The following is a 42,824-nucleotide window of genomic DNA, read 5'->3' on the forward strand; positions in this document are numbered from 1 at the left end:
TCGAGATCGCTGAGCGGGGGGGCGGCCCGGGCGTGCCTGACCGCTTCGTCGCCGTCCTCGCTACCGACGATGAGAGATGCCCGGAGCGTGCCGACCGTCCGGGTCTTTATCGTCAGGTTGCGGGTATCGACGTCCGATATACCCAAAAGACCGTTCTCTTCAAAATATTCTGCAACCGAGGGTTTTGTTGTTGGTGTGCGAGAGATCTCGCGCGCGACCAGAGCCCGTGCGCGGACCCCTGAACTCTCAAAATTCTGATGATCTACGCCATAATTCCCGATAAGAGGATACGTAAACATCAATATCTGCCCGGCATAACTGGGGTCTGTTAACGCCTCCATATAACCGGTCATCTGCGTGGAAAAGACGAGTTCACCGGAACAGATCCCCTCGACGCCAACACCACTCCCTACAACAAATGTTCCGTCTTCAAGACCCAGAACCGCCTTCATGAATTACCATATCATGTGGAACAGATTCCTTATTAACCGTAATGCCGGATCAAAACGCATCCCCGGAAACCGGGCCGGGAACCCGGAAACGCGAGCCAATCCTGCCCCGAAACGCGGCGTTGGCACGGCACCAGGTGACGCGCGATGAACGAGAGCGCGACAGAGAAGACCCTGACGATTGAGACCCCGGAAGGGACGTTTACCGTCAGGCTCATCCTCGATGACCTTGGGAAGATCTACCCGGGCATGGTCAGGTATACCGTCGAGGTCCTCTACGGCACCGAGCCGGTCTACACCTACGCCATCAACTCCTACGAGGTGCCGCCCGGCTCACTCTTTGAGACCCGGAAGGTGGCTGAGATCGTCTTCGCGCGGCTCGCGCATGATGTTGTGTCCCGTCCGAAGACCTACACCCGCCCAAGGGTTTTTACCCGCCCGCTCCCGGGCAGGGGGACCTACGATGTCGTCATCCTGCAGGGGAGCCCACGAAGGTTCGGGAACTCCGCCCGGGCCGCGTCATGGTGCGATGACGAGGCTGACCGGGCCGGCCTCTCTTCCCGCGTCTTCTTTCTGCAGGAGATGAATATCAGGCCGTGCATCGGCTGCTATACCTGTTACAACTACGGTTACTGCCCAATAGATGATGATATGCCCTGGATCATCCGGGCTCTCGAATCCGCGTCCATCGTCGTCGTCTGCACGCCGGTCTACACCAGCACCGTCCCGGCCGGCCTGAAGGCGGTGATGGACCGGTGCCAGTGGCTCCACGCCCGGGAGAAGATCCTGGGAAAGGAGGTCCGCGCCCGGGGCCTGCTCATCGCTGTCGCGGGACGACGGGGGAGAGAGCCGTTTGCCTGCGTAACACCCGTGGTCAACGCGTTTATGGAGAACCTTGGCATCCGGCCCACAGGATCGGTGCTGGTCGGCAACCTTGACCGGGCCCGGGATATCAGAAAGATCGAGGGGGTTGAGGATGAGATCAGGTCGGCGCTGCGTGCGCTGCTTGGGCCTGGGGCCGAAGGATAATATCCTCGAATCCCCCACCGATGATGCATGGCAGAAGTGACTGTTGAGATTTTCGGGCTCGCGGAGTCGGATTGCGGCCCGTTCCCCTGCGATGAGACAAGATCCTGCGGGCTTGAGACCTGTTATCCCTCAAACCGCCTGATGGATGCCATCGGCGCCCTGCGCGACGAACTCCTCGCTGAGTACGGGGATAAAATTGAGGTGAAGATGACACTGATCGACGAGGAGATGCCCGAATACGTCAGGGAGCTCATCGAGGAGCGCCACCCGCCTATCCCGATCGTTCTTGTCAACGGGCGGCTCACGTCGATCGGGAGGGTCTCGCTCGGCCTGATAAAAGAGGAGATTGAGTATGCCCTTGAGGAGTCCTAGAATATCTTCTTCAACTCTCCGGTCGCAAGGTCGAAGTACAGGCCGTGAAGCCGGACCCGTCCCTCTTTTTCCGCAGCCCTGACCGGCGGGTAGGTGCGGAGGTGCTCAAGCTGCAGGCCGACGTTCTCGATCTCGATGAGCCGCCGGCGGAGGTCTTCTTCTTCCGGGGTCTTTGGCACCTGGATCCTGGTCTCGACACGGCGTTTCGCCTCCATCGCGTTGTTCAGCCAGAGCGGGACGTATGCGTCGTCACTCTCGTGATCGAGTCCCTTTATGGCGCCGCAGTCCGAGTGCCCGCAGATGACGATGTCACCGACCTGGAGATGGTTGAGCGCGTACTCAAGCACAGTCGCGAAGTTCCAGTCATGGACCGGGACGATGTTGCCGATGTTTCGCTGCACAAAAATCTCGCCGGCCTGCGCACCGGTGATGCGTTCGGGATCTACTCTTGAGTCTGAGCACCCGATCCAGAGGACCACCGGGTGCTGGCTTGATGCCAGGGCATTGTAATGATCAGGGTTCTTCCCAAAGTCTTCTTCCCTGAATCGTTCGTTTCCCTCGAGAAACTTCTCTATCATCTCTCATACTCCATTTGATGATAATACAGGCGACCGCCAAGACGGGTGCGCCTGGAGAGTGGGTTTGCGCCCCAGGGTTTAAAAATACATACAGCTGGATTTTGCAGGGTGAGGGAGGGGGCATGAACAGGGCGCAAATCGACGGCGTTTCTGCCAGGAAGGGGGCTTGACACGCCGGAACATCCCTGTGCATCAGTGCATGGATCGGAGGTTTAGGGGGGCTGAACGCACCACGATGGAGAGGCCAGTGCAGTTAACAAATAACTTTTGTTAACCGAAAGTGATTGAAGGCCTGACCACGGCGCCGGCGAGGGGTATGCGCTCCCTCCAAAGAGGGGGAGCAGACTCTCTCGAACCACCCCTCTTCCGGGAAAACTCATGGGGTGTTGCCCTGGCTGAACCAATAGAGATTGGTGCCCCGACCGTAGTGGCTAATCCCTGGGGGAGGGGGCCGGCCCCCACCACGAAGGGACACGGTTCGCTCCCCACCTCATGGGTGGGGGATGAGTGATTACCTCTGGACGGCGCCGAGGTTCGCCTGCTCGACGGTCCGGGCGTACCGGGCGAGCACGCCCGCGAGCCGGCGCACCGGCGGCTTCCAGGCCCGCTGCCGATCCTCCAGGGTCTCTGGATCGACCGAGAGGTCGAGGCGTTTTGCGTAGAGGTCGATCACGATCTCATCGCCGTCCTCCACGAGGGCGATCGGCCCGCCGACTGCGGCCTCCGGGGCGACGTGCCCGATGCACGGTCCCCGGGTGCCGCCCGAGAAGCGGCCGTCGGTCACCAGAGCGACCCGGGCGTAGCCAAGCCCCATCAGAGCGGACGTCGGTGAGAGCATCTCAGGCATCCCCGGCCCTCCCCGCGGCCCCTCGTAGCGGATCACCACAACGTCGCCCTCCATGATCTCGCGGTGGAGGATCGCCTCCATCGCTGCCGCTTCGCCGTCAAAGACCCGGGCCGGGCCCTGGTGCCGCCACATCTGCTCCGGGACCGCGGCGCACTTGACGACAGCGCCGTCGGGGGCGAGCGACCCTCGCACAATCTTCAGGCCGCCGGCAGGGCTGACCGGGGCGTCGGCCGTCCTGATCACGTCCGGGTCGGCGACCCGCGCGTCTCTCGCGATCTCGAGGATTGAGTGGCCCGAGACCGTCGGGGCGTCGTCGAGGTAGCGCTTGAGCATCGCGAGGACCGCAGGGATACCCCCTGCCCGGTAGAGGGCGAGCATCGAGTGCGGGCCGCCGGGCTGCATATGGCAGATATGCGGGGTCTCCTCACCGATGGTGTTGAAGGTCTCAAGGTCGAGGGGGACGCCTGCCTCCCGGGCGACGGCCATCAGGTGGAGCACCGTGTTCGTCGACCCACCGAGCGCCATATCCACCCTGATGGCGTTTGCAAGACTCGTCGGGGTGATGATCTCCCGCGGGCGGATACCCTCCCGGACGAGGTCGACCGCCCGCTCCCCGCTCTCCCGGGCAATGCGGAGCTTTGCGGCGTCGACCGCAGGGATGGCCGCACAACCGGGAAGAGAGAGGCCCAGCGCCTCGGTCACGCATGCCATGGTGTTTGCGGTGTAGAGCCCCTGGCAGCTCCCGCACCCGGGCATCGCCGCACACTCGAGTTCACCGAGTTCCTCCTCGCTCATGGTGCCGGCCGCGACGCGGCCCACGCCCTCAAAGACGTCGATCAGGGAGAGTTCCCGGCCCGCTGCGTAGCCTGGGAGCATCGGGCCGCCGGTGACGACGATCGTCGGGATGTTGCACCGCACCGCCGCCATGAGCATGCCGGGGACGATCTTGTCGCAGGTGCCGACACAGACCAGGCCGTCGAACCGGTGCGCCTCGGCCATCAACTCGACGGCGTCGGCGATGTTCTCCCGTGACGGGAGCGAATACCGCATTCCCTCGTGGCCCATGGCGATCCCGTCGCAGATACCGATGGTCCCGAACTCGAACGCGACCCCGCCCGCCGCCGCCACGCCCTCCTGCACCTTCTGCGAGAGGGACCGGAGGTGGATGTGCCCGGGGACGACCGTGTTATACGCGTTTGCTATCCCGATGAAGGGCTGACCCATCTCCCGGTCGGTCACGCCGAGCGACCTGAGCAGCGCCCGGTTCGGGGCGCGCTGATAGCCGATCTTTACCGTCTCACTCCGCATGGTAATTCTCATGGAAGTGTAAGCGCGCCGGGGGAAAAGAGTGTTTCTGTTGTGGGTCGGGACGGGTCTTTCGCGGGCAACGCGTGAGACTCTGGTGCCTCCCGGTACCGAAAACTCACGCGAAGACGCGAAGAGCGCGAAGGGGACCAGTCTCAGGCCTTGTTCTTCGCGACCTTCGCGGGCAACGCGTGAGGCTCGATCACCCCCAGTACTGAAAAATCACGCGAAGGCGCGAAGGTTACCTGTCTCCAGCCTTGTTCTTCGCGTCTTCGCGGCCTTCGCGTGAGGCTCTAGTGCCTCCCGGGACCGAGCCCTCGTCGTAGAGATTCACGACGCCCCCGATGACGATCACCGCCGGGGGCCGGACGCCGACAGCACGGGCTTTCCCGGCGATGTCGGCGAGAGTCCCGACCGTCACGCGCTGGTCGGGCCGGAGTCCCCGCTCGATGATCGCTACCGGGGTCTGGGGGTCTTTCCCGTGTTCGGTGAGCGCCGCTGCAATTGCCGGGAGGTTCTTCACCCCCATCAGGACCACAAGGGTCCCCTTCAGGCGTGCGAGGACCTCCCAGTCGAGGGCCGACTCGGGCTTTGTTGGATCCTCGTGGCCGGTGATGAAGGTCACCTGCGATGCATACCGCCGGTGGGTGACCGGGATGCCGACCATCTCGGGGACGGCGATGGCGCTTGTGACGCCCGGCACCACCTCAACCTGGATGCCGTGCTCCCGGAGCACCTCGATCTCCTCCCCGCCGCGGCCGAAGAGGAAGGGGTCGCCCCCTTTCAGGCGCACGACCGTCTTCCCCTCCCTCACACGCTCGACCATCAACGCCTCGATCTCGTGCTGCTCCAGCGTGTGATTGCCGCCGTACTTCCCGCAGTCGATCAGTTCAGCACCTTCCGGGAGCGTTGAGAGGACCTCCTCCCCCGGGAGCTGGTCGTAGAGGACCACGTCCGCCCCGTCGATCACCTCACGCGCCCTCATCGTCAGGAGGCCGAGCCCGCCCGGGCCCGACCCTACAAGATACGCTTTTCCAGTCATGATTTCAACCCCAGCGCCGCCCGCGCTTCCCTGATCAGGTCTCCCGCCTTCTCGCGCAGGGCCCGCCCGCACTCCCGGGCCTCTTCGGGCGTCGCGACGTGCCGCTCGATCCGCTCCCACCGGGACCCGTCGAGCGCGAGCACCTCGGCGATCAGGTTCCCGTTCCGGCAGTAGATCCCCTGCGGGGTGAAGCACCCGCCGCCGACCTCCTCCATGACGGCACGCTCGATCGCCACGTCGAGACGGGTTGGCGCATGGTCGAGCGCCGCGAGGGGACCGGTGATCTCCGGGTCGTCCCGGCAGACGACCGCGACGGTCCCCTGGTTCGGCGATGGGACGAACCGGTCTGTAGGGAGAGCCTCCCCGGGCAGCCGGAGCCCGAGGCGCTCGAGACCGGCCTCGGCAAGCATGATGGCGTCGTACTGCCCCTCGTGGAGTTTCCTGATCCTGGTATCGACGTTCCCCCGCAGTTGCTTCACCTCAAGCGTCGGGTCGTCGCGGAGGACCTGGGCGCGGCGCCTGGTGCTCGACGACCCGATGACGCGGACCGCATCGAGGGGGCATTCGTGCGCAAGGAAGTCAGCGGGAGAGTCCCGCTCGAGCACCGCGCAGCAGGCAAGCCCGGCCGGGCGGGCTGCCGGGATATCCTTCATGCTATGCACCGCGGCATCGATCTCGCCCCTGAGGATCGCATCGTCAAGCGCCCTGACAAAGACCCCCTGCCCCCCGATGGCATGGAGCGGGACGTGCGTCGCAGTGTCGCCCGCAGTCGTGATCGTGATGATCTCTGCCTCGATACCACGGTCGGCGAGCATGCCGACCACATTCTCAGTCTGGACAAGCGCAAGAGCGCTCCCCCGTGTGCCTATGCGAAGAGACATGACCCGTATGCATCCGCTATCTGTTCGATATCCGCTTGTGTGTGCGCAGCAGAGAGGAAGTTCGTCTCGAACTGCGACGGTGGGAGGAAGATTCCTGCATCAAGCATCGCCTTCCAGAACCGCGAAAACGCCTCGGTGTCGCACTCCTTGACCTCCCGGTAGTTCCGTGGGGCCGAGTCCCTGAAGAAGTGCTTGAAGACCGATCCTATCCTGACGAACGAGCCCTGGTGCGCATCGACGGCGACCTCCTCGATCGCCCGCGTGGCGTCGTCAAGCCTTCGATAGATCTCAGGGTGGTCGTGGAGGTAGCGGAGAGCCGCAGATCCCGCCGCGAGGCTTGCCGGGTTGCCGCTGAACGTCCCGGCCTGGTAGACCGGCCCTGAGGGAGCGACCAGTTCCATGATATCGCGCCGCCCGCCGAAAGCCCCGATGGGGAGACCGCCGCCGATGATCTTGCCGAAGGTGGCGATATCAGGCTTCACCCCGTAGAGCACCTCAGCGCCGCCGATACCGACCCGGTAGCCGGTGATCACTTCATCGAGGATGAGGAGGACGTCGTGGGCGGCGGTGATCTCCCGCACGTCGGCGAGGTAGCCGTCGTCGGGGAGCACCGGCCCGACGTTCCCCATGATCGGCTCAAGGATGAACGCGGCGACGTCATCGTTCCCGGAGAGGAGTTTCTCCAGCGCCTCGGGGTCGTTGTACGGGACCTGCCGCGTGTGCGCCACAAGGTCAGCGACGACGCCTGCGGAGTCGGGCACCCCAAGGGTGGTCGCCCCCGATCCGGCCTTCACGAGGACCGCATCGTGAGCGCCGTGGAACCCGCCCTCGACCTTGATGATATCCTGCTTCCCGGTGTAGCCCCGGGCGAGCCTGATCGCAGCCATCGTCGCCTCAGAACCCGACGAGACGAACCTGACCATATCGATTCCCGGGTGGTCGCCGGTGATGATCTCAGCAAGGTCGATCTCAAGGGGCGAGGGCGTGCCGTAAAGCCAGCCCTTCTCGAGCTGCCGTTCGATCGCCTCCCTGACCACCGGGTGAGCATGGCCGAGGATGAGGGGGCCGTAGCCGAGGCAGCAGTCGATGAGATCGGCCCCGTCGACGGTCGTAAGGTGCGAGCCCGCCGCCCGCTCCACATAGAACGGGTAGGGCTTGATGGCCCTGACCGGACTGCTGACACCGCCCGGCATCAGGGTCTTTGCGCGTGCGAAGAGGTCACTGCTCTTCATCGAGCCACCTCGCAGCCTCTTCGGCGAAATACGTGATGACCAGGTCGGCCCCGGCGCGCTTGATGGCGGTGAGGCTCTCGAGGGCGACGGCCCGCTCGTCCAGCCAGCCCCGCTCTCCGGCCGCCTTGATCATCGCATACTCCCCGCTGACCTGGTAGGCCGCCACCGGCAGCCCGAACTCCGTCACTGATGCAAGGATATCAAGGTATATCCCGGCCGGCTTGACCATCAGGATATCTGCCCCTTCGGCTGCATCCAGTTCCGACTCCATAACCGCCTCACGTGCGTTCCCCGGGTTGATCTGGTAGGTCGTCCGGTCGCCGAACGAAAATCCCGAGTCTGCCGCGTCACGGAACGGCCCGTAGAGAGCGCTCGCAAACTTTGAGGAGTAGGACATAACGAGGACGTCCTGGTATCCGGCAGCGTCCAGTGCCCCCCGGATCGCCTGCACCATCCCGTCGAGCATGCACGACGGTGCGACGATATCGGCGCCGCTCTCTGCGTGGGAGACGGCGATCCGGGCCATCAGCGCAAGCGAAGGGTCGTTCTGGAGGTCAGGGCCGTCGGCGGTCTCGCCGATGATGCCGCAGTGGCCGTGGTCGGTGTATTCGCAGGCGCAGACGTCGGTAGCGACCGCCATCTGCCCCAATCGCTCCTTGATGATCCGGACGGCCCGCTGGACGACACCGTCCGCCGCGTAGGCTTCGGTCGCCTCGCTGTCTTTTTTGGCCGGGACCCCAAAGAGGATCACCGCCCTGATACCGGCGTCCCAGAGACGCTGGCAGTAGTCGGCGACCCCGTCCACCGGGTGCCGGAACTGCCCCGGCATCGATGGTATGGGTAGTGGTGTGCTGATCGATTCGTCTACGAAGACCGGCATAACGAGGTCGGTCTTCCGAAGTTCTGTCTCGCGGAGGAGCGGCTGGATTATCCGCCGCCGTATCCGCCTCATTCGTCGTTGTGGAAACATAATTCTCCCCGGGTAATCGCCCGAACAAGGGTTTCTGCCCTCTCCATATCACCGCACTCCGCGCTTGAGCGGATGGATGTGGTCACGTCTGAGAGGAGTTTCTTCGTGAGCACCCGCGAGAGATCGTCGATGATCGCTGCCGTGCGGGTATCCTCCTCCCCCAGACGGGCGAGCGCTCGGTCGCGTTCACGCGCCCTGATCGACTCAGCCCAGGTGTAGAGGAGGGCGAGCGTCTCGTCGGCCGCCGTCCGCCGGAGAAGCCTGATGAAGTGGTCGAGCTCCTCGTCGATGATCCCCCTGGCCCGGTCAGCCTCGCTCCTCCGGGAATCCATGGCGGCGTCATTGACGCTCCGGAGGTCGTCGATGGTGAAGAGGTGCACGCCCTCGATGGACCGCACCTCATCCTCGATGTCGCGGGGCTGGGCGATATCGATGAGGACCAGGTGGCGGGGATGCGGGTCGAGCGGCCAGAGGCGCTTCTCCATTACTCCCCTGACCTCCTCCGTGCGGATGACCGGATGTGGCGCGGCGGTGCAGGAGATGACGACGTCGGAGAGAGCGATGTAGCGGTAGAGGTCCTTGAAGTTGACCGCCCGCCCACCGATTTTGTCCGCAAGCACCACCGCGCGTTCATAGGTCCTGTTCGCGACGTAGATGGCGGTCAGGCCTTTGGCGGCAAGCGCCTGGGTCACCAGCAGTCCCATCTCCCCACTCCCGATGACCAGGATGTGCCGGTCACGTAAAGTGCCGAGGAGTCTTTCCGCAAGCGTCACGGCCGCGGAACCGACAGAGACCGCTCCCCGGTTGATCTGCGTCTGGCGCCGGATCCTGACCCCCACATGCACCGCCTTGTTGATGCAGAGTTTGATGGCGCCGCTGCAGGTTCCTGCCTCCTCCGTTGTTGCGAGCGCCTGCTTAAGCTGCCCGAGGATCTGGTCTTCACCGACGATCAGGGAGTCGATGCCTGCGGCAAGTTCCAGGAGGTGGCGGGGCACGTCCGCGCCCCCGATGACCATAAAGTCCTTCCGGCCCTGCTCCTGCAGGAACGCTTCAAGGCTCCGGGCATCGCCTTCCACCAGGACCTCGACGCGGTTGCAGGTCTGGAGCAGGAGCACGCCCTTGAACCGCTCCCGGGCCTCATGGAGGAACGCCACCTCGTCAGGGAACCGGAACGCCTCAAGCGTGGCGATATCTGCGATATGGTGGCTCAGACCCGCAAGCGCCAGCGGGGTTGTGAACGGTTCAGGCATGCAGGTACCTCTCCATCGCCAGAGTGCGTGCCCGATCATAGTCGGAGGCAAGCGTCCTCCAGATCTCTTCGTCCCGGAGTATGCTCCAGAGGGCATGAGACCGCTTTGCCTGCACCGGTTCGCTCTCCTTGAGCATCGAGCGCACCTCATCCTGCAGTTCGATCATCAGGTCAAGATCTGCATACTCCGCTTCGATCCGCATGCGGAGATACCGCGATACGGCAGGACTCTTTCCATGGGTGCTGATCGCGACCAGGTAGTTGCGGCCCCGGACGACCGAAGGGATGGTGACGTCGCCGGGTTCTCCGGCGGCGTTGTTAAAGAGGATACCCCTCTCAGCGCATATTCTCCCGATACGGTCGTTGAGTCCGGGGTCCGATGTCGCCGCTACCACGAGAAAGGCATCCTGCAGGAGGGTCCGAAGTTCCTCGTCCGCGAGGGTCGAGAGGTCGGCCTTCTGCCGCCTGATCGCGAGATCGTCGAGAGCCGGAGAGAAAGAACGGCTGATCACGGTCACCTCTGCCTCATGCTCAAAGTACGCAGCCTTCCGGGCACCGACGTCGCCTCCCCCAAAGATAAGCACCCTCCTGCCCGCCAGGTCAAGCATGAGAGGGATCATTCGTTCTATAGTGTGGTGAACAGACTACATTAAACTGTTGAAAAGCCCGTTTCCCCATGGAAGGGCAGGCATATCTCTGTGAGCCGGGTTGCGAAATCCGGCTCCCAAAAAGGAGGTTTTAACAGCGATTAGATCCTTCTCTCTGAGAGAACCATGGCTGAAGAGACATATGCATTCAGCAGGCTGGAAGGTGCGTTCCATCGCACGAAAAGCCTGCTCTGGCCGGTGAGGTGGGGCGTCTGGCTCCGCCTGGCCGTCGTCGCGCTCTTTCTGGGCGGCGGCATCAGTATGCCGGACATCTTCCAGTATCAATTTGATGGGAGTGATTTTGCGGCCGGCACGGCCGGGTCCTTCTCTGGCGTCGCGCCGATGGTCATACTGGGGATCATCGCCGTCGTACTGGGGATCGCCCTTCTCTGGACGCTGATCGGCGCTACGATGCAGTTTGTCTTCGTCGATATGCTCGCGACCGAGGATATCCACATCAGGCGCTTCTTCAGGGAGCGGCTTGGTAAAGGAGCAAGGCTCTTCCTCTTCGAGATCGCCCTCATCGCGGTTATGATCCTCGCCGTTGCGGCGTTCGTCTTCATGCTCATCGGGTTTGGGGGGGCCGGCCCCGGCGCTGCCACGTCGCTCCTGATTATTGCGCTTATACCGGTCATCCTGGTCGCAGCCCTCCTCTTCGGGCTCGTCTTCCTCCTGACCACCGACTTCGTCGTCCCGATCATGATCCGTGAGGACTGCGGTATCATCGCGGGCTGGCGGCGGCTCATCGGCATGATCGCCTCGCGTTTCTGGCAGACCGTCGTCTACGTCATCGTCAGGTTCGTGCTGGGGCTTGTTGCCGCGATCGCGCAGGCGATCCTGGTCATCCTCGCGCTGGTGGTCATCGCGATACCCTTTATCCTCGTCGGGATCGTGCTCCTCGCCGCGCTCCAGGAGAACATCGTGCTGCTCCTCGCCCTCGTCATTCCCTATCTTATCATCGCTATCCCGGTCGCGCTCCTGATCGCAGTGCCGTTCATCACGTTCTTCCGATACTACGCTCTGCTGGTGCTGGAAGGGCTTCTCCCTGAGTACCGGCTCCTCCCGGAGTAACCCTTTTTTCGGACGGAAATACTTCTCCCCGGCACTCCTGCGCCGCGGACGTCCAGCTTTCGGCCGGACCTGAAACTCTTCGCAGGCGGGCCCGTGGAAGAGAAGGGGCCTTTCGGTGTTGAGACCAGGAGCACCGGTCGGCACGGCCGTCGATCCGCTGGCACCGGAGACATCCTGCGCGCAAAAGTGCGCGGCCCCTTCAGGATGCCGAAGGTAGGTACCCTCCTGACCGCCAGGTCGAGCATGGGAGAGGGTTATTCATTCCGTGGGGCGGTGAACGGGCTCGCAATACGATGTTGAAAAACCGGTTTCGCCAGAGACCGGCGGGGGTTTGTCCGGAAGGATGGAGATGGGAGCCAGCCCGCAAAAAGAAGGCTTTAAGGCAGCAGGATCCTTTTCTTCATTATAGTATGTCTGAAGAGACGTATGCCCTTAGCAGACTGGATAGCGCCTTTGACCACGCGAAATCGCTGCTCTGGCCGGTGAGGTGGGGCGTCTGGCTCCGCCTGGCCGTCGTCGCGCTCTTTGTGGGATGCGGCATCGATTCACTGGGTAACTCCAATCTCCCATATGCTGCAGGTTCTCTTGTACTCGGATCAACCATGTCTGTCATGGCGTCCTCGATCGCCGCCTTCGTACTGGTGATCGCCCTTCTCTGGCTGCTCGCCGGCGCGACGATGCAGTTTGTCTTCGTCGATATGCTCGTGACGGGGGATGTCCGGATAAGGCGCTCATTTGGGGAGCGTGTCGGCAAAGGAGCAAGGCTCCTCCTCCTTCAGGGCGCCCTCGCGCTGCTTCCGGTCCTCACCGCTACGGCGTTTCTCTTCGCGCTCATCGGGGCAGGTCGCGGCGGCGTCCCATCGTTCCCGTTCTACGTGTTCATTCCGGTCATGCTGGTCGTAGCCCTCCTCTTCAGGATCGTCCTCCTCCTGACCACCGACTTCGTCGTCCCGATCATGATCTGTGAGGACTGCGGTGTTATCAGGGGCTGGCGGCGGCTGATCAGGATGACCTCGGCCGACTCACGACAGATTGCCATCTACATCGTCACCAGGCTCGTGCTGGGCTTCATCGTCGGGATCGTGCTGGCGGTCCTGGTCATCCTCACGCTGGTGGTCATCGCAATACCGTTCGTCCTCATAGGGACCATGCTTCCGGGCCCATTCCAGGCCGGGAACGATATATCGATCATCTCATCCCTCATCCCCTACCTTATCATCGCTATCCCGGTCGCGCTCCTGATTGCGGTGCCGTTCATCACGTTCTTCCGGTACTACGCTTTGCTGGTGCTGGAAGGGCTTCTCCCTGAGTACCGGCTCCTCCCGGAGTAACCCTTTTTTTCGGACGGAGACCGCCTGTCACCAGTCCCGGGCCTTTTCTGTCCGCCGGTGAGTCACAGGTACGCGTTTCTGGTGCCTGCAGTCCCTGGCATGAAACCGCCATGAGGCGCAGCCTCACGCGCGTTTCCGGGAATACGGTATGCATACCCGAAGCAACCCGGAAGAGAAAACCTCTTCCACCATCGAGACCAGAACTCTGGACGTCATGGTCGACGTCGAGCCGATGGTGATCCTTGCCCTGGCGCTGGGGCCGGGGGTCTTCTGGGCGTGGTACTTCTACCACCGAGACAAATTTGAGCCCGAGCCGGCGGCTCTGGTCATAAAGATCTTCCTCCTCGGCGTCCTCGTCACGTTTCCTGTGGCCTTTATCGAGGGGCTCTTCGGCCTCTTCATCGTATCCCAGCTGGTCAAGGGGGTCATCGTCGCGCCCGTCGTCGAGGAGTACGGGAAGTTCTGGGTTGTGCGCCGGTTCGCTTACCGGAATGTCGAGTTCGATGAACCGATGGATGGCATCGTCTACGCCGCTTCCGCCGCCCTCGGGCTTGCATCCCTCGAGAACGTCCTCTACGTCTTTGCGGCATACATGACGTCGCCGTCGCTTGCCATCGGCACGATCATCGTCCGGGCCATCTTCTCGGTCCCCGGGCACGCGCTCTTCTCCAGCGTCTGGGGTTACGCCCTCGGCCGGGCCAGGTTCATGGCCGCCGAACAGCGCAAAGGGGTCGTCCTCCGGGGGCTCGTTCTCGCCATGGTGCTGCACGGTATCTTCAACTTCCTGCTCTTCTCCACCGACGTGGTCGCCTATGCCATGCTCATCTTCATCCTAGTCCTGACACCGGGGTTATGGATACTTGCGGACAGAAACATCAGGAGTGCGCTTCGTTGGCGGGGGCGGCGGTAGGTTGCCGGTCTGCCTGCGCGGAGATGCGGCGATCAACCGCGGGAGAGCGCCCCGGGATGCCGAACCAGCAGGGACGGCACCGCCTGATCCAGGCCGTGATTCGATAGGCTTAATATTCAGGAAATCCCATGTTGTAAGGCACACAGTGCAAAGCACAAGCGTGCGCCGATAGTGTAGTGGTTATCACTAGGCGTTGCCAACGCCTAAACCCGGGTTCGAGTCCCGGTCGGCGCATCAGTACCTCTGGTTGGGTGCGCTCTTTTTCCAGGGTCTCTCCCACAGTGACTACCCTCTTGTGGGTGAGGGGACGCTCACTCCCGGGATGCTCACGTGCATCTAATACTCCACATCCCCGTCGCGGAGGAACAACCGGGGTGCGTGGGGATATTAGATGAGCGCGAGAAATCCATCGACGGTCATGCCCGCATCGGCGATCCGGGATGAGAGGAGTGCCGGAGAAGAGTGGTTGAGCATAATGACGTGGCTCCCGGTCTGACGTGCGACTCGCCATCCTACCTCTGAGGAGGCCTTGACCGCTTCTCTCCCGGACATAATCGGCAGCTTCCCCATACATTATAATGCCACGTCGGTCAGCCGCTCGCCAGGACGCTGCGTCACTCGTTCGTTCAGCACCTCAATGCATCCAGAGATAGTATCTTTAATGTTCTCGAGGGCCTCTTCAAGAAGTTTCACCCTGCGAGGGACATCCGGGAATTGCAGGACAACTCACAACGTACCCGCCATCCTCTGGATCTTCCCTGATGACAATATGGTTCTTTTCTAGCGTTTCATACGGTAACTCCTTCTTCGCCATCTCTTGGTGTCCTGTCATCTGCACCGTCATGGCCGGCCTCCTCCCTGAGGAGTCCCAGTGCCTCAGGCGTGAGATGATACCTCATCGTCTTCCCTTCTCGGTAGGGTTCGACGATCTCGTCGGCTATGAGACGTCTCATGTGCCAGAAAATCGATGGGGCTGAGATGCCGACGGCCACGGCAAGATCCTGCTGCGAGGGGCGATGAACCGCCAGGAGCAGGGAGAGAATCTGTCGCGTTGTATCGTTTTGCAGGTGAAGATGAACACTCCGGCCGACCGCGCCGGAGCCTTCGCCGGTTTTGAAATAGCCCACCTGGCCGCCCTGGCGGACCGCGACGATCATGCCCATCGATTTGAGGCGGCAAAGATGGTATTGAGCCGCCCCCCTCGCAACCCCGGAGGCATGGATCAGCGCTCCAAGCGAGATGCCCGGGTTTTGGCCGATACACTCATACAACCGTTTCCTGGAGTCATGGTCAAGGGCGTTCCTCCGCGAGATGCGCCGGTAGCCGAGAAAAGTCACTACAGTGAAGGAGTAAAGGAGTTCAGCAGGGAAGAGAAGCGCGGGAGAGATGAAGAGAAGCATCTCGACGAGCATCATGCGGGGCGGCAACTCCCAGAACGATATCTCGGTGAAATCATTGCCGCCTTCCGGCGGAGGGTCACCCAGCGGCGAAACCGTGTAGCCCCCCGGAGCCGCCGCAGGATAGACCAGGAAGAAGCATCCCGCAATGACGAACGCTACGAGGGTCCAGTACTTCATCTCTTCAATACCTCTGCGCCCCTGAAGACTGACCGGTAGTGAAATCCATCAGCACCATTCGAAGGTGTAGTCCTCGGTTCCGCGAACACTCTCACCATGGACGAGAAACGTCCATGTTCCGGGTTCCAACCCTCCGCTTTTGTGAATGGTTATACCTATCCGGCCGTCATCCGGAGGTGAAACGCCACTACAATGATCGTGGGCGAGCAGCGCCGGAATCAGGATATCACATGCAATATAATCCAGAAGTTTTGGAAGAGACACCTTAAATCTTCTGTGTAAATCGTCTAATCGTTAGAAGACGATTAGATGAACACCACGTAAACTATTTAGCGACGATGGGCTAACTGGTGGAGCGTGTACCTGATGCGGCATCCTGCAGAGGCTCAAAAATGGATTGGAATCTTTAAATCCCCTGCACGGAGACAACAGACATAACTCTGTGTCATACGTACCTGCCTGCTTTGCTTCAGGAGTATGACGATTCAGGAGTACTGACCATGAAACATGAGTATTCTCTGATAGTGCTTGCCTTGTTGCTCGCGGCATGTGTTTTCATTGTGCCGGTTACGGCTGAAGGATGGGATACGCCGTCCCTCAACGATTCTGATCTCCAGGATATGGGAGTTGTGAACGGGAGCCCCAACTGGGCCGGAATGCGAGACCTATCTCAATTTAGCAGGTACGAGCCTCAGGTTGAGGTGACGCCGCCGTCAAGGGAAACCCTGAAAAAAATGTATCCAAATATCATCTTTTACAACTCATCAGACCTGCCTATGCATGACATAGACTCTTCCGGGCAGGTATCGTTCAACCCGGATGGGAGTTTCACGGTGATCCGGACGGAGAGCGACGAGAGAGGGGCGACGGCAGCCGAGCCCACCCAGACGCTCCCTCCCGCGCCGGGGGGAGATCCCCTGATGGAGTTACGGGGTGCCCACCCGAACATTGAGAGAAACGCCGAGATCATGGAATACATTAGGACCTGCGGTCTCTCGAGCTGGTACGAGAGGCCCTACAACGCAACCTGCCGCTATGTCTACCTTGCCCCGGGCACGTCATGCTCGCAGACGCTGGTGTACCTGAACAGGGATGTCAACGAACGAGAGGACCATGACAGTATCGTATGGGTGGGCCTGGTCGACCGCGGCGAAGAACTCCCGGTAGAGGCGTCCGATCCGCTTGCCAGCCTCTCTGTCCGGTACCCACGGGTGATGGAGAATCCCGCAGTAGAAGCGTTCGTCAGGGAGGATAGACCGGAGCGCTGGGGTGAGGTGTTCGAGAACGAAACGACGGTACAGGTCTACCTCATCGCTGAGAACGTGACCTTCAGGGAGCTGATCGCTACCGTAGAGTCAGGGGCCGTCACTGGTGTGACGGCCCTTGATGAGCGGCACCTTGCGATCAACAAAACCGAAGCGCTGGCAATCGCCGGGGAGGATGTCTCCCCTGCCGCACAACTCGTTGATATCCATCTCCGGCTGAAAGACGGGAGGGTGGTGTGGATGGTCTCGTACACGGACGGTCCCGTCTATACCTCGATCCCGGTGGACGCCGGGGAGGCACCGGCACCGGGGGAGAAGGTTTCAGGCTTTGCCGCCGCCACAGCGGCCGGAGCGCTTCTGGTCCCGGCGACGGCACTGCACTGGAGAAGAAGATGACCTCACGAGGGTGATGCCCGCCACGGTCCATAGCATAGGGTGAAGCAGGAGAATAGGTCGCTTTTATGTGTACAGCCTCTCGCTCTGCCCCATGAACGCTCCACACCCCTTCGCGATCTTCCGCGTGATCCACGCCAGAACCCCCAATATAAGGTGCAATGCTCCGCTAGATACCCCCGTGCGGAATCTTTATAGCCCCTACCGCCTCCTCCCCCTGCTGTCATGGAGTTACAGCGGGGGCTCTCGCAGTTTGATCTAACGAACATCATCGTCGGGGCGATCGTCGGCGCCGACATCTACATCGCATCCGCCCTCACGGCGGGTCTCGTCGGTCCGTTCTCGATCATCCTCTGGGCGGTGGCCGGGCTCTTCGCCGCAACAATCGCGATGGTCTTTGCCTACTGCAGTTACTATGTTCCCCGCGTCGGCGGGCCGTTCGCCTACGTCTCGGAAGCGTTCGACGACTTCTACGGGTTTCTCACCGGCTGGAGCATGTGGATCGCTGAACTCCTAGCGCTCCCGGTCTTTGCGATAGCATTCACAAACTACCTCCAGGCACTCATCCCCCTCACCCCGGCCGCAGAGGTCGCTGTCCGGGCGCTCTTCATCGCCTCCCTGACGCTCGTCAACATCGTCGGCGTCCGGGCTGCAGGGAAGGTGAACGATGCTCTCACACTCATCAAACTCTCCCCCCTGCTCCTCCTCATCGTGGCCGGACTTGGCGTCTTCATCGTCCGGCCGGAGACGTTCGTCGCAAACTACACGCCCCTGCTCCCGCTCGGGCTTGAAAACGCCGCCCATGCACTCGTCCTGATCTTCTGGGCATACGCGGGGTTCGAGATGGGGACGCTCCCCGCCGGTGAGGTGCAGGACCCGCAAAAAGCCATCCCCCGCGCCATCACCAGCGGGATGCTGATCGTCTCCGTCTTCTACCTCCTCACGAACTTCGTCCTCTTCGGGCTCGTCAACTGGACCCTGCTCGACCAGAGCACCGTGCCGCTCGTCGTCGCCGGGACCGCTCTCTTCGGGTCGGCGGGGGCGCTCATCATGACGGTTGGCGCCCTCTTCTCAGTCTCGGGGTCGGACGAGTCCGGAATGCTCGGCAGCGCCCGGCTCGCGTACGCGATGGCGATCGACGGCCTCTTCCCCCGGGCGTTTGCCAGGGTTCACCCACGCTACGGCACACCCTATGTGGTCCTCATCGTCCAGGGAGCAATCGCGTTTGTCCTCTCTAACGTCGGAAACCTCTCCGGGCTGATATCGTTTGCCGTCCTCAACCTCGCGTTCTCGTTCCTGCTCACCTGCTTCGCCCTTATCGTTCTGCGGAGCGACGGTGATGTCAAACTCCGCGGCCAGCACATCCTCCCCCTTGCAGGCATCGCAATCTGCCTCTTCCTCCTCTTCTCCACCACGACCTTCGATAAGGTCATAGGGCTCCTGGTCATCCTCACCGGTATTCCGATCTACCTCTACTACTCACCAAAGGAAGACATATATCACCTCAAAGATCTCTTCCTCTCCGAAGAGGCTGTGCTCCGGCGAAGGCTCGAAGCAAAGGAGACTTATCTTGCAAACCTGCTTGGCATCATCCGCACAGTCTACCGGCGATTCAGGCGGTCAGATAGCCGCAAACTCCCTGGAAGGTGATGATAGGAACCGATCGCAGAAGAAAGGGGGGCAGCCGGATAGTCGATTTATTGTAGGGGCGGTCACGCGGTCTCTCGCGTTGCCGCGAAGTGCGCGAAGGGTAACAGTAGTGGACCATTTCCACCTTAACGTGAGGGTGCGTGGGAGTGATCGCCGGTTTCACGCGAAGACGCGAAGGCGCGAAGTCCGTGGGATTGTTCCGTCATCCTTCGCGTCTTCGCGCTCTTCGCGTGAGGCAACCCGGGGCGTGTGGGACATATGATGCCCCGGGATGACCGTTGGTTGCCGTGCAGGCTTAATCACGCAAAGGGATGCTTTGCGGTATCTTTCTTTGCGAGCACCTCGTTCATCTTCGGCTCGCCCGTGATCGCCCGGCGGATGGCGGTCTTTGTCGCCTCGTAGTTCCAGTCGTAGATCTTCTTCTTATCAGCCGCATCCCACTCGATGAAGACTGATGCGATGATGAGCAGATTATCGGCCTCAGACTCAGGGATGATACCCTCCGCAACGCTGTCCACCACCGCCTTCGCGACAGCGGCCTGTGCCGGGCCGAAGATCAGGAGAGCCTGAGTTGCGTTCTTGATCGTGACCTTGTTGACCATCAGCGTCGGGGGCTTTGCGGGAATGTTCGGGGTAAGAACGGCAAGCAGCGGCGTATGCCCCCGGGCAGGCGATGCGAGCGCCGTGACGAAGGCCTGCTCGACGCTGCTCCCCTTCTTCCCGATGACGAGATCGATGTGGGCAACCTCCGGCCCTTCGCCGACGAGCGCTTCTCCAATAAGTGCGTGTTCAAAATTAACCATAGTCTATCACCTCTTGAGTGTGGATAGTGTTGATATGGGGAGTGAGATGGAAAAAGATTGTGGAGAGGGGAGTAGATCGCTGCCGCGTGTGGTAAGCCCCGGGTTTCCGGTTGCTCCGGGCGGACTGCTCTGCGGGGCGAACCGGGCCATACACGGCTGCCAGGACTGCAGCGGCAACATTGCAGGGGCGTGCACGGCTCCCCACCCGGTGATGCGGGAAGCCGCTCTCCGGCGACGCTTCAACCATACTCTTATATTTTCCTCTGCAGTATGGTGAAAAGCGCAACTGTTATGCAATTGCGTTCTCTCAAGTAATGTTTAACGCACCCGTCGCAAGAGGGGGGTGCGTGAAGCAGCACACTAACTATACTGAGGGACTGACGTGGACTCGATCAGGATTGCAATTGTGGGCGTCGGGAACTGTGCCAGTTCGCTACTCCAGGGAATTGAATACTACAGGGGGAGAGATGAGGCCGATGCAACAGGGCTGATGCACTGGGACCTCTGCGGCTACCGGCCGTCTGATATAGAAGTGGCAGCAGCGTTTGATATCGATAAAAGGAAGGTCGGAAAAGACGTCTCTGAAGCGATATTCTCACCTCCGAACTGCACCACGGTCTTCTGTCCCAAGATACCAAAGACCGGGGCGACCGTCCGGATGGGGCGGGTGCTCGACGGCTTTCCGGAGCATATGCGGGGCTACAAGGAGGAGTCCAGGTTCGTGCTCGCCGATGAGGAGGAGGCGTCGGCTGAGGATATCGTCGGCGAACTCAAGGACTCGGGTGCCGAGATGCTACTCAACTACCTCCCCGTAGGGTCGGAGGAGGCCACACGGTTCTACGCCGGGTGTGCGCTGGAGGCGGGCATCGGGTTTATCAACAACATGCCGGCCTTCATCGCGAGCGACCCTGTATGGGCTGAGCGGTTCAGGGCAAAGGGCCTCCCGGTCATCGGCGACGACATCAAGGCCCAGCTCGGGGCGACGATCACTCACCGGGTCCTGGCCGACCTCTTCCGGCGGCGGGGCGTGAGGCTGGACCGGACCTATCAACTGAATACCGGCGGCAACACCGACTTTCTGAATATGCTCAACCGTGACCGCCTTGCCTCGAAGAGACAATCAAAGACCGAGGCGGTGCAGTCGGTCCTCGATCAGCCCCTCGATGATGACGACATCCATATCGGCCCAAGCGATTACGTTCGCTGGCAGAAGGACAACAAGGTCTGTTTCCTCCGCATGGAAGGAAGGCTCTTCGGCGACATCCCCATGCACCTCGACCTCCGCCTCTCGGTCGAGGATTCGCCCAACTCCGCTGGGATCGTCATCGACGCCATCCGTTGCTGCAGGGTCGCCCTCGACCGGGGCATCGGCGGCGCCCTCATATCCCCGTCCGCCTACTTCATGAAGCACCCGCCGGTGCAGGTGAGGGACGACGACGCCCAGCGCATGACCGAGGAGTTCATCCGGGGCGTGCGGGACCGCTGAGTGCATCGAGCCACCTTTGTGGGTAGTGCTTGTTGTCATCTTAAATGTAGAGTTCTCCCATCCCTCTTCCGGTCTCCCGCGTGCTTCCGCGTGAGGGGTAATCGAGAGTACCGACGTCTCACGCGAAGCCGCGAAGCCGCGAAGGGGCGTTGCAGGGGATTATACCGAACTTCGCGTCCTCTCGCGTGAGGCCAGAGTGCCGCCCGTCCCAACATGCGACAAACGTTTCTAAAATAAGATGACACGATGCAGTAGAACTATTTTTTAGTGCGCGAGACGGAACCCCAATAACCCCACGGATTTCGCGAACTTCTGCATGAAGCAGCGAGAAATGGCCTCACGCGAAGGCGCGAAGGACGCGAAGGGAGGGTGAGGCAACCGCGTCACTCGATGAGCACGAGCGCTATCGATACGACGTTGCCGTGGACGATCTTCCCGTACTCGAGATCCCTGCAGGGGATGACGTGCAGGTCCCACCCGGCGTTTTGGGCGGTGGAGAAGACGTCGATCCCGGCGGCCTCCATGCTCGGACGGACAAGGTCCATGTGCCGGCAGAGCCTCCGGATGCTCTCGTCGACGATTCCTTCATACTCTTCAGCGACGCAGTGCTGGTGCTCGCAGTATATGCAGGGGTATGCCCCAAACCCGAACGCCTTCGGGAAGTCGTCATAAAAGGCTGTTTTTTCGAGGAAGTGTACCGTGGAGCTCACCCAGAGGATGAGGTCGCGGAGGAACGGGTGGAAGTCGAGCGGTATATCCTCAGGTTTCAGGTCGGGATGCCCAGGCACGCCCTCAAATCGGAGGAGGAGGCCGGTGCTGTACTCGGCGAGCAGTCGACGGGTGTCGGCGGGGGCAGGGGCATACGGCGGGCAGGACATGTGCTTCCCGTAGCCCTTGCAACCGAACCGGCACTTGAACCGGACCCACTCCGCAACGACCACATCGTTGGCCGCTATCTGCCGCGCCTCTGCACCGCGCTCCCGTGCAAGGGAGGAGAGTTTATCGATCTCCTCCCGGAGTTCCCGTCTCACCGCACTTCACCCAGGTGAGATATCTCACACCTTCCGGGTATTTATGGGTGTTGCGGAGGGCGTGGGGTGCTGTTGTATGCAGGGAGCGGCAGGGTGGTGGACTGTTTCATCTAATATTGCCTATGCACTACCGCATCACGCGAAGTCCATGTATCTCCTCCCAACCAGAACCCTTCGCGTCTTCGCGTCTTCGCGTGACGCAACAATCGCGTGGAAATATTAAATGCGATGATCCATTCGTGGAGTCTCTCACCCCTCCGGCTCCCACCCGATGCAGACATCGCGCTTCGGGTCGAGCAGCACGTCGTGCGGGAGCCCCACAAGCGCAACGGCCGCGAGCGCCCCGATGGCGCCCCTCCCGCCGTAGAGACGGGCCCCGAACCTCTCGGCGGTCGCATCAGCCGCATCCCGCGTGACCACCGACTCCCGTACGCTCCTGCCGTAGGCCCGGAGGTCCCGCGGTACCCGAAACCCCTGTCTGACCGCGACTCCCCACTCCGGGGACGCCGCCTCGTCGGCGACGAACCGTACGGCGGCCTCCTCGACCCGCGGCACCTGGCCGGGCTCCACCGCGAGCTCGATATAACTGCAGGAGTTCCCGGCCGTCGGGTTCTCGAGCCGGGGGTTGAGCATCGCCACCCGGTGACCGATGGGCATGACGCCCTCCAGGTTTGCGAGGTGCTGGAGGAGGGCGAGGGCGAGGGCGAACGTTGCACCCTCGGTCCCGGTATCGGTGTCGTCGATCCCGATGGCGACATAGGCAAGCGCCTGAGTGATCACCTCCCCCTCGACCACCGCACCCTCGCGGTGGACGGTGACACCGCAGACGCCCTCAGCGAGGGAGAGCATATCAGTGAGCGAGTAGGCCGGACCCCCGATACACCTGATGTGCTGGTGGATGTACCCGTCCTCATGCAAGACGCCGGCGATACCAACCGCCGGCGCCGGGTCGAGCCCGACAGCGACATCCCGCCGCCCGAGGAACGCCCGTTCCCGGAGCAGGGTCCCGTCGCGGTGGACAGACCGCAGGGCACCCCCGGCGCGGGCATGGTGGAACTCGCAGAAGGCGGCGCACCCTCCGCTCATGCACTCGTGATAGATCTCGACCTGGTCGCCGTCGATCGTGGTGAAGACCCGCCGGCAGGCACTCTCCGGCATCGCGCTGCTCGCCGCGTACCGGGCGGGGTGCCGCCCCCGCTGCTCCTCGGTGAGGACGACGCACCCCTCCTCGATGAGGCGGTTCACCCAGTCCTGGACGGTGCTCCGGGGGGTATCGGTGGCCTCAGCGATATCGGTCACCGTAAAGGAGCCCGCTTCAAGCGTCACCTGGCGCATCAGCCGCAGATACTGTTTTCTCCGTTCAAGAACCCTGGACATGCCTGCTCTGGATATACAGAAGGTCGCCGATCACGGCGCTGGCGGTCTCGGTGGAACCTGCACCCTTCCCGACGAACGTGAGATCCCCGGCGAGATCCGCCTCCACGGTGACGGCGTTGAGCGTTCCTTCGACGACAAGGGGGTGGACTTTCGGGACAATCCTCGGCGATACCCGCAGCACCCCGGCCTCGGGGATGATCTCGCCGATGAGCCGGATAGTGCAGTCCTGGTCTTCTGCCAGCTGCAGGGCCTCAGGCGAGAGAAGATTGATCCCTGTCCTCTCCACATCGTCGAGCGTGGTCTCCATATGAAGGATGGTATTTGCAAGGATGACCAGTTTGATGCCTGCGTCGATCCCTTCGACGTCGTAGGTGGGGTCCGCCTCGGCGTAGCCGAGATCCCGGGCCTCGGCAAGGGCCTGCTCGTAGGTGAGACCCTCTGCGGCCATCCGGGTGAGGATATAGTTGCAGGTGCCGTTGAAGACCCCGCAGATCCGGGTGATGGTGTTCCCGGCAATCCCTTCCTGCATGGCATGGATGAGCGGGATTGCGCCGCAGACCGTCGCCTCGTACTTCAGGAGGACCCCGTTTGCCTCAGCGAGAGCCCGGAGTTCGGGGTAGGCGAGAGCGATCGGGCCTTTATTCGAGGTGACGACGTGCTTGCCCCGCCGGAGGGCTCCCCTGATATGGCCCAGCGCCGGCTCGGCGGTCTCGACGTCTGTCGGGGTCACCTCGACAAGGATGTCGTACTCCGCCTTCTCCACGACGTCCATGGGGCTGACACCCGGGTTGCCGCAGGGGCCGCCCTGCTCTTTCCGGGCAAGCGCCGCCGCGAGATCGACCCCGCCGGCATCAATGATCCCGCTCCGCGAGTCGGCAAGCCCGGTGACGGTGATATCCAGGCCTTTCGCGAGGATCGCCCGGGCGATGCCCCGGCCGACCGAACCAAAGCCCAGGAGTGCGATTCGCATCATGCATCCTCCAGGGGCTCGATGATAAGGAGTTTCTTCTGTTCGGCGACAGCGCGCAGGATCCTTATCGCCCTCTTCATCTCAGCCCGGGTGGTCGAGCGGATGGTGATACGAGCTGAAGACGGAGAGTCGATCGCAGGCATGACCATGGAGAGTTCCGTCACCTCAGCAGAACCGGTCTTATCGATCTGGTTGACCGTGTCTGAGAGATCGGTATGCATCAGGTGCCCGATCACGATCAGCGTGCATTCATAGAGAAGCCGCTCTTCGCCGATGCGCACGACGTTGACGCCCTGCTCCCTGAGCAGTTCAAGGAGCCTCTCAAGCCTCCCTTCCGGCAGTTCGAGCACAATCTGGACGTCCAGCGCCTCTGCGGCCGTCGTGGCCTCCCTCTGGTGAATAACCGCGATGATGTTCCCTCCGACGGCAGAGATCGGTTTGAGGGCCGCGACCAGCTGTCCGGGCCGGTCTCTCATCTCCAGTTTCATGGATACCTGCAAAAAAACCACCTGCTGAATAGTTGACCTGCCGTGAAGATAAGCCTTGTACCTCAGGAGAGGTCCGTTGATGGGGGATGCAGCGTAAAAAAAGGTATGAACTGGGTGCCGGTTACCGCACCGACCCGGGCGCAGCGGTGACGACCGTGAGAGCCCGGGCAAACTCGGGGAGGATCTCGGCCGGGATGCCCATGACCTGTTCGTTATCCTCGATGCCGGAGAACCGGCGTGAACCGTCGCACCCGAGAGAGTAGTTGATCCTGCCGGTGAGGTAGGGCTGCGCTGTCGCATCCGCACAGACCGACTGGATCCCCGACATCGAGGACTCTATCCGCCCACCGAGCCTGTAGAGCGTGGCCTGCGCGAGTTTCAGCATCGCCCGGGGTTCGGCGACGATGATGACGACGTGCGGGTCAAACGGTGTCTTCTCAAGCGGCGCGTAGACCGTCGCGTAGGTCTCGAGCTCGGGGACGTGCGGGACCTGCTGGATGGTCCGCATGCAGGCGGCCCAACTCTCGAACTTGCCCAGCTTGTAGTAGAACTCCCCTGTGCGGAGACTCTTTGTAAGTTCTTTGAGCCCGAGGGCCCAGCCGCCGCCCATACAGACATGTTTGTCGGCGGTCGCGTAGAAGATCTCGCCGTTCAGGCGGGCCCTGCTGACCATCTGGCAGTGCCGGACCGCATCATCGATCGGCCCGACTCCGTCGGGGATGGCTTCCGGGCTCTTTGCGAGTTTCACCGCGACCGGGGATCCCCGGAGGTTGAGGGTCTTCTTCAGCGTCTCTGCAATCTCTGCGTAGGAGATCTCTGTGCGCATCTGATCTTCCATATTCGTGCTCACTCCTCTGCTGAAATAGTCCTCCCGGACACTCATAAAATCTCGGTTTGAGGTATCGGCAGGGTCAGAGGTTGCGGAGTTTATAGTTCACCTTCTCAAAGAAGGGTTTCCCGGTATGGACGAAGAGTGCCGGTTCGCTGGATCTTGTGACCGTGACCTTCGCCTCCCTCTCGAGTTCGAACGTGCTCTGCCCGTCGATGACGAGGTGCGCCGGCTTCTCGGTCTCGAGGGTGACTTCCAGGATTCTCCCGGTGCTGATGAGGTGGGGACGGGACGAGAGCATGTAGGGCGCGAGCGGTATGAGGAGGAATCCCTCGATCTGCGGGTCGACGATCGGTCCTCCTGCACTCATGGCGTAGGCGGTCGACCCGGTCGGGGTCGATATGAGCAGGCCGTCGGCTCTGAACCGCTCTGAGGGTATCCCGTCGACGTAGACGCCGAACCGGAGCATCTTTGCCGGGCGCTCGGTGACGATCACCGCCTCGTTGAGGGCGTCCCCGAGGTGCTTCCCGTCGACGGAGAGGCTGACCCGCATCCGGCGCTCGACCCGGAACCCGTCTTTGAGGGTGGCGAAGAATGCGCCTGCCTCGTCAGGCTCCAGGTCGGCAAGGAACCCGACCTCACCCCAGTTGATACCGAGGACCGGGACCTGCTTTCTCATCTGGTGGATGGTGAGGAGGACCGACCCGTCGCCGCCGACGACCACGACCAGGTCGCCGGTGATCTCCTCAAACGGGATCCCTTCCCTCCCCAGGCGTTGTGCCGTACCCTCCTCAAGGGTGACGCCGTGCCCAAGGTCTTCGAGATCCCGGGCGAGTGAGGCGGTGTAGCGGAGTGCCTCCTCATCGTCGATACGCGATACCAGCACGATCTTCATGCCCGGGTCACCTCAGGTACTCGATAACTTTGTTGTGCACGACGCCGTTCGTGGCGACGAGGCTTCGCCCGACAGAGACCTCGTCCGGGAAGATGAGGCCCCTCCCCTCGAGGTCGGAGACGATTCCCCCCGCCTCCTCGCAGACCAGCATCCCTGCCGCCGCGTCCGTGACACGGAGCGTCCCCCGCACGTCGATAAACCCATCGATACGGCCGCACCCGACATAACAGAGTTCAAGCGCCGATGCGCCGAGGAGACGCCACCGCCGGATCTTCCGGCTGACCTCAAGCACGCGGGTCGGGTCGAACTTCCGGCCGTAAACGCTCATGGCGCTCTCTTCGAGGAGCGATGTATCAGAGACGTGGACAGGGCGTCCGTCAAGGCAGGCGCCCCGGCCCCGTACGGCATGGAACGTCTCGCCGGTGGCAAGGTTCTGGACATATCCCTGCTGGACGATGCCCTCTTCAGCGTAGGCGATGGAGAGGGCGTAGAACGGGATCCCGACCACTGCGTTGTAGGTGCCGTCGACCGGGTCGAGGAAGATGGTGCCCTTCTCCCCGCTCATCTCGGCGTGCCCGAGTTCCTCGCTGATCAGGCGCCGGCAGAACGGATGGCTCGTGAAGTAGTCCACGACGATCTCTTCTGCAACCTGATCGATCTTCTTCGTGGGCGTGCCGTCCGCGCCCATCCGTACGTACTCCCCTGCTTCCGGCGTTCCGGCCAGACCGGCTACTGCGTCCCTGACAACCCCTGCCAGGTCGTCGCATGCCCGGATGAATTCTGTCAACTGCTCCTCGTGCCTCCTCTCGTTCTTACGGTGTATTTATGTACTGCAATCCAGATACATTAATCACGCGTTTGTTGAGTGGGACAATATGAAGGAACAGACAGAAGTTGGAAAACTGAAAGAGGGACGTTACGTCATTGTTGATGATGAGCCTTGCAGGATTGTCTCCATCGCTATATCCAAGCCCGGCAAGCACGGGGCTGCAAAGTCCCGGATCGACTGTATCGGCATCTTTGACGGTGTCAAGCGCTCGATCGTCCAGCCGGTATCGGCGAAGACCTACGTCCCGGTAGTGGAGCGAAAGATTGCGCAGGTCATCTCGATCGCCGGCACGAACGTCCAGTTCATGGACGTCAAGGACTTTGAGATGTTCGAGCTCAACCTGACCGAGGACCAGGTCAGTGATCTTGAACCCGGCAAGGAGATCGCCTACATAACATCCCTGGGCAAGAAGAAACTTGAGTGACCTCTTCTGGCTCTCGAAGGCGGGCATGAACGAGCTCACCCATCTCCATTTTGCTGACGCTGACGCGTCATACGAGGATGCCCGCTACGCCGTCTTCGGCGTGCCTTACGATGGGACGACGTCGTTTCGGCCCGGGGCGCGGTTCGGCCCCCGGGCGATCAGGGAGGCTTCGTTCAACTTTGAGTCGTACGAACCCTCGACCGGGATAGACCTCTATGAGGTTCCGTTCACCGACCTCGGTGACCTCGCGGTCTCAAAGGTCCCGGAGGACCTGGTTGACCAGGTGGCGGACGTTGCGGGCGAGATCGGCGGTGACGGGAAGGTTCCGGTGATGCTCGGCGGTGAGCATACCGCGACGATAGGCGCGGTCAGGGCCGTACAACCGGATGTCTACGTCGTCTGCGACGCGCACCTGGACCTTCGGGACGAACTCGACGGGACGCCCTACAGCCACGGGTGCGTCACGCGGCGCGTCCTTGATCTCGGGGTGGATGACGTCGTCATCATCGGCGCCCGGAGCGGCGACCGCGAGCAGTTCGAGGTTGCAGAGGAGAGGACGCGGCTGTATACCGCTGACGCGGTGCGGGAGCGAGGGATCGCCGGCGTCCTCGGTGAGGTTCTCGCGCATATTGGGGACAAAAAAGTATACCTTTCGATCGACGCCGATGCGATCGACTGCTGCCTCACCCCGGGCCTCGGGACACCCGAGCCGTTCGGGATGACGCCGCTCGATATCAGGGAGGTTGTGCGGACCCTCGCGCCGCATGCGGTCGGGTTCGATTATGTGGAGGTCGCCCCGTTCGATTCCGGGCAGACGGCGGCGGTGGCGGCACAGATGGTGCGGGAGTTCATCGCGCGGCACCGGGTCGCAGAGCGGTGAACGTCCGGATTTTTTCCTCTTTGTTTCGTTTCATCACAGACTCACGCGGGAGAGTGCCAAACCGGCTAAACGTGATGCCTCCCTCGAAACACCGGACCCAGCATCGTCACTACATTTATTATGGCAAACCACACACATCCCAACTGATTGGAGGTGAACGTCATGTTAGTCAGATTTAATATCTTCTATTACGACGAAGGATGGACCGCCCGTGCTACAGACCATGGCATCATCACTCAGGGAGAGACTATCGGCGAACTTCTCGATAATATCATAGAAGCAACAGAACTCAATTTCGAAGATCAAATTGGGCAAGGAGAACAGATCACGGTCACCGTTACAACCGAACCTGTACCCGACTTTATCCTTGAACTCGACCAGGCCGACGCCGAACCACTTACTCAACAGTTTGAATGTCAATTCAAAGTCGATCGCAATGTCAAGGCGACCAGTTGTTAGTGGATTCAAGGTCATCAAATACCTCGAATCCCTCGGTTACACATGCCTTCGACAAACAGGGAGTCATGTTCGAATGGTTACCCAAAATGGTGATGAAAAATTTCATGTTGTCGTTCCCCTGCACAACGAACTGAGAGTTGGAACACTATATTCAATACTCGACGAGGTTTCAAAAGCAACTGGAATCCCCCGGAATGAATTGATCGACGCAATCAGGTAACTACTCCATTTTCAAATCTCTCTTGTGTATACCGACTTTAACCTAGAGCACATCCCAAAAGTACTCTGCGACCGAATATCCACATGGTTCAGAACACTCTGGCGCACGTTCGCAGATAATTGAGCAATATCCAGCGCCAAATCGCGGACACGGCTTTCCACCGGGTATACGCCCGGGCGGGGGAGGGACCGGGAGGGGTGTCCCCCTCCCGGCAGAGGGATTTTGGGACGACCTCCTACTTTCGAAACGGATCGATCTATCGTGTGGGGCGGAGCGGGAAGACCGGTAGTGCGCTAAATTATAACCGGACATGATGGTGAAAACTCCCGCCAGGTTCACATGCGAAGCACGTGGGAGGGCGCGAAGAGTGACGATGGTGGAACGACACATCCTTCGCGGCTTCGCGCCCTTCGCATGAGACCAAACCACCAAACCTCATCTCCCCCGCGTATGACCATCCTTATGTCCCCATATACGTCTCCGGCACCTGGATCTTCACGTGATAGGCGCCGATGCACCGGGCGTTGATGACAAAATAGTAGTCGTGGTGCCCCTCGTAGAAGGTCTTCACCCACTGTTCCTTCCGCAGCTCGGGTTTGTCTTTCATCCCCCTGAAGTCGGGGAAGTTCAGGGTGACGATATGGACGAACCGGTTCGGATCTTCGGCGTCCATGACCTGGCAGTTGAAGAACGGGATCTCGTCGCTCGTGGTCGTGATATCAGAGTAGTCGAGCCGCCAGAGGGGGGACGGGACCCTGACAACCCCGGTTGTCCCCGATCCGCGGCCGTCGATGGTCGCGTAGGTCACCCATTTTGTGGTGCCGGGCGAGGAGATCGATGAATCCCTGCTCGCCGGCGGGACGCCAAAAGACCTCAAAGACCGGATCATAAACTTCCTCACCTCTGATATCGGTGCATCGGCAAAACCGCAGACGGACGGGCTCCCGGAACTCGCCGACGGCCGGATCATCCTCTCGCAGCAGGAGTACAAGGCGCTTGAGTACCTGATGATCCGCGACAAGATCGAGATGGGGACCCTCAAACCCTTCCTCTCCGACCGGTACATCGAGGATATCACCTGCGGCGGCGTCGGACCGATCTTCATCGAGCACAAGATCTTCAAGGGCCTCAAGTCGGTCGTCGGGTTCCAGGACTCGACCGAACTCGACAAATTCGTCATCAAACTTGCCGAACGGATCAAACGGCCGCTGACCTACAGAAACCCCATCGTGGACGCGACCCTCCCCGACGGTTCGCGTATCAACATCGTCTACGGGACCGAGATCAGCAAGCACGGGAGCAACTTCACCATCCGTAAGGTGAGCGAGGTCCCCATGAGTATCATGCAGGTCATCGAGAGCGGGACATGCAACTACATGATGGCCGCATACCTCTGGATCTGCCTCGAGTACGGGATGTCGATGTTCGTCTCAGGCGAGACTGCGAGCGGCAAGACGACGTCCTTAAACGCCTTAACAACGTTCCTCCCGCCCGAGAACAAGATCGTCACCATCGAGGATACCCCCGAACTGACGGTCCCCCACAGGAACTGGACCCGCGAGGTCGCGAAAGCCAAGGGGAAGGGTGAGGGCGAAGGCTCGGAGGTCACGATGTTTGACCTCCTCAAAGCCGCCCTCCGTCAGCGTCCGAACCAGATCCTGGTCGGTGAGATCCGTGGTGTGGAAGGATCCGTCGCGTTCTCTGCGATGCAGACCGGCCACCCAGTGATGAGCACCTTCCACGCCGCGTCGGTCGAGAAGCTGATCCAGCGTCTCTGCGGGGACCCTATCAACATCCCGAAGACCTACGTCGACAACCTCAACCTGGTCATCATCCAGAGCGCCGTGAAACTCCCCCACGGCGGGACCGTCCGGCGGATGCTCAGCATCAACGAACTCGTGGGCTACGACCCCGAGACAGAGGGATTCTCCTTCATGGCAGCGTTCGTCTGGGACCCTGCAACCGACACCTTCACCTTCACCGGCAAGGGGAGCAGCTACCTCCTCGAGAACAAGATCGCAACGATGCTCGGCATCCCCGAGAACCGGCGGGCCGAGATCTACGACGAGGTCGAAAAACGGGCGAAGATCCTCGAACGACTCCATAAAGCCGGGTATACTCAGTTCTGGGACCTCTTCCACATGACCACGAAGATCAAGAAACAGGGTCTGCTCAACATCGAGGTGTAACAATTGTTCGAGGACGTGGCCGAGAGGTTGAGAGCGGCAAATCAGGGCAAGCTACCGTTCGAGGACCAGGTAGAGTACCTTAGCGACCTCCGGTCATCCGTCCTCGAGAACAAGAAGATGGAGCAGGACCTGCTCTTCATGTATACCTACATGGCCGCGATCACCACGGCAGCCGTGACCAGGCCCGAGATCTTCGATTACACATCTGAGAGGTTCGAGTATGTCCCGTCGCGCTACATTGCAAAGGTGCAGCGTCTGGTCGCCGGGTGGGGCTACAGCTATGCCGAAGGGCTCCGGGCGGTCGCCGATCGGTGCAGAAACAAGACCCTCCAGAGCATGCTGAACCGCTACGCAAACTCCATCGACTCCGGGGTTCCCGACGACGACTTCATCACCACGGAACTTGGGAGCATCAGGAGCATTTACCGGAACACGTTCGAACAGGGGATCGAGCTCCTGAAGAAATGGGGCGACGCCTACATCGCGATGCTCCTTTCGGCTGCGCTTGTCGCGATCATCATCATGATATCGGTGGCGATCTACGCCCCTGGCGGGATTGATGCAGCACTCAACTCTTCATATACCCTCATCATCGGCATATCAATCTTCGGCCTCGGGATCATGTACCGGGCCGTCCCCGACGACCCGAGGACGCACGGGCTTGCCGCGATCTGTTCCAGGGAGCAGGGTATCATCCGGAGAATGGAGCGCCTGGTCCTGCCGATCGTCGCCGCAATCGCACTTGCCCTCATCCTCATCGGCGTCAACGCCGGTGTTATATTCCTGCTCGTCGGCCTGCTCCTGATGCCGCTTGGGATCATCGGCTATATCGATGATGCAAACGTCATCAACCGTGACACCGACTTCTCCACGTTTATCCGGAGCCTCGGGTCGGTGATGGGGGGCAAGGGCATCACCACCGGCGATGCACTCCAGGAGGTGGACAAAAAATCCCTCCCTTACCTGGAGCCGTTCATCGACTCGGTATCATCGAAACTGAACCTTGGGCTTGATGAAGCCGCGAGCTGGAGGAAGTTCATCGGGGAGACCGGCAGTTACCTGATCTACAAGTACATGAACATCTTCCGTGACGCGGTGGCCCTCGGCGGCTCCCCGGACGAGATAGGAAAGATCACCGGTTCATCGATGCTCGAGCAGGTTCTCCTCAGGAGGAAACGCGACATGATGGTGAAGGGGTTTGTCGTCCTGCTCGTGCCGATGCACGGGGCGATGATCGGTATCTTCGTCTTCCTCTTCGAGATCCTCCTCACGATGTCCCACGCGGTGACGGAAGTGATGGACCATTTCGCAGAGACCTCAGCGGCGCTCTCGGGAGGTTCGTCCACGATCGGCGGCAGTATGGGGGGTGCCCTGAACATCTTCGTAGACTTCCCTGAAGATACGATGCGGGCGTACGTGGTGACGATCCTCTTAATGCTGACCGTTGCAAACATGTTTGCAGGAAGGATTGTCATGGGTGGTGACCGGTATATGTACTACTTCTTCGCAAGCCTGCTCTGTGCGACCACCGGCATCGTCTACATCGTTGCACCGATCATTGTGAGCGCATTCTTTACCATTCCAACATTTGCGGGGGTATAGCATGAAGGAGAACGTACGCCGGCCGCTCCTGTTCCTGATCACTGTCGGTACAGGCTCCCTGATCATCGTCATCGATGCCTCGGTCGAGGTCATCGTCGCGGGCACCGTGCTCGCGGGGTTTTGCGCGCTCCTCGTCACCGGGGCGCTGGATCCTGCAGACTTAAAGCCCTCACGACTGCGTGCCGCGCTCCGGGAGCGGCCGAAGAAGGAGAAGAAGGAAAAAACTGATACCGCAGCGCCAAAACCACCCCTCATTCAGAGACTCGCCTCCACCGAGATCAACCTCGCCAGCATGCTTGGGACTCTCACGGCATCGATCAGAGAGGCGATCACGCATGCCCGTGCTCCTGAAGGCGAGAAGAAGAAAGCAATCGAGGAGATCGACGGCATGCTCGACCAGGCGGTCGACGGCTCGGCCCCTGATCAGGCTGCATCCCCGACCCCACCGAAGGCCGCCGGGGGTGCAGTCGACCCCCTCGCCGCGCTCGCGGACCTCGACCTCGATTCCCTGGACAACCTCGACCTCGATGAGGCTACCGGTCCGGAGACAGCGTTTGAGTCTGACCAGATCTCTCTCCTCTCCGAGGAAGAGACAAACGCCGTATCAGAGATCCTCAAAGCGCACCAGAGCGAACTTGAGGATCTCGACCTCGACCTCGACCTCCCCGGTGACTCCGGGACCGCCGGTGATCTCTCGGAACGGCCTGATATGAGTGCGCTGAGTGCGGAACTCTCAGCACTCGACGACCTTGACCTCGATGAGATCGAGATTGAGGGCGAGGAGGTCGATGATGAAGAGATCGATGCGGATGAGCCCGCCCCTGAGGAAGAGGTCCCTGACGAGCCGATCGAGCAACCGGAAGAAGACTTCGATATGGTCTCTTTCGCCTCCGGCGGCATGGTCGATGACGACCTGATCGCCGCGCTCAAATCCGACGTAAAGAAAAAGAAGTTTGTGGAGGATATCAGCCTGGTCCGCGAACTGCGAGGAGAGAAATACAGCGCAAGAGAACTTGCCGGAGAGCTTGAGGAGATCCTTGCAACGCTGAAATCAAAATGATGATGGTCTTTTGTGAGGTAATGATACAGGAGGAGGTGCAACGGCGATGATGAAATCTGTTCCGGTAAAGGTTGAGCATGAAGGTAAGTGGATCCCGACGACGATGGGCATCGGTGAGGACCGTATCCATATCGGCGCCCCCCTTGACTGCGAGATCCCCTATAAATCCATGGTCGATCTCGAGGAGAAGAAGAACCAGGTATTGATCACCGCCGGTCCGGATGCGGAGGAGACCTACCGCATCGCGTCGGTGGAGAAGGTCCTCTCGGTCTTAAAGAAGTTCGTCATCACCCAGTGCAGCGCCTACCGGCTGAACGCCTTCTTTATGTCGCCCGCAATACGCGGGGGAGTGCTCGTTCAGGACGCCCACTGGGAGAAGGGTGCGATCGCAGTCATGAAGACCGGCATCTGGTTCGTCAGCCAGGAGAGCCAGGTCTGCATACCCCTGGGAGACGTGGCAGGCATCGAGTTCACGCGCCGGGAGATCCAGGAGAAGGATCTCGATGTCGTGAAGATCGACCATCTCATCGAGAACGAGGTCGTGACAAGTTTCGTCCTCTGCCCGAAGACAACGCTTCAGGTTCTCTACAACTTCCTCAGTGAGGCGACACAGAACACAAAATATGATGAGGAACTCGACCCGCTGACCGGGCAGGTGGCCATGCTGGTCTATAGCGGGATGGACTCGAGTGCAATTGAGAACATGCTCAAACTCTCGCACAAAGACCTCGACGCCATCTATGAGCGGCTCCTTGCCACCGGGTTTGCTGAGGTGCTCTACGTCAGGAAAGAGATACAATTGACCGCTAAAGGTGTCCGGTATATCTCTGATGCAGTAAAATCTCCAACAAATTAATAATCTTATTTTTCCAAAATACGAAGGTCTATATAGCCGATTCTCCAAATAAACATTGAGTGGTGTTCGATGGGGAGAATCCTGATCGTCGATGATACAATGTTTATGAGAACGCTGCTGAAGAACATCCTCTTCTCCGGCGGACACGACATCGTCGGTGAGGCAGCGGATGGGGCTGAGGCGCTTGCCAGGTACCAGGAACTCAAACCCGACCTTGTCACGATGGACGTTGTTATGCCGAAAGTAAACGGGATCGAGGCGCTCAAGGCCATCAAGGCCGCCGACCCGGCGGCAAAAGTCGTCATGTGTACGGCGGTCGGCCAGGAGCAGATGGTCAAACTTGCTATAAAGAGCGGTGCGAGAGGCTACATCGTCAAACCGTTCCAGGCCCCAAAGGTTCTCGAAGAAGTGAAGAACGTTCTCAGTGCGTAACCATGATACGGGTTCTGATCGTCGACGACTCACTTTTTATCCGGACGATCCTGCGGGATATGCTCAAAGGCAGCCCTGATATCGAGATCGTCGGGACGGCGGTCAACGGCATCGATGCTCTTGCGAAGATATCGGAGCTGAAACCCGACGTTATCACCCTCGATATCGAGATGCCCCGGATGGGCGGCCTCGAGGTTCTTGAAGCCCTCCAGGGGGAGAGCTCAAGACCAAAGGTGATTGTTTTGAGCACGCTGACGTCCCGGCAGGCCGATATGACCCACCGGGCGCTCCGTCTCGGGGCTGATGACTTCATGCTCAAACCAAGGGACGTCCCGAAGGTCAGGGGCATCGAGAGAGAGCTCATCCAGAAGATCAAAAATCTCGTCTCCCTTCCGACGGTTGTAAAGCCCGGGGGAATCCGGCAGAAGAACGCCGATGCAGCGGTGCTGATCGGCTCGTCTGCCGGAGGACCGCCGATGCTTGATACGCTCCTCTCCGCGCTACCGCCTGACCTGCCTGCAGCGGTCGTCGTCACCCAGCATATGCCCGAGGGATTCACCGCATCGCTCGCCGAACGCCTGAACCGTGTCTCGCCCCTGCCGGTGAAAGAGACCACAAACGGAGATATCCTGCAGGCCGGGACGGTCCTGGTCTCAAAAGCCGGATACCACACCGTGATCTCAGGCATCTATGCAGCCGCCGGGAGAAACCACGGGCGGGTCATCCACTCGACCGCCCCTCCCCTGCATGCAGTCCGGCCGGCCGTCGATAAGACGTTCGCCTCTGCTGCGAACGTCTTCGGCCCACGCACGGTCTCGGTGATCCTCTCGGGGATGGGGAGCGACGGCGGTGAGGGGGCTCTCGCGGTGAAGACTGCAGGCGGCACCACGATGGTATGCGCTGAAGAAGACTGCCTGGTCTACGGGATGGCGCGGTCAGCCATCGCCCGGGACAGCGTCGATAGGGTGGTTCCACTCAAGGGTCTTGCGCGGGAGATCGTAAGGGCGGTCAACAGGCTCGAGGTCAATCATGGTTGATGAAGAGGTATACCGGAAACTCTTTGTTGAGGAGTCACGGGAGAATCACGAGAACATCGTAAACAACCTCCTCGCTCTTGAGAGCGGGGAAGACCAGCAGACCGCCATCGATGAGATCTTCCGGTCTGCTCATACGCTCAAGGGGATGTCGGCGTCGATGGGCTTTGATGCGATGGAGCATCTCTGTCACTCGATGGAAGATGTCTTCTCGCTCATCCGCAGCGGCCGACGGGAGGTGACCGTGTCCCTCACCGACCTCCTGCTCACCTGTACCGACATGATCGAGGAGATGCTGGACGAGATCGAGGCGGGCGGAGCCCCCTCAGATGAGGCGTCCGGAAACCTGGTGCAGGAACTCCGAGTGTTCACCGAAGAAACCGCTGATGACGACCAGGAGACCCCCCATGAGGCAGGAGTAGCGGTAGAGGGGGTTGGTGGACCCATCTACACGTTATCAGTCGCCATCGACCCGTCCTGCGCCATGAAAGATGTCCGGGCCATACTGCTCCTGCAGAACCTTGACGAGATCGGGACGATCCTCGGAACAACGCCCACGCGGGACCTTATCGAGGATGGAACGTTCGATGGACCGATTGAGATCCGGATCGCAAGCGAGGCGGGGGAGGATGCGCTCCGGACCGTCGCCTCAGGTACCGAGATCTCGCTTCTTGAACTATCCCTGGCACCGGAGGTGCCGAAGGAGACCCAAAAACCCGAACCGTCGGCGCCTAAGCCGTCCCGGGGCGAAAAGAGCCGCGAGATCAAGAATATCCGCGTCGATATCCAGCGGCTCGACAGGATGATGAACCTTGTCGAGGATCTGGTGATCAACCGCGGGCGGCTCGAACAGATAGCAAGGAAGCACGGCATCAAAGAGTTTGATGAAGCACTGAGCATGATCGGCCGCTCGGTCTCGGACCTCCAGAACCTCATGATGGGAATCAGGATGATGCCGCTTGACCGCATCTTCAACCGCCTCCCCCGTGTTGTGCGGGACGTCGCGACCCATGACGGAAAGGAGGTTGAGTTTACCATCGAGGGCGGCGAGACCGAGCTTGACAGGGGTATGATGGACGGACTCTCCGACCCGCTCCTGCACATCATCAGGAACGCCGTAAACCACGGGATCGAACTCCCGGAGGTCCGCGAAGCCAGCGGGAAACCGCGCAAGGGGTCGCTCCGGCTGACTGCACGGAGGGATAAGGATAACGTCATCATCGAGATCGTGGACGACGGTGCCGGTATCGACCCCGAGAAACTCAAGGATAAAGCGGTGAACAAAGGCATCATGACGCCCGAGGCGGCAGCGGCCGCAACAAAAGAAGATCTCATCAACCTGCTCTTCGAGCCCGGGTTCAGCACGGCTGAGACGATCACCGACATCAGCGGCAGGGGTGTCGGTCTCGATGTGGTCAAGAAGACCATTGAGTCGCTCAAGGGGACCATCAGGGTCGAGTCCGAACTCGGCAGGGGGACGACGTTTGAGCTGATGCTGCCCCCAACGATGGCGATCATCGACGTCATGATGGTGCAGATCAACGGGAGGCGGTGTGCCATTCCGATCAGCAACGTCGTCGAGGTGGCCCTGGCCAGAACAGAAGCGGTCCACCGAATCGGCGATGCCGAGACGGTCCTGCTCCGCGACGAGATCCTTCCCATGTACCGCCTTGAGGATATGTTTGGCCGGGCGCAGAAGAGTGATACGCTTGTTGTGCTGCAGAACAGCGGCAGAAAGTGTTGTATCGTCGTTGATACCGTGGACGGCCAGCAGGAAGTGGTGGTGAAACCGCTCTCCCGGCTTGCAGGAAGCTGCCGCGGGATCAGCGGGATCACCATCCCGGGAGACGGCGAGGTTGTGCCGGTTCTCGATGTGAACACGATTGTGTAGGAGACGTTTTCATGGAACTTGACCCGTTTCAGACTGATGCGCTGAGGGAACTTGGGAACATCGGTGCGGCGCACGCTGCGACAAGCCTTTCACAGATGCTGATGAGCCCGATTGAGATGACAGTGCCGGAGGTGCAGGCAGTTGATATCGCTGATATGCACAACTACATCGGCAACGAGATATCGGCCATTGTCGTCTTCCAGATCCAGGGGGAGGTCGCGGATGGAGGGTATATCGTCGTCAGCATGCCCCAGGAGACCATTGTCCGGCTGACGAACCAGATGCTCGGCACCACCGACGCCGACCGGGAGATCAACGAGATGGACCAGAGCGCCGCAATCGAGATCGGGAATATCATGATATCGGCGTTTCTTGATGCGACCGCCGAACTTCTGGAGATCGTTATGCTGCCTTCCCCGCCGGCGCTGGCCATTGATATGGCGCATGCCGCCTTTGAGTCCATCATAGCGCAGATGGCCGGTGACGTGAATGATATCCTGATCTTCAACACCGAGCTTACAAGCGAAGCGCCGCCTATCTACGGGAGCATCTACATGCTCCCGAAACCAGAACTCATGCAGCAGTTGTTCACGATGCTGGAAGACCTGATGACGCCGCTCACCTGAAAAGCCACCCGAATAGCATGGAAAACAATTTTTTCGGTGAAGAGAAGGCTGTAATCCTGGGTCTTGGCGAACTCCGGGTCGGGATGTGCCCGATGGGGACGATCGGGCTTGGTTCCTGCATCGCGCTCATCCTGCACGACCAGAGGCGGTCACTCGGGGGGCTCGCACACATCATGCTCCCGGAAAGCCGCGGGAACACCGACCGGCCCGGCAAGTTTGCGGACACCGCCACAAGTACCCTCCTCCTGGAGATGGAGAGGCTCGGGAGCACGAGGTCCGCGATCACGGCGAATGTCGTCGGCGGTGCGAGCATGTTTGAGTATTCGGCAAACTCCCTGAATATCGGGGAGAGGAACGCTGCCGCGGTGAAGGGGCTGCTCAACGACCTGGGTGTCAGGATCGCGCATGAGGAGATCGGCGGGAAGGTTGGCCGGTCGGTGTATTACTGGCCCGAGGAGAAGGGCCGCCTGATCATCAAGAGGGCGGACGGAACATGTACCGAACTCTTCTAATCTCTGCTGTTCTGGCATCTCTGCTTATTCCTCTATCATCAGCCATCTACATCGAAGTCCCCGACTACGATACGGGTATCGCATCCGCCGGGGTGAAGGATGTGACCAACGGCAGGTATGGGGATGTCATCTTCGCGACCGATAGCGGTATCTCTGTGTATACGGCAAAAGGGACCTGGTATTCGGTCAACGCGAGGCACCCGGGGGAGACGGCCTACGGCATGCTCGCGCCCCTCAATATTATGGCGACCGCCGTTACCCTGGATTCCAGGGGCCACCTCTGGATAGGCTACCCGAACGGGCTGCAGTTCCAGACCGGGACCGGGTACGAAGTCATCCAGGACCAGCAGTTCCTCAAGAACCTGAACATCAACTGCATGGCGCGGTGGGGAGACGAGGTCTGGGTCGCCACCGGGCGGGCAGGCCTCCACCGTTACCACAACGGGAACTGGACGTGGTACAAACCGCTCGGACCCGAGAACCTGGGGTGCTATACCGTCGTGAGCATGGCGGTCGATGCCGCGAGCGATGCGCTCGTCATCGGGTCGGAGCGAGACGGCGTCCAGATGCTCCGGGAAAGGGCCGGGGAAGTCCGGTTTGAGCCGGTGGTCTACGCAAAGGACCGGGACTTTGACAGACCTTCCTGTATTGCGGTTGATGCTTCAGGTAGTGTCTACGTGGCGGACTCAGGGAATAAGCACATCCAGAAGTTTGATAGTTCCGGCAATCTCCTTGCAACGTGGGGGGGACGGTACAGTGAGTTTTCCTGCCCGGATGATATCGCAATTGATGCTTCCGGCAACATCTACGCGGCAGATAGATGGAACCACTGCATCCAGAAGTTCAGTAATTCCGGCAACCTCCTTACGACGTGGGGGTCATACGGTACCGGCGAGGGTGAGTTCCGATCGCCAGCCGGCATCGCCATCGATGCTGCCGGCGACGTCTACGTGGCAGACACGGACAATAGCCGTATCCAGAAGTTCGATAGTTCCGGTAACTTCCTCACAATGTGGGGGATGCGGGGAAGAGGGGTCGGGGAGTTCCAGTCGCCGGTCGGCGTTGCAGTCGACACTTCCGGCAATGTCTATGTGACAGACCCGGTGAATAAGCGCATCCAGAAGTTTGATGGTTCCGGCAGATATCTCACGAAGTGGGGGACACCGGGCAGTGGCGACGGGGAGTTCCAGTGGCCGACCGGCATCGCCATCGATGTTTCCGGCAACATCTACGTGTCTGACCGGGATCGTATCCAGAAATTCGATAGTTCCGGCAGCTTCCTGAAGAGGTGGGGATCGCTGGGTACCGGGGATGGGGAGTTTCTGCCATCGGACTACAAGGTAAACATGGCAGTCGACGCCTCCAACAATATCTACGTGATAGATCAGGATAATCACCGCATCCAGAAGTTTGATGGTTCCGGCAACCTCCTCGCAAAATGGGAGTCTGAGAAACCCGGTGGCGGTGAGTTCCTGCGGCCGGAGGGCATCGCCGTCGATGCTGCCGGCGACATCTACGTGGCAGACTCCGGGAACCATCGCATCCAGAAGTTTGATAGTTCCGGCAAATACCTCACAATGTTGGGGTCGTCGGGCTTCGGCGACGGGGAGTTCTGGCGGGTTTCCGGCGTCACGATTGACGACGCCGGCAATATCTACGTGACAGATTCCAATAATCACCGCATCCAGAAATTTGGCGGTTCCGGAAAATTCCTTAAGAAATGGGGATCACAGGGTTTCGGAGACGGTGAGTTCCTGCAACCGGCCGGCATCGCCGTCGATACTGCCGGCGATATCTACGTGGCAGACTCAGGGAATCATCGCATCCAGAAGTTTGATGGTTCCGGTAAATTCCTTACAACGTGGGGGGCGTGGGGTACCGGGAACGGTGAGTTCCGGTCGCCGGAAGGCATCGCCGTCGATGCTGCCGGCGACATCTACGTGGCAGACTCCGGGAACCACCGCATCCAGAAGTTCAATAGTTCCGGCAAATTCCTTGCAACGTGGGGATCGCAGGGCTTTGGGGAGAGGGAATTCCAGTCGCCGACCGGCATCGCCATCGACGCTGCTGGCAACATTCATGTGACTGATACGAACGCCAACCGCATCAAGGTGTTTGATAGTTCCGGCAACCCACTCAAAACGTGGCAGTTCCGGGATACCGGGGGCGAGATGTTTCATCTTCCTTCCGGCATCGCCATCGACGCTTCCGATAATATCTATGTAGTCAACAGGGAGAGTCACTGCGTCCAGAAATTCGTACCACACCCGGATACCCGGCAGGATTCGGGGGCTCCCGGGTATACCTTCGTCACGAAGTGGGGCACGAAGGCCTACCAGAATGAACCGATCCAGGGGATTTCCGAAGTGCGGGTCAACCCCTTCGGGGGCGTGTACCTCTTCAACCGCACGACGGTTCTCCGGTATGCCCCGGGCGCCGGGGTGACCCCCGTCCTCCACTCCGGGGACCTGGAGGAGTTCCCGGTCGCTATCAACGATATCGCGGCAACATCCGGGGGGATGCTCCTTATCGCGTCCGATAACGGGATCTACGGATGGAACGGATCCGGCGTCGCCCTGCATCTCACATCGCGGGACGGTATTCGCTCAAACGTCGTCAAGAAACTCTTCGTCGATGCCTACGAGCGGTGCTGGTTCGTGGTGCCCGGGAACGTGGGGTATATCCCGCCGATGACCGGATCAGCCTCCCTCGACCTGAATCCTGAGCCCGTGCAGACACCGGACGTGCCGGAGACGACCCCTGACGTTCCCGACGACACCCCGGCACCGGAGGCCCCGCCGCCCAGCGAGCCTTCCGGGGTGACCGGGATGCTCGAAGGGGCCTGGGCGTCTCTCATGGAGTGGGTCGGCTCGGTGAGCGGCGGGCTGACCGGGGCTTGAGGGGACGTGGGAGGGGGGCGTCTCCGCTTATCTCTGGAATAGACACCGGAGCCCCGAAAGATTAGGTCAGGGCCGGGACATCGGAGGCGAAGGGGTATTCATTGGTCCCGCTAAGGAAAACTTGAAGACCTTGAGTCCTCTCCTGCATCTATTCTACGGATTGTCATACTTCCATCTACCTCTGCGGGGCTCGCGGGGCATGAGCGGGAGGGCTCCCTCCGCAAGGGGGGAGG

The 42,824-nt window shown here is 60.6% G+C and carries 41 protein-coding genes, 1 tRNA gene and 1 pseudogene; 23 read left to right on the top strand and 20 right to left on the bottom strand.

Annotated features, from left to right (window positions below; all coding sequences use genetic code 11):
* Positions 1-452 (bottom strand): carbamoyl-phosphate synthase domain-containing protein (locus tag BP858_RS04770; protein ID WP_286878985.1); only part of this gene is annotated, 452 nt, incomplete at its 3' end.
* A 144-nt stretch (positions 453-596) separates the two neighbouring features.
* Between BP858_RS04770 and BP858_RS04775 the strand changes: the two genes are divergently transcribed.
* Positions 597-1,478, top strand: a complete 882-nt coding sequence (locus tag BP858_RS04775) for a flavodoxin family protein (RefSeq protein WP_074175630.1) — start codon at positions 597-599, stop codon at positions 1,476-1,478.
* 27 nt (positions 1,479-1,505) lie between these two features.
* Complete coding sequence (locus tag BP858_RS04780; RefSeq protein ID WP_062264820.1) at positions 1,506-1,850, top strand: hypothetical protein; 345 nt, start codon at positions 1,506-1,508, stop codon at positions 1,848-1,850.
* Here BP858_RS04780 and BP858_RS04785 read toward each other — a convergent pair.
* From BP858_RS04785 to BP858_RS04820, 8 genes are all read right to left on the bottom strand, one after another.
* Positions 1,847-2,428: a carbonic anhydrase gene (locus BP858_RS04785; protein ID WP_074175632.1), complete on the bottom strand. Its 582-nt coding sequence runs from the start codon at positions 2,426-2,428 to the stop codon at positions 1,847-1,849. The genes BP858_RS04780 and BP858_RS04785 overlap by 4 nt on opposite strands.
* 511 nt (positions 2,429-2,939) lie before the next feature.
* Entirely contained in the window at positions 2,940-4,583 is a 1,644-nt protein-coding gene (gene ilvD, locus BP858_RS04790) for a dihydroxy-acid dehydratase (protein ID WP_074175633.1), read from the bottom strand.
* Positions 4,584-4,821: 238 nt separating this feature from the next.
* Positions 4,822-5,622 carry a uroporphyrinogen-III C-methyltransferase gene (gene cobA / locus BP858_RS04795; protein ID WP_074175634.1) on the bottom strand — a complete coding sequence of 267 codons (801 nt, stop codon included), beginning with the start codon at positions 5,620-5,622 and terminating at the stop codon, positions 4,822-4,824.
* Entirely contained in the window at positions 5,619-6,503 is an 885-nt protein-coding gene (gene hemC, locus BP858_RS04800; protein WP_286878987.1) for a hydroxymethylbilane synthase, read from the bottom strand. Before hemC ends, cobA begins: the two co-directional genes overlap by 4 nt.
* Positions 6,488-7,735: a glutamate-1-semialdehyde 2,1-aminomutase gene (hemL, locus tag BP858_RS04805; RefSeq protein WP_062264811.1), complete on the bottom strand. Its 1,248-nt coding sequence runs from the start codon at positions 7,733-7,735 to the stop codon at positions 6,488-6,490. Before hemL ends, hemC begins: the two co-directional genes overlap by 16 nt.
* Positions 7,722-8,705: a porphobilinogen synthase gene (hemB, locus tag BP858_RS04810; protein WP_286878988.1), complete on the bottom strand. Its 984-nt coding sequence runs from the start codon at positions 8,703-8,705 to the stop codon at positions 7,722-7,724. The genes hemL and hemB overlap by 14 nt, the downstream gene beginning before the upstream one ends.
* Positions 8,684-9,955, bottom strand: coding sequence for a glutamyl-tRNA reductase (hemA, locus tag BP858_RS04815; RefSeq protein ID WP_281767759.1), 1,272 nt, complete (start codon positions 9,953-9,955; stop codon positions 8,684-8,686). The genes hemB and hemA overlap by 22 nt, the downstream gene beginning before the upstream one ends.
* Positions 9,948-10,574: a precorrin-2 dehydrogenase/sirohydrochlorin ferrochelatase family protein gene (locus BP858_RS04820; RefSeq protein WP_281767758.1), complete on the bottom strand. Its 627-nt coding sequence runs from the start codon at positions 10,572-10,574 to the stop codon at positions 9,948-9,950. Before BP858_RS04820 ends, hemA begins: the two co-directional genes overlap by 8 nt.
* A 153-nt stretch (positions 10,575-10,727) precedes the next feature.
* On the opposite strand from BP858_RS04820, the gene BP858_RS04825 reads away from it, so the two are divergent.
* The 4 genes from BP858_RS04825 to BP858_RS04840 all read left to right on the top strand — a co-directional run bounded on the left by BP858_RS04825 (position 10,728) and on the right by BP858_RS04840 (position 14,147).
* On the top strand, positions 10,728-11,672 hold the full coding sequence (locus BP858_RS04825; protein ID WP_281767757.1) for a DUF7544 domain-containing protein: 945 nt from the start codon (positions 10,728-10,730) through the stop codon (positions 11,670-11,672).
* A gap of 410 nt (positions 11,673-12,082) precedes the next feature.
* Entirely contained in the window at positions 12,083-13,003 is a 921-nt protein-coding gene (locus BP858_RS04830; protein WP_286878989.1) for a DUF7544 domain-containing protein, read from the top strand.
* Positions 13,004-13,151: 148 nt separating this feature from the next.
* Positions 13,152-13,913 (top strand): PrsW family intramembrane metalloprotease, encoded by a 762-nt coding sequence (locus BP858_RS04835; protein ID WP_281767755.1) that lies wholly within the window; start codon positions 13,152-13,154, stop codon positions 13,911-13,913.
* Positions 13,914-14,075: 162 nt separating this feature from the next.
* Positions 14,076-14,147 (top strand) — tRNA-Gly (locus BP858_RS04840).
* Between the two features lie 153 nt (positions 14,148-14,300).
* Here the strand turns inward: BP858_RS04840 and BP858_RS04845 are convergent.
* A complete protein-coding gene (locus BP858_RS04845) occupies positions 14,301-14,465 on the bottom strand; it encodes a type II toxin-antitoxin system HicA family toxin (protein WP_197671624.1) in 165 nt (54 codons plus the stop codon).
* 236 nt (positions 14,466-14,701) lie between these two features.
* Positions 14,702-15,328: a winged helix-turn-helix transcriptional regulator gene (locus BP858_RS04850; RefSeq protein ID WP_286878990.1), complete on the bottom strand. Its 627-nt coding sequence runs from the start codon at positions 15,326-15,328 to the stop codon at positions 14,702-14,704.
* Between the two features lie 938 nt (positions 15,329-16,266).
* Here BP858_RS04850 and BP858_RS04855 point away from each other — a divergent pair.
* Together BP858_RS04855 and BP858_RS04860 are read left to right on the top strand one after the other, a co-directional pair.
* Positions 16,267-17,151 (top strand): hypothetical protein, encoded by an 885-nt coding sequence (locus BP858_RS04855; protein ID WP_145916372.1) that lies wholly within the window; start codon positions 16,267-16,269, stop codon positions 17,149-17,151.
* 222 nt (positions 17,152-17,373) lie between these two features.
* On the top strand, positions 17,374-18,798 hold the full coding sequence (locus BP858_RS04860; protein WP_074175642.1) for an amino acid permease: 1,425 nt from the start codon (positions 17,374-17,376) through the stop codon (positions 18,796-18,798).
* A gap of 299 nt (positions 18,799-19,097) precedes the next feature.
* Here the strand turns inward: BP858_RS04860 and fae are convergent, their stop codons facing one another.
* The gene (gene fae, locus BP858_RS04865; protein ID WP_014867802.1) at positions 19,098-19,601 is read right to left on the bottom strand and encodes a formaldehyde-activating enzyme; all 504 of its coding nucleotides are present in this window, start codon (positions 19,599-19,601) and stop codon (positions 19,098-19,100) included.
* Between the two features lie 382 nt (positions 19,602-19,983).
* Between fae and BP858_RS04870 the strand changes: the two genes are divergently transcribed.
* Entirely contained in the window at positions 19,984-21,087 is a 1,104-nt protein-coding gene (locus tag BP858_RS04870; protein ID WP_074175643.1) for an inositol-3-phosphate synthase, read from the top strand.
* Positions 21,088-21,470: 383 nt separating this feature from the next.
* Here the strand turns inward: BP858_RS04870 and BP858_RS04875 are convergent, their stop codons facing one another.
* The 7 genes from BP858_RS04875 to BP858_RS04905 form a co-directional block, all read right to left on the bottom strand.
* On the bottom strand, positions 21,471-22,118 hold the full coding sequence (locus tag BP858_RS04875) for a DUF2284 domain-containing protein (protein WP_286878992.1): 648 nt from the start codon (positions 22,116-22,118) through the stop codon (positions 21,471-21,473).
* A gap of 249 nt (positions 22,119-22,367) precedes the next feature.
* Entirely contained in the window at positions 22,368-23,495 is a 1,128-nt protein-coding gene (locus BP858_RS04880) for a helix-turn-helix domain-containing protein (RefSeq protein ID WP_286878993.1), read from the bottom strand.
* Positions 23,479-24,465, bottom strand: coding sequence for a homoserine dehydrogenase (locus BP858_RS04885; RefSeq protein WP_048105226.1), 987 nt, complete (start codon positions 24,463-24,465; stop codon positions 23,479-23,481). The genes BP858_RS04880 and BP858_RS04885 overlap by 17 nt, the downstream gene beginning before the upstream one ends.
* The gene (locus BP858_RS04890; RefSeq protein WP_014867797.1) at positions 24,465-24,953 is read right to left on the bottom strand and encodes an amino acid-binding protein; all 489 of its coding nucleotides are present in this window, start codon (positions 24,951-24,953) and stop codon (positions 24,465-24,467) included. The genes BP858_RS04885 and BP858_RS04890 overlap by 1 nt, the downstream gene beginning before the upstream one ends.
* 121 nt (positions 24,954-25,074) lie before the next feature.
* Complete coding sequence (locus BP858_RS04895; protein ID WP_014867796.1) at positions 25,075-25,791, bottom strand: DUF169 domain-containing protein; 717 nt, start codon at positions 25,789-25,791, stop codon at positions 25,075-25,077.
* Positions 25,792-25,864: 73 nt separating this feature from the next.
* Positions 25,865-26,677: an NAD(+)/NADH kinase gene (locus BP858_RS04900; protein WP_014867795.1), complete on the bottom strand. Its 813-nt coding sequence runs from the start codon at positions 26,675-26,677 to the stop codon at positions 25,865-25,867.
* A gap of 7 nt (positions 26,678-26,684) precedes the next feature.
* The gene (locus BP858_RS04905; RefSeq protein ID WP_214166217.1) at positions 26,685-27,464 is read right to left on the bottom strand and encodes a bifunctional fructose-bisphosphatase/inositol-phosphate phosphatase; all 780 of its coding nucleotides are present in this window, start codon (positions 27,462-27,464) and stop codon (positions 26,685-26,687) included.
* Between the two features lie 88 nt (positions 27,465-27,552).
* Between BP858_RS04905 and BP858_RS04910 the strand changes: the two genes are divergently transcribed.
* The 4 genes from BP858_RS04910 (at position 27,553) to BP858_RS04925 (ending at position 29,489) form a co-directional block, all read left to right on the top strand.
* Positions 27,553-27,930: a translation initiation factor IF-5A gene (locus BP858_RS04910; protein WP_281767744.1), complete on the top strand. Its 378-nt coding sequence runs from the start codon at positions 27,553-27,555 to the stop codon at positions 27,928-27,930.
* Positions 27,923-28,810 (top strand): agmatinase, encoded by an 888-nt coding sequence (gene speB, locus BP858_RS04915; RefSeq protein ID WP_286878994.1) that lies wholly within the window; start codon positions 27,923-27,925, stop codon positions 28,808-28,810. Before BP858_RS04910 ends, speB begins: the two co-directional genes overlap by 8 nt.
* A 147-nt stretch (positions 28,811-28,957) precedes the next feature.
* The gene (locus BP858_RS04920) at positions 28,958-29,269 is read left to right on the top strand and encodes a type II toxin-antitoxin system HicB family antitoxin (RefSeq protein WP_156147605.1); all 312 of its coding nucleotides are present in this window, start codon (positions 28,958-28,960) and stop codon (positions 29,267-29,269) included.
* A complete protein-coding gene (locus BP858_RS04925) occupies positions 29,247-29,489 on the top strand; it encodes a type II toxin-antitoxin system HicA family toxin (RefSeq protein ID WP_074175647.1) in 243 nt (80 codons plus the stop codon). Before BP858_RS04920 ends, BP858_RS04925 begins: the two co-directional genes overlap by 23 nt.
* Before the next feature lie 460 nt (positions 29,490-29,949).
* Here BP858_RS04925 and BP858_RS04930 read toward each other — a convergent pair whose 3' ends face one another.
* Positions 29,950-30,297, bottom strand: a complete 348-nt coding sequence (locus BP858_RS04930) for a hypothetical protein (RefSeq protein ID WP_286878995.1) — start codon at positions 30,295-30,297, stop codon at positions 29,950-29,952.
* Between the two features lie 13 nt (positions 30,298-30,310).
* Between BP858_RS04930 and BP858_RS04935 the strand changes: the two are divergent.
* The 10 genes and pseudogenes from BP858_RS04935 to BP858_RS04980 form a co-directional block, all read left to right on the top strand.
* Positions 30,311-31,678: pseudogene (locus tag BP858_RS04935) on the top strand (type II/IV secretion system ATPase subunit); the annotation flags it as partial.
* 3 nt (positions 31,679-31,681) lie between these two features.
* Positions 31,682-33,280, top strand: coding sequence for an archaellar assembly protein FlaJ (flaJ, locus tag BP858_RS04940; protein ID WP_286878996.1), 1,599 nt, complete (start codon positions 31,682-31,684; stop codon positions 33,278-33,280).
* A gap of 1 nt (position 33,281) precedes the next feature.
* Positions 33,282-34,340, top strand: coding sequence for a hypothetical protein (locus BP858_RS04945; RefSeq protein WP_286878997.1), 1,059 nt, complete (start codon positions 33,282-33,284; stop codon positions 34,338-34,340).
* Between the two features lie 49 nt (positions 34,341-34,389).
* Positions 34,390-35,196, top strand: coding sequence for a CheF family chemotaxis protein (locus tag BP858_RS04950; protein WP_062266593.1), 807 nt, complete (start codon positions 34,390-34,392; stop codon positions 35,194-35,196).
* Between the two features lie 69 nt (positions 35,197-35,265).
* Complete coding sequence (locus tag BP858_RS04955; protein ID WP_286878998.1) at positions 35,266-35,628, top strand: response regulator; 363 nt, start codon at positions 35,266-35,268, stop codon at positions 35,626-35,628.
* A gap of 2 nt (positions 35,629-35,630) precedes the next feature.
* Positions 35,631-36,665 carry a chemotaxis-specific protein-glutamate methyltransferase CheB gene (cheB, locus tag BP858_RS04960; RefSeq protein WP_062264746.1) on the top strand — a complete coding sequence of 345 codons (1,035 nt, stop codon included), beginning with the start codon at positions 35,631-35,633 and terminating at the stop codon, positions 36,663-36,665.
* Positions 36,658-38,553 carry a chemotaxis protein CheA gene (locus tag BP858_RS04965; protein WP_286878999.1) on the top strand — a complete coding sequence of 632 codons (1,896 nt, stop codon included), beginning with the start codon at positions 36,658-36,660 and terminating at the stop codon, positions 38,551-38,553. Before cheB ends, BP858_RS04965 begins: the two co-directional genes overlap by 8 nt.
* Before the next feature lie 11 nt (positions 38,554-38,564).
* A complete protein-coding gene (locus tag BP858_RS04970; RefSeq protein WP_062264734.1) occupies positions 38,565-39,179 on the top strand; it encodes a chemotaxis protein CheC in 615 nt (204 codons plus the stop codon).
* A gap of 17 nt (positions 39,180-39,196) precedes the next feature.
* Positions 39,197-39,691, top strand: coding sequence for a chemotaxis protein CheD (locus tag BP858_RS04975; RefSeq protein ID WP_214166205.1), 495 nt, complete (start codon positions 39,197-39,199; stop codon positions 39,689-39,691).
* On the top strand, positions 39,673-42,591 hold the full coding sequence (locus BP858_RS04980) for a 6-bladed beta-propeller (RefSeq protein WP_286879000.1): 2,919 nt from the start codon (positions 39,673-39,675) through the stop codon (positions 42,589-42,591). The genes BP858_RS04975 and BP858_RS04980 overlap by 19 nt, the downstream gene beginning before the upstream one ends.
* The last annotated feature ends 233 nt before the right edge of the window (positions 42,592-42,824 follow it).

Origin of the sequence: Methanoculleus sp. UBA413 (assembly GCF_002502935.1) — an archaeon.
In the GTDB taxonomy this organism is placed as follows: Archaea; Halobacteriota; Methanomicrobia; order Methanomicrobiales; family Methanoculleaceae; genus Methanoculleus; species Methanoculleus bourgensis.

Excerpts from the sequence above, each read along its gene's own strand:
- BP858_RS04775 (WP_074175630.1), top strand. The coding sequence starts at position 597 with ATGAACGAGAGCGCGACAGAGAAGACCCTGACGATTGAGACCCCGGAA.
- BP858_RS04780 (WP_062264820.1), top strand. The coding sequence starts at position 1,506 with ATGGCAGAAGTGACTGTTGAGATTTTCGGGCTCGCGGAGTCGGATTGC.
- BP858_RS04785 (WP_074175632.1), bottom strand. The coding sequence starts at position 2,428 with ATGATAGAGAAGTTTCTCGAGGGAAACGAACGATTCAGGGAAGAAGAC.
- ilvD (WP_074175633.1), bottom strand. The coding sequence starts at position 4,583 with ATGCGGAGTGAGACGGTAAAGATCGGCTATCAGCGCGCCCCGAACCGG.
- cobA (WP_074175634.1), bottom strand. The coding sequence starts at position 5,622 with ATGACTGGAAAAGCGTATCTTGTAGGGTCGGGCCCGGGCGGGCTCGGC.
- hemC (WP_286878987.1), bottom strand. The coding sequence starts at position 6,503 with ATGTCTCTTCGCATAGGCACACGGGGGAGCGCTCTTGCGCTTGTCCAG.
- hemL (WP_062264811.1), bottom strand. The coding sequence starts at position 7,735 with ATGAAGAGCAGTGACCTCTTCGCACGCGCAAAGACCCTGATGCCGGGC.
- hemB (WP_286878988.1), bottom strand. The coding sequence starts at position 8,705 with ATGTTTCCACAACGACGAATGAGGCGGATACGGCGGCGGATAATCCAG.
- hemA (WP_281767759.1), bottom strand. The coding sequence starts at position 9,955 with ATGCCTGAACCGTTCACAACCCCGCTGGCGCTTGCGGGTCTGAGCCAC.
- BP858_RS04820 (WP_281767758.1), bottom strand. The coding sequence starts at position 10,574 with ATGATCCCTCTCATGCTTGACCTGGCGGGCAGGAGGGTGCTTATCTTT.
- BP858_RS04825 (WP_281767757.1), top strand. The coding sequence starts at position 10,728 with ATGGCTGAAGAGACATATGCATTCAGCAGGCTGGAAGGTGCGTTCCAT.
- BP858_RS04830 (WP_286878989.1), top strand. The coding sequence starts at position 12,083 with ATGTCTGAAGAGACGTATGCCCTTAGCAGACTGGATAGCGCCTTTGAC.
- BP858_RS04835 (WP_281767755.1), top strand. The coding sequence starts at position 13,152 with ATGCATACCCGAAGCAACCCGGAAGAGAAAACCTCTTCCACCATCGAG.
- BP858_RS04845 (WP_197671624.1), bottom strand. The coding sequence starts at position 14,465 with ATGTCCGGGAGAGAAGCGGTCAAGGCCTCCTCAGAGGTAGGATGGCGA.
- BP858_RS04850 (WP_286878990.1), bottom strand. The coding sequence starts at position 15,328 with ATGATGCTCGTCGAGATGCTTCTCTTCATCTCTCCCGCGCTTCTCTTC.
- BP858_RS04855 (WP_145916372.1), top strand. The coding sequence starts at position 16,267 with ATGCATGACATAGACTCTTCCGGGCAGGTATCGTTCAACCCGGATGGG.
- BP858_RS04860 (WP_074175642.1), top strand. The coding sequence starts at position 17,374 with ATGGAGTTACAGCGGGGGCTCTCGCAGTTTGATCTAACGAACATCATC.
- fae (WP_014867802.1), bottom strand. The coding sequence starts at position 19,601 with ATGGTTAATTTTGAACACGCACTTATTGGAGAAGCGCTCGTCGGCGAA.
- BP858_RS04880 (WP_286878993.1), bottom strand. The coding sequence starts at position 23,495 with ATGTCCAGGGTTCTTGAACGGAGAAAACAGTATCTGCGGCTGATGCGC.
- BP858_RS04885 (WP_048105226.1), bottom strand. The coding sequence starts at position 24,465 with ATGCGAATCGCACTCCTGGGCTTTGGTTCGGTCGGCCGGGGCATCGCC.
- BP858_RS04890 (WP_014867797.1), bottom strand. The coding sequence starts at position 24,953 with ATGAAACTGGAGATGAGAGACCGGCCCGGACAGCTGGTCGCGGCCCTC.
- BP858_RS04895 (WP_014867796.1), bottom strand. The coding sequence starts at position 25,791 with ATGGAAGATCAGATGCGCACAGAGATCTCCTACGCAGAGATTGCAGAG.
- BP858_RS04900 (WP_014867795.1), bottom strand. The coding sequence starts at position 26,677 with ATGAAGATCGTGCTGGTATCGCGTATCGACGATGAGGAGGCACTCCGC.
- BP858_RS04910 (WP_281767744.1), top strand. The coding sequence starts at position 27,553 with ATGAAGGAACAGACAGAAGTTGGAAAACTGAAAGAGGGACGTTACGTC.
- BP858_RS04925 (WP_074175647.1), top strand. The coding sequence starts at position 29,247 with ATGTCAAGGCGACCAGTTGTTAGTGGATTCAAGGTCATCAAATACCTC.
- BP858_RS04945 (WP_286878997.1), top strand. The coding sequence starts at position 33,282 with ATGAAGGAGAACGTACGCCGGCCGCTCCTGTTCCTGATCACTGTCGGT.
- BP858_RS04950 (WP_062266593.1), top strand. The coding sequence starts at position 34,390 with ATGAAATCTGTTCCGGTAAAGGTTGAGCATGAAGGTAAGTGGATCCCG.
- BP858_RS04955 (WP_286878998.1), top strand. The coding sequence starts at position 35,266 with ATGGGGAGAATCCTGATCGTCGATGATACAATGTTTATGAGAACGCTG.
- cheB (WP_062264746.1), top strand. The coding sequence starts at position 35,631 with ATGATACGGGTTCTGATCGTCGACGACTCACTTTTTATCCGGACGATC.
- BP858_RS04965 (WP_286878999.1), top strand. The coding sequence starts at position 36,658 with ATGGTTGATGAAGAGGTATACCGGAAACTCTTTGTTGAGGAGTCACGG.
- BP858_RS04970 (WP_062264734.1), top strand. The coding sequence starts at position 38,565 with ATGGAACTTGACCCGTTTCAGACTGATGCGCTGAGGGAACTTGGGAAC.
- BP858_RS04975 (WP_214166205.1), top strand. The coding sequence starts at position 39,197 with ATGGAAAACAATTTTTTCGGTGAAGAGAAGGCTGTAATCCTGGGTCTT.
- BP858_RS04980 (WP_286879000.1), top strand. The coding sequence starts at position 39,673 with ATGTACCGAACTCTTCTAATCTCTGCTGTTCTGGCATCTCTGCTTATT.